Raw genomic sequence first — 57,671 nt, 5'->3', positions numbered from 1 at the left:
TATGTAACTGCTAGAAATACAGATTTCAACATTCAGGACAAGGATACTCCAAAAGACGGCGTAATAACCGGTTATGGAGTGATCGATGGCAATTTAGTTTATGTTTACAGCCAGGATGCAAAGGTGCTCGGCGGTTCTATAGGCGAGATGCATGCCAAGAAGATCGCAAACCTTTACGACATGGCAATGAAGATGGGTGCACCTGTTATCGGGCTGATCGATTGTGCCGGACTCAGACTTCAGGAGGCTACAGATGCTCTTAATGCATTTGGAGAGGTATTCATGAAGCAGACTCTTGCATCAGGTGTAATACCACAGATCACAGCTATATTTGGTACATGCGGTGGTGGTGCAGCACTTATACCTAATCTCACAGACGTAACATTCATGACTAAGGAAGGAGCTAAGCTCTTTGTTAACAGTCCAAATGCACTGGATGAGAACCGTGCAGAGAAGCTTGACACTGCAGCAGCAGATTATGTTGCAGAGAACACAGCAAATGTTGACGCTGTATACGACACAGAGGCAGAGCTTCTCGGTGCAGTGAGAACTATGGTAGGTCTTCTTCCATCAAACAATGAGGATGATGGCGACTGCGCAGTATGTGAGGATGATGTGAACAGAATCATTCCAGATCTTGCTACAAAGGCAGGGGATGTGAAGGCTGTTATAGCAGATATCACTGATGATGAGTTTGTATTCGAGCTCAAGAAGGATTTTGCAGATGACGTTGTTACTGCATTTATCAGACTTAACGGTGAGACAGTCGGTGTTGTCGGAAACCAGAAGGATGTCATGACAACAGCCGGTGCATATAAGGCAGAGGATTTCGTAAAGCTTTGTGATTCATTCAACATCCCAGTTGTCACACTTGTAAACATCAAGGGATTTGCAGCAACTGTAAAGGAAGAGAAGACTATCTCAAAGGCTGTTGCAAAGCTTACTTACGCTTATGCCAACGCAACAGTGCCAAAGGTAACTGTTATGCTTGACAAGGCATATGGTACAGCCTACACAGTTATGTGTTCAAAGGCTATCGGAGCTGATGTTGTATTTGCTTGGCCTAAGTCAGTTATCGGAACAATGGATCCAGAGATGGCTGTAAAGATCATGTATGAAGATGAGATCGCAGCAGCTGGTGACAAGCTTGCTTATATCAATGATAAGAAGGCAGAGTACACAGAGGCGCTTTCAGGAGCTCTCTCAGCAGCAAGAAGAGGATATGTGGATGACATTATCGAGCCTGATGCAACAAGAAAGAGAGTTATAGCAGCACTCGATATGCTTTTTTCAAAGAGTGAGGACAGACCATTCAAGAAGCATGGAACAATATAAAGGAGTGACAACTTAATGGAAAAGATAATAAAGAAAAAGTTATTATTGATAGTTTCTATGTTAGCTGTTACATTTGCACTTGCCGGATGTTCGTCTTCAGACAAGAAAGTAGAATTTGACTATGACGGAAACACATTGGTTCAGATAGCAGAAACACAGGCTACGAATTACATGCAGATTGCGCAGGTTGAAGATGTATATAATTTCTATGTAGATGAAGAGGCAAATGGCGGTCAGGTAGATGAAACGACTGCTGATGCATTAAAGGTTTTTTCAACGATTGAGTCTGACTATGGTAAATTCCAGCAGTTTAAGCCGGTCAATCTCGAAGATGAAGATGATAAAACAATACAAGAAGTTGATGACAAGGTTGTTGTTACATTATATGCAGAATGTGCAGAAAAAGAAGCTATAGTAAAGGCAACATTTGTAGACAATTCGGTAACTTACAATTTTCAGAAGTATTCAGTGATGGCTCAGAATCAGTATTCAGAAGAAGAGGCTGATCAGATGCTTGCATCAAATGGTGTTTATCCATACAAGATTTCCGAATTTGAAGTTGCTGCTAATCAGACACTTAAGGACAAGATGAAGGATGCGGGAGCAAATACCCTCATAGGTATGGGTATCGTGTTTATAGCACTTATCTTCATATCATTCATAATTTCACTTCTCAAGTATGTTCCGGCTCTTTTGGACAAGGAGACAAGAGAGAAGAGAAAGGCTGAGAAGGCAAAGAAGGCTCTTGGAAGCGTTGCAACATTAAATGTTGACAAGGAGGATGAGACTCCTGCAGGAAGCGCACCTGCTCCAGCTGGAATAGTAGACATTGTCAACACAGCGACCGGTGAGAGCGTTATGAACGACTCAGAGCTTGTTGCGGTTATATCAGCAGCGGTTATGGCGGCACAGGGCGGAAAGACAAGAGTTCGTGTAAACTATCCAAGTAACGATAAGTTGGTTGTAAGACCAAGAAAAAAGAATAAGAGATAATTATAGGAGGATAATTGTTATGAAGAATTATAGAATCACAGTTAATGGCACATCATACGATGTATCAGTTGAAGAATTATCAGGTGGCGCAGCTCCAGTAGCAGCACCTGTAGCAGCTCCAGTGGCAGCACCTGCACCAGCAGCAGCTCCAGCAACTCCAGCACCAGCAGCAGGCGGCGCAGGAAGCGTTAAGGTTTCATCACCTATGCCTGGTAAGATCCTTGCAGTAAAGGCTAATGTTGGCGATTCAGTAAAGAAGGGTCAGGTAATCCTTATCCTTGAGGCTATGAAGATGGAAAACGAAGTTGTTGCTCCGGAAGATGGTACTATCGCAAGCATAGATGTTACAGTAGGCGCTAGTGTTGAGTCAGGCGACACACTTGCAACACTCAACTAATTGCTTGAAGTAGAATAAATCTTATAGGAGGAAACAACTAAATGGGCAGCACAATAGTTGACGTTTTGACAAATTTAGCTAATCAGACCGGTTTTGCAAGTCTTGACTGGAAGAATTACGTTATGATCCTTATAGCGTTTGCTTTCATGTATCTTGCGATCGGAAAGGGTTTTGAGCCACTTCTTCTTGTCCCTATCTCATTTGGTATGTTTCTTGTAAACATGTTCCCAGATATTATGGCAGAGGGCGGCTTGTTACATTATTTTTACCTGCTTGATGAGTGGAGTATCTTACCTTCACTTATATTCATGGGCGTAGGTGCCATGACAGACTTTGGTCCGCTTATCGCGAACCCGAAGAGTTTCCTGCTCGGCGCTGCAGCTCAGTTCGGTATCTATACAGCTTACTTCCTTGCATTCCTTATGGGATTCAACGGCAAAGAGGCTGCGGCTATATCGATCATCGGTGGTGCAGATGGTCCTACATCTATCTACCTTGCCGGTAAGCTCGGCATGGGTGGAACACTTCTCGGACCTATAGCAGTTGCGGCATATTCATATATGTCACTTGTACCTGTTATACAGCCACCTATCATGAAGGCTCTCACAACAAAGAAGGAGAGACTTGTTAGAATGCCACAGCTCAGACCTGTAACCAAAATCGAGAAGATCCTCTTCCCTATCATCGTTACACTTGTGGTAGTTCTTATACTTCCAACAACAGCACCACTTGTAGGTATGCTGATGCTTGGTAATCTCTTCAGAGAGTGCGGCGTTGTTAAGCAGCTCACAGAGACAGCTTCAAACGCTCTTATGTATATCGTAGTTATCTTACTTGGTACTTCAGTAGGTGCTTCTACAAGTGCAGAGGCATTCCTTAAGATGAGTACACTTAAGATAGTATTCCTTGGTCTTGTCGCATTCGCAGTTGGTACAGCAGCCGGAGTTCTCTTCGGTAAGCTCATGTGCTGGGCGACAAAGGGCAAGGTTAATCCGCTTATCGGTTCTGCTGGTGTATCAGCCGTTCCAATGGCAGCCAGAGTATCACAGAAGGTTGGAGCACAGTATGATCCTACAAACTTCCTTCTGATGAATGCTATGGGACCAAATGTTGCAGGTGTTATCGGTACAGCCGTAGCAGCTGGTACATTCCTTGCAATATTTGGAATTTAATTAAGAATTTAGGCAATGAAATTATATAGGAGGACGATAAAATGGCAGATAAGAAACCGATAAAGATTACGGAAACTGTACTGCGTGATGCGCATCAGTCACTTATAGCTACTCGTATGACAACCGAGCAGATGCTTCCTATCATCGACAAGATGGATAAGGTTGGTTATCATTCAGTAGAGTGCTGGGGCGGTGCAACATTTGATGCATCACTCAGATTCCTTAAGGAGGATCCATGGGAGAGACTCAGAAAGCTCAGAGATGGATTCAAGAATACAAAGCTGCAGATGCTCTTCAGAGGACAGAATATCCTCGGATACCGTCATTATGCAGATGATGTTGTAGAGTATTTCGTACAGAAGTCAATCGCAAATGGTATTGATATCATCAGAATATTTGACTGTCTGAACGATCTTAGAAACCTTCAGACATCAGTTAAGGCTTGTAACAAAGAGGGTGGACATGCCCAGGTAGCTCTTTCATATACACTCGGTGATGCATATACTCTGGATTACTGGAAGGATATGGCAAAGAGAATCGAGGATATGGGAGCAGATTCAATCTGTATCAAGGATATGGCCGGACTTCTTGTTCCAAATAAGGCTACAGAGCTTGTACAGGCACTCAAGGATGGTTCAAGCCTTCCAATTCAGCTTCATACACATTACACATCAGGTGTAGCTTCAATGACATACCTCAAGGCTGTAGAGGCTGGATGTGATGTCATCGATACAGCAATCTCACCTCTTGCGCTTGGTACATCACAGCCTGCAACAGAGGTTATGGCCAAGACATTTGAGGGAACAGAGTTTGATCCAGGTCTGGATCAGAAGCTTCTGGCTGAGATAGCAGACTACTTCAGACCACTCAGAGAAGAGTGGATCGCAAGCGGTCTCTTAAATCCAAAGGTTCTTGGCGTTAACGTTAAGACACTTCTCTACCAGGTACCTGGTGGAATGCTTTCAAACCTCGTATCACAGCTCAAGGAGATGGGTGCTGAGGATAAGTTTGAGGCCGTTCTTGAGGAGGTTCCAAGAGTTCGTAAGGACTATGGTGAGCCGCCACTTGTTACTCCTTCAAGCCAGATCGTTGGCACACAGGCAGTTCTCAACGTTGTAACAGGCGAGAGATACAAGATGTGTACAAAGGAGTCAAAGGCACTTGTACGTGGCGAGTATGGTCAGTCAGTAAAGCCTGTTGATCCAGAGGTTAAGAAGAAGGTTATCGGCGATGAGGAGCAGATCACATGCCGTCCAGCAGATCTTCTTGAGAACGAGCTCGACAAGATTGAGAAGGAGATGATCCAGTACAAGAAGCAGGATGAGGATGTACTCACATATGCACTGTTCCCACAGGTTGCAACTGACTTCTTCAAGTACAGAGAGGCTCAGGATAAGAAGGTCGATGTCACACTTGCTGACAAGGACAGCACAGCTTATCCAGTTTAATAACTGAATTCATAAGGTCAGCTATATAAATGATCATAAAAAGGGACGGAGCTCCGCGAGCGGAGTCTCTGTCCTTTTGTTTAATATATGGAGATAATATGACAGGGAAAATAGTGGTTATAGGTGCAGGAGCTGCAGGGGTAATGGCTGCACTGACAGCGGCACAGAAGAATAAGGTCATTCTCATTGAAAAGAATGACAGGATCGGAAAAAAGTTATTTATAACAGGTAAGGGACGTTGTAATGTGACAAATGCATGTGACGCTGACGGATTTTTTAATTCAGTGGTCACGAACAGCAAGTTTATGTACAGCTCCTTTTATACATTTGACAACAATATGATAATGGACTATCTTGAGAAGGCCGGATGTCCGCTCAAGATAGAACGCGGAGGAAGAGTGTTCCCGACAAGCGATCATTCTTCAGACGTTATAGGAGCATTCAAAACTCTTATAAACAGAAATAAAAATATAAGTCTGTATTTGAATACGAAGGTTACAGGAATCAATATAGAGGATGGCAGGATAAAGAGTGTTGACGTATCAGGAGATAACGGCGGGACAGGCAATGACAGGATATACTGTGATGCTGTTATAATTTGTACCGGCGGAAGATCGTATCCACTCACGGGATCTACCGGAGACGGATACAGACTGGCAGAATATATGGGTCATACGATAAAGCCGTTAAGTCCATCACTGGTTCCGTTTGAGATAGAAGAGAAATGCTGCTCCATGATGATGGGACTGTCGCTTAAAAACGTGGCACTTCACATAAGCAGTGGAAAGAAGAAAATATTTGACGAACAGGGGGAGATGCTGTTTACCCACTTTGGCATAAGTGGGCCGCTGGTGATCAAGGCCTCCGCATATATACACAGGTATATTGGAAAAGATATAGACATGTACATAGATCTGAAGCCGGCTATGGACAGAGATATGCTTGATGCCAGACTCCTCAAGGATTTCAAGAAATATGCAAACAAAGACTTCAAGAATTCTCTTGGAGATCTGCTTCCGATCAAGATGATAGATGTGGTTGTGGAGAGATCCGGTATCAATCCGTATAAGAAGGTCAACTCAGTGACCAGGGAAGAAAGACAGAGACTTATAGATGTGCTGAAGGAATTCAGACTTACATTTGTGGGGCTTCGGGGATATGATGAGGCTATAATCACAAGAGGCGGAGTGAGCGTAAAAGAGGTAAATCCTTCCACCATGGAGTCTAAGCTTGTGGGGGACGTGTATTTTGCCGGAGAACTGCTGGATATCGATGCGCTGACAGGTGGATTTAACCTGCAGGTGGCGTGGTCGACTGGATATCTGGCTGGACTTTCTGCTTCCGAGAGTTTACAATAGGCGTGGAGGACAGTCAATTTAATTACAGGGAGACGAAGATATGAATATAGCAATAGATGGACCTGCAGGTGCAGGCAAAAGCACGATAGCAAAAAAGGCGGCAGGCGAGCTTGGTTTTATATATGTGGATACAGGTGCCATGTACAGGGCGGTGGCTGTATATCTCACAGAAAGCGATATATCTGCCAGCGATGAAGACCTGGTGGAGAAAAGCATAGCGGACATTTCCGTGGAAATAAAATATGAGGATGGAGCACAGCAGGTCTACCTTAACGGCGAGAATGTAACAGGAAAGCTGAGAACTGAGGCTGCTGGTAATATGGCTTCAAAGGCATCTGCACTTCCATGCGTCAGGGAAAAGCTTCTGTCACTCCAGCGGGATCTCGCTGCTTCAAATGATGTTGTCATGGATGGAAGGGATATAGGAACAAATATACTTCCTTCAGCAGAGCTCAAGGTATACCTTACCGCCTCTTCGGCAGTGAGGGCCAAAAGAAGATATGACGAGCTTGTCGCAAAGGGCGCTGAGAATATTGATATAGAGAAGATAGAGCAGGATATAATCCAGAGGGATAAGCAGGATATGGAGAGAAAAACAGCTCCTTTAAAGAGGGCTGATGACGCGGTTCTTATCGACAGCTCAGATATGACGATAGAGCAGGTTACAGACACTATAGTCGGACTTGCAAGAGAGAGAATGTAATACAGGTGGTTTAGATATGGAGATATTACTTGCAAAGAGTGCCGGATTCTGCTTTGGCGTTCAGCGTGCGGTGGATACAGCATACGAACATGCTGACGAGGAAAATGTGTATACTTATGGTCAGATAATACACAATGAAGAGGTGGTTGGTGATCTTACAAAGCACGGAGTGCAGGTGATCGACAGTGATGACGAATTGCTTGAGATAAAAGACAGCAAGGTCATAATCAGATCCCATGGCGCTGAGAAAAGGATATATGACATTCTGGAGGCTGGTGGGAATACGGTGATAGATGCGACCTGTCCATTTGTCAAGAAGATACACAACATAGTGCGCGAGGAAGGACAGAAAGGAAATACAGTCGTCATCATAGGCGACTCAAGCCATCCCGAGGTGAAAGGAATCGTGGGCTGGTGTGTAGAGCCTCCGGTAGTCATAGGTTCCGAGGAGGAGGCTGAGGCTTTTGTAAGAAAATATATTGACGGAGAGGTCAAAACAGCGGATAATATATCGATAGTTAGTCAGACAACTTTTAATTACAGAAAATTTAATTATATTGTTGATATTATTCGAAATAAATTGTATAATGTTACTGCTTATAAGACTATCTGTAATGCTACGTCCGTGCGTCAAAGGGAGGCGCAGGAGATTGCATCAAAGGTAGATGCCATGATTGTTATAGGTGGTCGGAACAGCTCTAATACTCAGAAGTTATATGAGATTAGTAAAAAAGAATGTGAGAATACTTACTATATACAGACACTCGTTGATTTGGATTTGACTACTTTTGAATCCGTTAGTAGGGTAGGTATTACAGCTGGGGCATCTACCCCAAACAAAATTATTAAGGAGGTTCATGGTAGGATGGACGAGATGAATTTTGAAGAATTATTAAAGAATGATGAGAGCAGAGTCTCAATCAAGACAGGAGAGATAGTAGAAGGTAGAGTTATCGATGTTAAGCCTGATGAGATTCTGGTAGACATCAGCTACAAGTCAGATGGTATTATTCCTAGAAGCGAGTATACCAACACACCTAATGCAGATCTGACAGAGCTTGTACATGTTGATGATCCGATAACAGCCAAGGTTGTTAAGACAAACGATGGCGAGGGATCAGTTCTTCTCTCATACAAGAGAGTTGCTGCAGAGAAGGCTAATGAGAAGCTTGAGGCTGCTCTTGAGTCAGGAGAGATCCTTACAGGTAAGGTTGTTCAGGTTGTAAGCGGTGGACTTAACGTTATGTACGATGAGACAAGAGTATTTATCCCTGCTAGTCTTGTTTCAGATACATACGAGAAGAATCTTGACAAGTACCTTGATCAGGATATCGAGTTTGTACTCACAGAGTACCAGCCAAAGAAGAGAAGAATAATTGGTAACAGAAAGCAGATCGTTGCAGCAAGAAAGGCAGAGGCTGCAAAGGCTCTGTTTGATAGAATAGAAGTTGGAATGATAGTTGAGGGTGTTGTAAAGAACGTTACAAGCTTCGGTGCATTCATAGATCTCGGTGGAGCAGATGGACTTCTTCACATCTCAGAGATGTCATGGGGAAGAGTTGACGATCCTAAGTCAGTTCTCAAGGTTGGTGATACTGTTAAGGCATTCATCAAGAACATTGACGGCGAGAAGATTGCTCTCAGCCTTAAGTTTGATGATACAAACCCATGGCTTAACGCAGCAGAGAAGTATGCTCCTGGAACAGTAGTTACAGGTAAGGTAGCAAGAATGGCTGATTTCGGTGCATTTATCGAGCTTGAGCCAGGTGTTGACGCACTTCTCCATGTATCACAGATCTCATATGAGCATGTTAACAAGCCAGAGGATGTATACAAGGTAGGCGATGAGGTTGAGGCAGTTGTTGTTGAGTGCAATGCAGATGACAAGAAGATCAGTCTCAGCGTAAAGGAATTACTTCCAGCTCCAGAGTATACAGATGATGTAGCAGAGGACACAGAGGAGTAATCTGATATATAGACAGTTAAGAAAACCGTAGTCGATAATGACTACGGTTTTTTTATGCCAGAATATTTATATCAGAATAGTTTGTTCAGGACTGCAAGGATATAGGCGTGGGATTGATCACATTTTTCGTGTAATTCGGTGCTGTCCGAAAGAAAACGGTTTCCTTTAAGATCTGTATCATAGAATATCTCTCCGTGAAATCCTGGTGGACAGGGTATGAAGCTGCCGGTCTTGATGGTGAAAGCATTGTCCTTTGTCGCTTTTTCCTTGTGGGCATCGTCCACATAAGCCGCCATTGATTTGTGTATGGCCATGTGCTCCATAGGTAGATAGTAATAATTTTTGTAGTCCTTGAAGAAGTATTTCATTTCGGTGTCCCGGGTCTTTGGAACGACCACATGCATATGTGTGTCACATGCATTTACAAGAATTCTATTCAGGGATTCCGTTATGCGGCATGGAAGCTTTGGAATGGAACAGTTGTATGTTATTGAATCGATGGTATCGGATATATCATCTATCTGAAAGTCATCAGGAATATGAGGGATATTCACAAATTCAGATATAGATATAAGCCCTCTTATATCGTCATGGTTATGGGTGAGCATATCGTCAAGCAGAGATTCGTCGTGAGAACTCAGATAATGCTTGTAGGCGGATATAAGATCGCCTCCTGATATAAAAGTATTTCTCTGGAAGTCGATCAGATGCTCTATGTCAAACTGCTTAGCCGAGTCCAGACGCAGAAGCTTTTTGTATTTTCTGGTTGTTCTATATATATCCACGCTCTGTATATTGTCAAGCGTAGTGTCCACGTCGAATTGCTCCATCTTTTTCAGCAAGTAGGGGATGTCAAAGGTATCGCCGTTGTATGACACCAGTATTTTGTGATTCTTTAGGATCTGTTCAAAATGGGACAGCATTTCAGGCTCTGAAGTTCCGTTGTCATTGAATATCAACTGGGTGCGAAATGCACTGTCTGAGAAATATGAACATCCGATCAGATAGAGATCCGAACGTTTGGCGCTGAGGCCGGTTGTTTCTATATCAAAATAGAGTATATCCGACAGCTCGTCCGATATGTGAGCTGTATCTACATTTATATCTTCAGTATATTTAAAAATTATCATAATGGCTCCTTTTGGTTCCTTGCGTAAGGTACATTATAGAACATGCATTGTTCTGCAATATATATAGTAGCTGTCGTTTTTCAAAAAAGCAAACATATATTCACAATTGATAAATAATATGATATAATTACGAAGATTTAGTGTCGGTTTCTATGCGATTTTGAGATACCGTCATATATTACAGGACAGGAAAAGTTAACGGATGATTTCATATATTCGAGGAGCACTTGAAATAAAGGGTGACAATTATATAGTGATCGAGTGTGGTGGAATAGGGTATCAGCTCATGGTATCCGGAAAGTTTATGGAGAAGCTTCCACCGGTACATTCAGAGATAAAAGTAAGCACATACATGTATATACGCGAGGATGAGATAAGTCTGTTTGGCTTTGAGAACGCAGATGAACTCAATGTGTTCAAGATACTGCTGGGAGTGAGTGGTGTGGGGCCAAAGGTAGCCATGTCTCTTCTGTCAACACTCACCGTGAACGAGCTCAGGCTTGCGGTCATATCTGAGGATGTAAAGGCCATATCAAAGGCTAATGGAATCGGGGCAAAGGGCGCTTCGAGGATCATTCTGGAGCTCAAGGATAAGCTGAGTATGGAGGATATGATAGATGCAGCATACAATGATTCGGTTGCTGTGCAGACCGCTGCAGGCGATGTGAGAACAAATGTCATATCGGCTCTCACAGCACTTGGATATTCAGGTGTTGAGGCGGGACGTGCTGTTTCGCGTGTAGATGGTTCAGCGGATATGGATGAGGAGCAGCTCCTTAAGGCGGCACTCAGATTTATGATATAGAATATTGATCAGATAGGTAGAAAAAATGGGCAGAATTATTTCAACAGAAAGCTTGGACATAGAAGAACAGAAAAGTGAATATAATCTCAGACCTCAGTATCTGTCGGAGTATATTGGACAGAAAAAGGTCAAGGATAATCTGCACATATTCATAGAGGCGGCGAAGAAGAGAAATGAGCCACTGGATCATCTGCTTCTGTATGGACCGCCGGGACTTGGTAAGACGACGCTGTCGACCATTGTGGCAAATGAGATGGGGGTAAATATCAAGATCACCTCGGGACCTGCCATAGAAAAGCCCGGTGAGCTTGCCGCGATACTCAACAATCTGTCGGACAACGACATTTTGTTTATCGATGAGATACACAGACTCAGCACACAGGTTGAGGAGGTGCTCTATCCGGCTATGGAGGATTACGCAATAGATGTTGTGATAGGCAAGGGCGCAGGTGCAAGGTCGATTAGACTTGATCTGCCAAGATTTACACTGATAGGTGCAACGACGAGGGTCGGAATGTTGTCGGCTCCCCTAAGGGACAGATTTGGAATGGTGGACAAGCTGGAATTTTATACCCATGACGATCTGAGAGAGATAGTGATGAGGTCAGCGGAGGTTCTTGGAGTTGACATAGACGAGGAGGGTGCACTTGAGATCGCAAGAAGATCAAGAGGTACACCGAGACTTGCGAACAGACTTCTCAAGCGCTGCAGGGATTATGCTGAGGTGTGTCATGACGGCCATATAGATCACGATGTTGCTAAGGCCGCTCTGGACAAGCTTCAGGTCGATTCCATGGGACTGGACGTGAACGATAGAAATATATTAATGACAATGATAGAGAAATTTGCAGGAGGGCCTGTCGGTCTGGATACACTGGCGGCTGCCGTCGGTGAGGATCCGGGCACGATAGAGGATGTGTATGAGCCGTATTTCATAATGAATGGATTCATAAACAGAACTCCCCGGGGAAGAGTTGTCACTGATCTATGTTACAGACATTTTGGACTGGATGCATTTATAAAGGATAAGTAAAGGAGAATGGGATATGGCACAGAAGAATGATATCAAGGTGGTAATCAACAATAAAGTATATACATTGAGCGGCCAGGAGAGCGAGGACTATCTCCAGAATGTGGCGACATATATCAATGGCAAGATAGCAGAATGTCAGTCGTCTGAGGCGTACAGGAGATTTAACGCAGAGTATCAGAATGTTCTGCTTGCACTGAATATAGCCGATGACTACTTTAAGGCAAAGGATCAGGTCAATCAGATGCTCACCGAGGATGACGACAAGGATAAGCAGATATATGATCTGAGACATGAGGTTATCGAGGTGCAGATAAAGTATGAGTCTGCACAGAAGATGATAGAGGAATACAAAGAGAAGATAAGTGAACTTCAGAGACAGATCATAAAACTTGAAGCGGAGAAAAATGTTAAATAAGACTGAAATTTTGGCACCGGCGGGCAACACGGAGGCGGTGAAAGCTGCAGTCAATGCATATGCAGACGCAGTATATCTTGGAGGCAGTATGTTCAGTGCCCGGGCATTTGCCGGTAATTTTGATGAAAAAGAATTGCTTGATACCATAGACTATTGTCACAGATTCGGAGTGAAGGTCTATATGGCGATCAACACACTGCTTAAGAATGAAGAGATTCAAAGGCTCCCATCATATGTGGAGCCTTATTACAGGCAGGGCGTGGATGGGATAATTGTACAGGATATGGGAGTTGTCTCCGTTCTGGGCAAGTCGTTTCCAGACCTTCCACTGCACGGAAGTACACAGCTCAGCGTGTCCAGTTCACAGGGCGCTGCGTTTCTGAAAAGCATAGGCATGACCAGATTTGTGCCATCGAGAGAATTGTCATTGTCAGAAATCACAGAGATCAAGAAAAATGTTGATATAGAGGTGGAGACATTTGTCCACGGAGCGATGTGTTACAGCTATTCCGGAAGGTGCCTGATGAGCAGCTTTGCCGGAGGAAGAAGCGGTAACAGGGGAAGGTGCGCCCAGCCGTGCAGAAAGCAGTATGACTCAAATGGTGTAAATGAGTATATGCTCAGCTTGAAGGATATGTGCATGTTAAAGAGTCTGGGAAAGCTCATAGATGCGGGAATTGATTCTTTCAAGATAGAGGGAAGAATGAAAAAGCCAGAGTATGTGGCTGCAACCGTGACTGCGTACCGTGAGGTCAGAGATGCTTATCTGGCGGGCGAATCAGTGGAGAAACTGGCAGAGGAGCAGGAGAAGAAGCTTCTCGATATATATAACAGGGGCGGATTCTACTCAGGTTATTATTACACATCCAATGGCAAAAAGATGCTTGCGAACAGCAGACCGAACCACACAGGAATTAAGGTTGGGCGTGTGAATGCGGTAGAAAAGCCATATGTGGATATAAAACTTGACGAGAATGTATCCGCAGGCGATGTCCTTGAGATAAGAGGCAGAAATGGTGATGTGGAGCTCACATGCAATGTGGCGGCAAAAGCGGGAAAGAATGTCAGACTTAAGGCGAAGTCATTCAGGAGCATTGCAAAGTTCAATGATGTATACCGTACAAGAAACGGTAAGCTTCTGGAAGATATACAGAATAATATAATAAATGCCGACAGGAAGATAGAGCTCGCTGCACATGTCAGTGCGTATGCGGATCAGCCATTAGAGCTTAAGCTTTCAACTGTAGAAGGAAAGTGTTCTGTCTCAGTCGAGGGGCCTGTGTGTACACAGGCCCTTAACAAGCCTGTCACGAAGTCGCAGATAGTTGACAAGATCAAAAAGACAGGCGGTACAGATTATGTGCTCGGGGATATAACTGCTGATGTATCTGACAACCTGTTTGTACAGATAAGCGCAGTGAACAACCTGAGGCGGGAGGCGCTTGAACAGCTTGGACTGCAGATCTCACAGAGTTACAGGCGGGATGGCGGTGCAGTAAGAACTGGCCTGCCTGGCGCTGAAAGACCTCTTGAAAATGTAAAAAACAACACTGTTCACGGTGTTACAGTTGGAGTATCGGACGCTGACCATGTAAATATTGTTAAGAATTATAAATGGGTCAGCAATGTAATAGTAGATTATAATGTCAGAAAATATGCAGATGAATTGAAGCAGGCCGGATTCAGAGTGATCCTTGCTCTGCCTGAGGTATTGCGGCAGAGAGAGCTTGACAGATATTCAGGCCTTTCCGGTGAACTTGGTTCATTTGACGGTGTGATGATCAGAAATTATGACGAGCTGGGAATTCTAAAGAAGTTGGACTATAAGGGACTCGTGATCGCGGATGCCAGTCTCTATGCGTATAATGATAATGCGTTTGATTTCTATAGAGAGAATATGGGTGATGTGTGCTTTATGTGCTCAAACGAGCTCACACTTGATGAGATACATGGTCTTTCATATGATACACTCATAAAGCTCTATGGTCATCAGAAGGTTATGATCACTGCAAACTGTATAGCAGGCAATTACATGAACGGTTGTGCCTCAAGGAAGATGTCCAGGAATGTCCTGACGGATGACAGGGGAAACAGATTCTATGTCAGAAATGACTGTGCGCACTGCTATAACATTATATATAATGGTGTTCCTACAAATATGATAGACAGACTGGCTGAAACCGGTATTTCAGATAAAGACTGTTATATTGAATTTACTATTGAGGATACTAATAAAGTGAAGGATATAATGGACAGTCTGGAGATTGCCCTGTCAGGGGGGAAAGCGGTATCCATGTCTGTAGATCAGTATACCAGGGGACATTATTACAAAGGAATCGATTAAGACTTTTTGATAAAGGTGGAAACATGATAACAATAGTAACGGAGATAGCGAAGTATTTGATCATATTTTTTATGGTTTTATACACCGTAAAATGCTTTACGGTTTTAAAGCCTGTGCCTGCCGATAAGAAACGGCGGGCGCTTAATGTGCAGATATTTTATGTGTTCATGATACACTTTCTTTGCTATCTGACATTATATCTGCATTATGAGAAGAAGAGCATACTTATATTTTATCTGTTGCAGATGATAGTATCCATAACATATATGGTTTCATATCATACCATTTATAAGGGCTCATCGAGACTTATAACGAATAACATGTCATTCCTTCTTCTCATAGGTTATGTCATGCTGACAAGACTTGATTTTGACCTGGCGAAGAAGCAGTTTCTATTTGCCACGATCATGTTGGTGGTGACTGCATTTGTGCCATTGTTTGTGGTCAAGTTCCCGCAGATAAAGAAATGGACTATATTCTATGCGGTGTTTGGTATAGGCTTCCTGTGCACGGTGTTCATCCCGCATGTGGGAGTTGATAAATATGGTTCAAACAACTGGATAAGCATAGGCGGAATATCGATGCAGCCTATGGAGATAGTCAAGATCATATTTGTATTCTTCCTTGCCAGCTCATTTGAAAAGGCAAAGAACTTTAAGGATATGATGAAAACAATCTGTGTAGCAGGACTTTTCATGCTGGTTCTTGTGGCGGAGACGGATCTCGGTGGTGCGGTGATCTTTTTCATGGTATTTGTCATGATGCTGTACCTTGCCACTGGTAAGCACAGCATACTCATAGGCGGAGGCCTCGGAGGTTCGGTTCTTGCTGTGGTTGGATATATGCTTTTGAAGGATCATTTCAGCCATGTCACCATGAGAATCGATGCATGGCTTAACCCGATTGAATATATAGATGGAAGTGGATATCAGGTTGCACAGAGTCTGTTTGCGATAGGCTCGGGCGGATTCGAGGGATCGGGTCTGTGCCAGGGACTTCCGACATCGATACCGGTCGTGTCCAGTGATTTTATATTTGCTGCGATATGTGAGGAGCTTGGAGTTATATTTGGACTCTGCCTGCTTCTTATGTATCTGAGCTGCTTCATATATTTCATCAATATATCGATGAAGATAAGAGATGCTTTTTATAAGAATGTAGCCTTTGGTTTTACAATATGCTTCATATTCCAGATATTCCTGAACGTTGGCGGTGTTGTGAAATTCATACCATCTACGGGTGTGACGCTGCCGCTTGTGAGCTATGGAGTGAGTTCGGTTGTCAGCACACTCATTATATTTGGAATAATTCAGGGTATATGTGTATTAGAGAACAGTGGAGTTGATAAAAATGTCAGACAGGAAAGTATCAGCAGGGAAGAGTGGACAGAGACCCCAGTTGCGGTCAGGGGCCAGTCAAACAGCGGTGAAAAACAACGCAAACAGAAAAAGCCAGTCCAGCGCAAAGCAAAGACAGGATACGACAGGAAAGAGACGAACTCAGATGAATTCTGGGGAGAATAGTGACATTCTGGACAAGAAGACAAATGACAAAAAGAATGTGCCTGTTCTGGTTATAACATATTTTGTTGTCATAATCTTTATCTGTATGTTTGCATATATTATCGTGTTTATGGTGAGGGATTCAAGAACATTCATCGCCAATTCATACAATGGGAGACAGTCTCTCTATGCGGAGAAGATAAAGAAGGGAAGCATCATATCCAGCGATGGAAATGTCCTTGCGGAGACATTGACGGATGATGATGGAAACGAGTACAGAAATTATCCATATTCCAATGTGTTCGCACATGTTGTCGGATATGACAGCAACGGACAGGCGGGACTTGAGATGAGCTCCGCGTACTATCTCCTGACATCAAACCAGAACATAATCACGCAGACATACAACAAGCTCAGGAATGAGAAGAGTCTGGGAAACAATGTCATAAGTACACTGAATACCACGCTGCAGAGCACGGCTTACGATGCACTGGGATATAATGACGGCGCTGTTGTGGTTATGGAACCGGATACTGGAAAGATCCTTGCCATGGTCTCAAAGCCTGATTTTGATCCGAACTATATAGACAGTGTGATAGAGGATTCACAGGATTCTGACAGCTCTTATCTGTTGAATCGTGCAACACAGGGTCTGTATCCACCTGGTTCAACCTTCAAGGTACTCACGGCTCTGGAGTATATTCATGAGAACAGCAATTATCAGAAATATTCGTATGAGTGCGAGGGCGAGGATATATTTGACGGAGTACAGATACACTGCTCAGATTATGCGGTTCATGGAACTGTGGATCTGGCGGACTCACTGGCGAAATCTTGTAACACTTCATTTGCCAATATAGGAATGAAGCTCAACAAGCAGTCGTACAAGGATCTGTGTGAGAAGTTCCTGTTTAACAAGGATCTTCCTTATGACGGATATTACAGAAAATCAGTATTCGAGTTAAATGCAACCTCAGATGATTCGGAGATACCGCAGACAGCCATAGGACAGGGCGACACACTTATAACACCTCTGCACAGTGCCATGATCATGAGCACCATAGCAAACGGAGGAGTCATGATGTCCCCATATCTCATCGACAGGATAGAGACATGCGATGGCAATCTTGTAAAGACATTCAAGCCGAACACCTACGGTAAGATCATATCTGCATCTGACGCAAGACTTCTGAAGGATCTGATGCTTGGCGTAACATCATATGGTACGGCATCGGATGCATTTGCAGATTGCTCATATACCATAGCCGGAAAGACAGGTACTGCGGAGTTCAACGACAACATGGATTCACATTCGTGGTTTGTTGGATTCTCAAATGTTGATGATCCGGATATTGTCGTATGTGTCATAGTTGAGAATGCAAGCTCAACTGGAGCTTCAGCAAAGTATATTGCCAGACAGCTCTTTGACGCATACTATAATTATGTGAAATAATTGCACAAAATGATGCGTATGCCTTAATACGTGCTCATATTTACTTTAAAAATAATTTGACATATGATATACTGACTTCAAGTTTTAATTACACACCCGGAAGAAACAGGAGGAATTGCAGTGATAGAAGCAACAAGCTGTGGAGGGGTGGTAATCTTCAGAGGAAAAGTATTGTTGTTGTATAAGAATTACAAGAACAAATACGAAGGATGGGTTCTCCCCAAGGGAACTGTTGAAAAGGGCGAGGAGCACGATGAGACCGCCTTGCGAGAAGTGAAAGAGGAGACAGGTGTAAGCGCATCTATAATCAAATACGTGGGAAAGAGCAATTACACTTTTAACACGGCATTTGATGTGGTAAATAAGGATGTTCATTGGTATCTCATGATGTCTGACAGCTATTACAGCAAGCCACAGAGAGAAGAGTATTTCGTGGATTCCGGTTACTACAAATACCATGAAGCCTACCACCTTCTGAAATTTCCTAACGAGAAGCAGATACTTGAACAGGCATATTCAGAGTATGTTGATCTTAAGAAAAAGAATCTGTGGGGAAACAAGAAGTATTATTAATCAACAAAAGGACTTCTGTATGCAGGTACAGAAGCCTTTTTAGTTTTCTTTTGAGGGTAAGACATGAATAAAAAGAATGCAGGCAGATCAAAACAAAAGAAAAAGAGAACAGCAAAGGATATAGTTCTGGACATACTGCTGGTCGTTTTTTTACTTATAGCAGTTGGGAGCGGTGCGTATCTTGGAAGGTATTATTATATTGCGAAGAATGCGCAGAATAACTTCAATGATCTTAAAGGAATGCTCGATACCGATGGGGATGATACCGAAAAGGTTACGGTGGAGGTCTCGGATAAAAGTAAGGACAATGGCGAGAAGAAGATACTCAAGAAATTCGAGAAGTTATACGAGAAGAACAGTGATATTGCAGGATGGCTCACGATCGATGGCACGACCATAGATTATCCGGTCATGTACACTCCCGATGACAACGATTATTATCTGCATCTGGACTTCGATAAGAACTGGAGTGATCCGGGCACACCGTTCATAGATACGAACTGCAGACCGTTTGATGACAGAACGGACAATGTTCTCATATACGGACATAACATGAAGTCGGGAATAATGTTCAGAGAGCTGCTTCAGTATGAGGACGAGAGCTTTTATAAGAAGCATAAGAATATCAAGTTTGACACGTTGTATGAGACCGGAACATACGAGGTCATCGGTGCATTCCGATCGGAGATATATCCTGACGATGACACTGAGCACTATCATTATTATGAGTTCTTTAACGCTGCGGATAAGGCGGAATTTGATAAATATATTGATTTTGTCAAGTCAAACACATCATATGACAGCGGTGTTACGGCTGAGTACGGTGATGAACTCATCACACTTTCAACATGCGCTTCACACACTGATGATGGCAGATTTGTCGTGGTTGCGCGAAGGATAACAGGGGATGATAAGTAGTTGACACTAAATGGGGCATGTGTTAATATAACAAATGTCGCAAGCGCCGGCTTGTCGGAATTGGCAGACGAGGCAGACTCAAAATCTGTTGGTGGCAACATCGTGCGGGTTCAAGTCCCGCAGCCGGCATTATATTGAGCCTGAAACCTGAGTAGAATCAAGGGTTTCAGGCTCTTTTGGTATACGTGGGAATAAGATCTTGAAATGAATGGGCGGTGATATATTATGATGAGTAGAAAGGTAAAACAGCAGGTGAATTCGGCTGTGAATGAGTTGGATATGAATCTGGCGAACAACTACAAGGATCTGGCGCATAAAGCCTTGAAGGAACTTGATGAGCTGGTTACGAAGCTTAATGAGGAGGGGCAGCTCAAGGAAAAGGACTACACCAAACTGAGGGATAAAGTGGATAATTACAAGAGACGTATGGCGGGATATCATCACTGACAGTATGTCAGTATGTCATAATGACATAATTTCGTCACTGAAAGATTATGACCGGGAGGCTGCAGAACAACGGATGTATGCAGCTTCCCGGTCATATTTGTCTGTGTGTATCAGTATTGCTTCATTATCTCTCTGCGAAGCTTCTTGATTATTCTTTTTTCCAGCCTGGATATGTAGGACTGGGATATTCCCAGGAGATCAGCCACCTCCTTCTGAGTCTTTTCTACCCCACCTATGGTGTTTATTCCATACCGCAGTTCTATGATGGTGCGTTCCTTTTCACATAGCTTTGATATGGCATTGTCGAGGAGATTGTAGTCTACCTCTGTCTCCAGATCACGGTAGACTACGTCCTCATCCGTTCCCAGAATGTCGGACAGAAGCAGTTCGTTGCCGTCCCAGTCAACATTCAGCGGTTCATCGATGGACACCTCTGTTCTGAGCTTGCTGTTGCGACGGAGAAACATGAGTATCTCATTTTCAATACATCTTGATGCGTAGGTAGCAAGCTTTATGTTTTTGTCATTTTTGAAGGTGTTTATGGCCTTGATGAGACCGATCGTGCCTATGGATATCAGATCCTCAATTCCGACACCCGTGTTGTCAAATTTTTTAGCAATGTATACGACAAGTCGCAGATTTCGCTCTATCAGCATTTTCTTTGCGGAATCCGACTGGTTGTTTGTGAGTTCGTTTATGACCACGGCCTCCTCGTGGGGCTCCAGCGGGGCGGGAAGTACCTCGGTTCCTCCAATATAATATATATCTTTGCCGCTTTTCAGGGAGCGCAGTGAAATATTGCTGGCAACAGTAAATTTGAAGTCGTTACCCCTTATTGTGTTTAACATGTCTTTTGCCTCTTTTCATATAATATTTGCTTAAAAGAATACATTTGTCTGTGTGAAGTATATTAAATGTATTTGGGCTGATACCGATCAGTGGTCTGTGTTCCATGTATGAGCTGTCGATGAACATGTAGTCAATGTCCATGGCGAGCATAAGCTGATTTCCGGAGCATATCGTATTGTAGGGAATTATGTGTATTCCGGCCGGAATGTCATCACGGTAATCATATTCATATATGGAAGACGGTTTTTTGATGTAGTCATCGAGCAGTGGAGTCAGTTCCGGTGGAGCCAGTTCGATGGCTACGGCGTATGTAGTCACGGCGACGTTGCGTCCTGTGAGATTGCATCTTAGCGTGTTACCTGTGTCCAGGTAACCGATAGCATTGGTGATCCTTGAATGTCTGCCTAGTAATACATTTGTCAGAAAGTTCAAATAATTCACTTCTTTTCATGTAGTGCAATTGGAATTATATATGTGGGCCGGTAAGAAAATGGTCGTATTACAATAAATGAAGCATCGATATTTCGATTGAATTTTTAATTTGTTGATGGAAATGTGGTTAAGTTTTTCAATATACGACTATATATTTGAAAAATGTGTATAAATCTGTGGATAATGTGGAAAAGTGCTAAAACATCCTAAAAAGTGCGAAATAAGCAAACAATTTACGACATAGAGCGATATTTTGTGCAATATAATGATAAAAAATGAGAAATGTATATGTATGGATGACAAAATAAGTCCTGAACTTAAACTTGCCATGGATGCGGATGGTTACATGCCGTACAGCAGTCTTTATCTTGGATATAACGCATCCGATGATTCGTGGATGCTGATAATCAGACATTCCGGTGACATAGATGATCTTGAGGGAGATATTCTGAATAGCTGCGTTTATCTGCTCGGGGGATATGCCATAGTGAACGTGTATTCCTACAATATAAAAAGGCTTCAGGAGGAGCCGAGGGTACTTTATATCGATAAAGCTCAATATTACAGTTATGGTGCGGGTGTCGCCTATGACAGATACGTATCCTGCATAACGGAAAATTTCATGTCGAAGTATGGGCTCACAGGCGAAGGCGTATGTATCGGAATTATAGATAGCGGCGTGAATATCCTCAACCGGGAATTTGCAGATGACGCCGGCTCCAGGATAGTCATGTATTGGAACCAGAATACAGATTATGAAAGGACTTACCCAAACCGCTATGGTCTTGGACGGATATATGATCAAAGTGAGATCGGGCAAATGTATGAGGACAGGCGGCTGCCCGGTGTCATGGGAGAGCAGCACGGCACGGAGGTTGCATCTGTGGCCGCCGGGAGCAATATAGGAGTGGCGGGAAAAGCCCGGATCATTGTCGTTGAACAGTCGCTTGAACGCGCGCTGCCGGACACGATAGGTATAATGATGGGGATAGATCTGCTTGTGAGATACAGCATGGAGACTGGAACTCCAGTAGTGATAAATCTTTCATATGGAAATAACTTTGGAGCCCATGATGGCACGTCGACACTTGAGCTGTTTGTTAATTCTGTGGCCCAGATGGCTAAGGTGTGTGTTGTCACGGGTTCAGGAAATGACGGTGGAAGACAACTGCATACCAGCGGTATGCTTGGAAATGTAAGCTATGCGAGTATTGACATTGCGGTGGCGGCCGGTGTGAAAAACTTTGGCCTGCAGATATGGAAAAACTATATCGACAGCTTCGATGTGCTCGTCTATTCGCCGTCCTACGACCTTGTGGCGTATCTCACGGAGGGACAGATAGTATCCGGGGCGTATTATGGGAGCACGGAGTTGCTTGGGATATTCCAGGGACCTTCACCTTACAATGTCAAGCAGCTCATATATGTATTTTTCCAGTCTGAGACCGGGGATATAGAGCAGGGGATATGGCATGTGAGGATTGCACCGAAGAGCATTGCAAATGGGATATTCAATGCGTATCTACCCGGTGACAGTTATGTGACGGGGCAGGTTGCATTTGAGAATCCTTCGGTGTATGGAACCCTCACGATCCCGGGTACGGCATCAAATATAATAACGGTGGCTGCCTATGATCAGGTAAATGCATCCATAACGGGATTTTCTGGCAGGGGTTTTACGTCGGATAATGCCATAAAACCGGATATTGCAGCTCCGGGTGTCGGAGTGACTGTCAGCTATGGTGAGTATGGATACGGAAATGCCGATGGCACATCGCTGGCGGCGGCATTTGTGTCTGGCTGTGCGGCACTTATCATGGAATGGGGGATAGTCCTGGGGAACGATCCATATATGTACGGAGAGAGGGTTAAGGCTCAGCTTATAAGGGGAGCAAAGCCTCTCGGTTCACTGGGCAGTTACCCGAACAGATATACAGGCTGGGGGACCGTGTGTATGGAAAACAGCTTCAAAGGATTAATTGTATGAAAGATTTGCAAAAAGATGTGGTTTTATGTCAAGTAATTGTGTATAATTTAATTTGTACGTGTTTTTTGCAAGTATAAAAGAAAAAAACGGGGTATTTCACACATGGTAGGATTTTATAATTATACAGTTATTTTGACATATATGAGCCTGGTGTCATCTATCACAGGCATGTTCTTTACATTTACCGGACACCTTAGCATAGGAATATTGTGTCTTGCACTTTCCGGTCTGTTTGATGCATTTGACGGAAAAGTCGCAAGGAGCAAGAAGGATAGGACTATGGATGAGAAGAGATTTGGTATCCAGATAGATTCTCTCTGTGACCTGGTGAGTTTTGGAGTTTTTCCTGTTGTATTGTGCTGGTATTCAGGAATGAACACGCCGTTTGGAATGGTTATTCTTGCACTGTACTGTCTGGCTGGAATGATAAGACTTGCATACTATAACGTGCTCGAGGAGAAGAAGAACAATGACGATGATGATGCTGAGGTCATAGAGCAGCCGGATGGAAGAAAGTATTTCCATGGAATGCCGATCACCGCAATATCGGTGGGGCTTCCTATAATATACGTTACGTCACCTTTGCTTGGGTCCTCTTTCCCAATTCTGCTTCATGGAATCATGATACTTGCAATGATACTTTTCATAACAGATTTCAGATTCCCTAAGCCAACCACAAAGGAACTTATGGTGATAATTGTCATTGTGGCAGTTGCCGTAGTTTGGCTTATGATAAGATACATGGTCAGACGTCATATCATAACTATTCCTTATTTTATATCCATTCTATTATAAGTGTATAGGAGCTATGGAAAATAAAAGATATAGAAGTAATTTGGCTATACCGGCTATACAGAAGCGATGAAGGATGATGTATAAGATATGATAAAGAACAAATATGCAATATACAAAAGATCAAAACATAATGAGGGTGTATCGACACAGGACAGAGTCCTGCGCCTGTTATATGGCAACAGAGCGGGACGTATGGTGCTGGGATGGCTGATCAGACCAGAGGTGTCAAAGCTTGTGGGAAGATTCATGGACACTGGATTATCCAGAATCATGATCAATCCATTCATTAAGAAAAATGATATTGATATATCTGTGTGTCAGAAGAATGAGTTTGACTCATATAATGATTTCTTCAAGAGAAAGCTGGTGCCGGGAGCAAGGACCATAGATATGACCGATGAAGGTTTTGTGAGTCCATGTGACAGCAGGCTTACGGTATATGATATAGAAGACACAGAACGACAGACTTTCAATATAAAGGATTCAGAGTACACGGTGGCATCCCTCCTCAGGGACAAAAAGCTTGCGAGGCACTACAGAGGTGGAAAATTGTGGCTGTTCAGACTGTGTGTCGATGATTATCACAGATACATATATAACGTGTCTGGAAAGCAGTCTGATGTCAGACGTATAGAAGGCTTATATCACACAGTTAACCCTATAGCCAGTGAATATTACGACATTTACAAAGAAAATACCAGAGAGTATTGTCTTATAAGGACGCAGGATGCGGGAACCATCATTGATATGGAGGTTGGAGCACTTCTGGTTGGTCGTATAGTTAACAGGTATGTGGATTCCACGGATGTCAGAAGAGGAGAGGAAAAGGGCTATTTTGAGTTTGGTGGCTCAACAATCATTCTTCTCATCCAGAAGGACAAAGTCGCTCCTTTAGACAGAATAGTTGAGAATTCTAGAAAAGATATTGAGACCAGAGTCAGACAGGGCGAGCTGGTTGGATATGTACGTTAAGAGCAATATTATATATTCCATATAAAACAGGAACAGCGTATAGCTTGCTATGGAGCTATACGCTGTTCCTGTTTTGTTGTTTATCCAGTCTGTGTCAGAACTTATATTCTATATTATTCATTTATAGAATTCACATGCCTCTTGATGGCCTCAAAAGTCTCCTGGCTTATAACGTGTTCGATCTTGCAGGCATCCTCGGCTGCGGTCTCTTTTGCAACGCCGAGACTTGTGAACCATGAAGACAGAAGCTGGTGCCTCTCATATATCATCTCTGCAATTTTTTTACCGGCTGTTGTGAGAGTTATGTATCCTGAATCGCTTACTTCTATATAACACATCTCCCTGAGATTCTTCATAGCAACGCTTACACTTGATTTCTTATAGCCAGTCTCGTTGGCAACATCAACGCTTCGGACGACCGGAAGCTTCTGGCTGAGGACGAGAATGGTTTCAAGATAATTCTCTACTGATTCATTCGTGGTCAACATTATTATATATCCCCCTTATATTTAACATTATAAATGTATCTGTATCAATGTAGCAATTATAAATAATATATCATAAATGAATTTTTTATTCAATTTGATAATTGAAATACGAATTTCGACAAATAGGCACTTTTTGTCAATAAAAGAGCCGTGTTTTGTTCAATTAGTCCAAAATGATTAATATTATTGACATCTAATTAATGTTAGTATATACTAACCACGATATGAAAATCAGTGGTTTAAGTTGCTAGTTAAGGAGGTGCAATTATGCCATTAACATTTGCAAAACCGGGAGAAGCCAATGTGATCAAAAAGGTTGGCGGGAGAGAGAAAACACGATTGTTTCTTGAAAAGCTGGGCTTTGTTGAAGGTAGTGTTGTAACTGTCGTGGCAGAGAATGCAGGAAATCTTATAGTTAATATCAAAGATTCCCGTGTTGCCATTGATAAAGATATGGCCAGCAAGATACTTGTATAGGTACGATTACATGTATCTGACTGACGACAAAAGTATGTAAAAGGAGTAAGATCATGAGCACATTAAAAGATGTCAAGGTTGGCAGTACTGTCACTGTCAAGAAGATTGCAGGCGAGGGTCCTGTAAAGAGACGTATCATGGACATGGGCATCACAAAGGGTGTACAGGTTTATGTTCGTAAGGTTGCCCCTCTCGGTGATCCTGTAGAGGTTACTGTAAGAGGCTATGAGTTATCAATACGTAAAGCTGATGCTGAGATCATAGAGGTAGAGTAACAGCTTATTTTTTTGTTCATACGTTAGTGTATGCTAACATATGATAGAAAAGGCTAATATGAAGTACGCAGACGCCGTGCGTAAGCCCCTTTAAATGCGTCTGCACAATACAATAGGAAAGAGGGTAAACAATGTCAGTAAAGATTGCACTTGCAGGAAATCCTAACTGCGGTAAAACAACATTATTCAATGCTTTAACTGGCGCTAACCAGTACGTAGGTAACTGGCCAGGTGTTACAGTTGAGAAGAAAGAGGGTAAGCTTAAGGGTAACAAGGATGTTATCATAACTGACCTTCCTGGTATCTATTCACTTTCTCCATACACTCTTGAGGAAGTTGTTGCCAGAAATTATCTTATTCAGGAATATCCTGATGCCATCATCAACATTATCGATGGTACTAACATAGAGAGAAACCTTTATCTCTCAACACAGCTTATTGAGCTCGGAATCCCTGTTGTCATGGCTGTCAACATGATGGATCTTGTAAAGAAGAACGGTGATTCCATCAACATCAAGAACCTGAAGGAAGCTCTTGGATGTGAGGTTGTTGAGATCTCAGCTCTCAAGGGTACAGGTATCGATGAGGTTAAAGAGAAAGCTATCGCTGCAGCAAAGTCAAAGTCAGCAAATGCAAGAGTCCACAGCTTTGATGAGGCTGTTGAGGCTGCAATCGAGAGCGTAAGCACTAAGCTTGACATGGAGGAGAACAGAAAGAGATTCTTCGCGATCAAGCTCATCGAGAAGGATAGCAAGATCATAGAGCAGATGAAGAATGCTCCAGACTGCTCAGCAGAGATCAAGAAGCTTGAGGATGACTTCGATGATGACACAGAGAGTATCATCACAAGTGAGAGATATTCATATATTTCATCGATCATTGACAAGTGTGTAAAGAAGGCTGCTAAGGGGCAGAAGCTTACAGTATCAGATAAGATCGACCGTGTTGTAACAAACCGTATCCTTGCACTTCCTATATTCGTGCTCATCATGTGGCTCGTGTATTATATAGCAATGTCAACAGTAGGTGCATGGTGCACAGACTGGACAAATGATAACCTGTTCGGCGATGGTTTCCATCTCTTCGGAATTGGAAGCTCAGCTTATGAAGATGCATCAGGTGACTATGATGCAGCAACAACAGCACTCGATGCATATGGCGTACTCGTAACAGATGACGAGGATGCAGTTGATGTAGATGCCACAAAGGCAGCCATCGAGGCAAATACAAACACAGAGGCAAGCGTTAAGTATGAGATGGAAGATGAGGAGACACTCGATACATACGATATCGATGTTTACTACTCAGAGGTTCCTGCAAATGCTAATGAAGAGACAACAAATGCAATGTCATATCTTGATGCAGTTGATTACTTCAACGAGACACAGATGGCAGAGATCGATCCTGCTGATTATGGTGTATTTGTTCCTTCAATTCCAGACCTCATCTCTGCAGGACTTGACAAGATCGGATGTGCAGACTGGTTACATGGACTTATCATCGATGGTATTGTAGCCGGTGTTGGTGCGGTACTTGGTTTCGTACCTCAGATGCTCGTACTGTTCATATTACTTGCAATCCTTGAGTACTGTGGATATATGGCACGTATCGCATTCATCATGGACCGTATCTTCAGAAAGTTCGGTCTCTCAGGAAAGTCATTCATACCTATCCTTGTAGGTACAGGTTGTGGTGTTCCGGGTATCATGGCTTCACGTACAATTGAGAATGAGAAAGACCGTCGTATGACAGTCATGACAACAACATTTATACCATGTGGTGCTAAGGTTCCATTTATCGCCATGATCGCCGGTGCTATATTCGGTGGTTCATCAATAGTTGCAACAAGTGCTTACTTCATCGGTATTGCAGCAATTATATGTTCTGGTATAATACTTAAAAAGACAAAGATGTTCGCCGGAGATCCATCACCATTCGTTATGGAGCTTCCACCTTATCATATCCCAACAGTAGGTTCTGTACTCAGAAGCATGTGGGAGCGTGGTTGGTCATTCATCAAGAAGGCTGGTACAATAATCACACTTTCAACAATCGCTGTATGGTTCACAACATACTTTGGATTTGTTGATGGTTCATTCCAGATGCTTGATGAGAGCCAGATCGATTACAGTATCCTTGCAAAGATCGGTAATGCGATAGCATGGATCTTCGTTCCACAGGGCTGGGGCAACTGGCAGGCAACTGTAGCATCTATCACAGGTCTTGTTGCCAAGGAGAACATCGTTGGTACAATGGGTATCCTCTACGGTGGTGGAGACGGTACAGTTTACCAGGCACTTGCAGGCGCATTCACAACAGCAAGCGGATTCTCATTCCTTGTATTCAACCTTCTCTGCGCACCATGTTTCGCAGCTATGGGTGCTATCAAGAGAGAGATGAACAGTGCTAAGTGGTTCTGGTTCGCAATCGGATATCAGTGTGGATTTGCTTACCTTGTAGCACTTGTTGTATACAGAATCGCAGGTCTCTTCACAGGAGCTTGTACATTCGGTGTATGGTCAGTAGTAGCAATTGCACTTGTTGTTCTGTTCTTCTTCATGCTGTTCCGTCCGGATCCAAACAAGAAGGTAAAGACAAGCAAGGAGTTCCTCAACGCTTAATATAAGATATAGAGGAAAATATATAAAAGGAGTGGTGACTTATGTCAGAGTATCTTGGTACAATCATTGTGGCAGCCATAATCGTTCTGATGGTGTTCTTCATTGTCAGAGGTATGGTAAAGGATAGAAAAAAGGGCAAACACATATGTGGTGGCGACTGTTCGAGCTGCCATGGCGGATGCAGTCACAAGCTCTAAATAAAATAATAGTTGTAGTAATATATATGGGGTGCGCTGTAAGTTATGACAACGCACCTTTTTATGTGAGATAACACTTGAAATAACAAAAGATTTACTATATTATAAAAACATGTTGGTACACGACTGGCGGAGACAGCCGATGGGCTGGTAGGAATTACCTACAGGGAGTGTACTGTTAAGACAAGCCGACCGCCTGGGCAAGCAAATATATCAGGACATGTATTTGTGTGCGCAGGTGGCCGGCTTTCTTTTTTAGGATGCTTTGCATAACATCAGCTCACAGGTACGAGAAAACACATGGAGGTACAACAGAAAATGGAAATGTTATCACTTGAGAAGGAACTTAGCGAGAATGCATATCCGGGACGCGGAATCGTGATCGGTGTGTCCGAGGATGGCAAGAAGGCAGTGACTGCTTACTTCATCATGGGAAGAAGCTCAAACAGCCGTAACAGAGTATTTGTGACAGAGGGCGAAGGAATCAGAACAGAGGCGTTTGATCCATCAAAGCTTGAGGATCCAAGCCTTATCATCTATGCGCCAGTAAGAGTTCTTGGCAACAAGACTATAGTTACAAATGGCGATCAGACAGACACTATATATGACGGACTTGACGATGAGCTCACATTTGAGCAGTCACTCAGAAGCAGACAGTTTGAGCCTGACGGCCCTAACTACACACCTAGAATCTCAGGTGTTATGCACATAAAGAATGGTGTGTTCGACTATTCAATGTCCATACTTAAGAGCAACAACGGCAACCCTGCTGCAAATAACAGATACACATTCTCATACGAGAACCCTGTAGCCGGTGAGGGACATTTCATTCACACATATATGCATGATGGTAATCCGCTCCCAAGCTTTGAGGGTGAGCCAAAGTGGGTTAAGATATCCGGTGATATCGATGAGTTCACAGACAAGGTATGGAACAGCCTCAATGAGGACAACAAGGTGTCACTGTTCGTCAGATATATTGACATCGCAACAGGTGAGTACGAGACAAAGATCGTGAACAAGAATAAGTAATTAAAGAATAAAGGAGATATTTGATCATGAACGAGATTCAGTTAAAGTACGGTTGTAATCCAAATCAGAAGCCATCAAGAATATATATGGAGGATGGCAGTGATCTTCCTGTCAAGGTTTTAAACGGCAAGCCTGGATACATCAACTTCCTTGATGCATTTAACGGATGGCAGCTCGTAAAGGAACTCAAGGCGGCAACAGGACTTCCAGCAGCAACATCATTCAAGCATGTTTCACCAGCAGGCGCTGCAGTTGGACTTCCACTTACAGATACACTTGCAAAGATCTACTGGGTAGATGATCTCGGAGAGCTCTCACCACTTGCATGCGCATATGCAAGAGCAAGAGGTGCTGACAGAATGTCATCATTCGGCGATTTCATCGCACTTTCAGATGTATGTGACGCAGACACAGCACGCCTTATCAAGAGAGAGGTATCAGATGGTGTTATCGCTCCTGGATACACAGATGAGGCTATGGAACTTCTTCTTGCAAAGAAGAAGGGAAATTACAACATCATCCAGATAGATGAGAACTATGTTCCTGCTGAGATCGAGAGAAAGCAGGTATACGGTGTTACATTTGAGCAGGGAAGAAACGAGCTCAAGATCGACAAGGATCTTCTGTCAAACTTTGTTACAAAGAACAAGGATCTTCCAGAGCAGGCTGAGATCGATATGAAGATCGCGCTCATCACACTCAAGTATACACAGTCCAACTCAGTATGCTATGTAAAGGGCGGACAGGCTATAGGTATCGGAGCCGGACAGCAGTCAAGAATCCACTGTACAAGACTTGCAGGACAGAAGGCAGACAACTGGTTCCTTCGTCAGTCACCACAGGTTATGGGACTTCAGTTTGTTGACGGACTTGGAAGAGCCGACAGAGACAATGCCATCGACGTATACATGGGTGATGAGTATGAGGACGTTCTTAAGGAAGGCGAGTGGCAGAAGAGATTCAAGGTTAAGCCTGAGGTGTTCACAGCAGAGCAGAAGAAGGCATGGCTTGCGCAGAACACAGATGTTGTCCTTGGATCAGATGCATTCTTCCCATTCTCAGACAATATAGAGAGAGCTCACAAGAGCGGTGTCAAGTACATTGCACAGCCTGGCGGATCAGTTCGTGACGATCTTGTTATCGAGTGTGCTGACAAGTACGATATGGTCATGGTATTTACAGGAATCAGATTATTCCATCACTAATCTGCCAGGCCTGTCGGCGTCAGATATTGTATTTATAGAAGAATTGAGGGCGGTTTTGCTGATGAAAATCAGCAAAGCCGCTTTTTTACTTTATATTATTGTTGGATTGTGCTAATATAAAATGATGTATAAACTGCGGTAGCTATGCCGTGTAATAAAAATACTGTGATTCAAAGGAGATAACATATGTCTAGACGTAAACGCAGCATATTTAAAGAGAGAAGAAAGATCAACTATAAACTTATTTTTGCATTGGTGATACTTGCATGTGTGGCTGTATTGCTGATCTCTTACGCCATATCGGCAATAGTGTCACAGAAGGATGAACTTTACGATCAGGGCGTAAAATATTACAAGTCAGGTTCGTATCAGGAGGCAATAGATTCATTTGACAATGCCCTGACAGAGAATCAATTGTTCTCAAAGAAAAAGGATCAGAATATAAAGCTGTATCTGGCTGATGCGTATCTCAAGAGCGCGCAGTACACAGAGGCTGCAAATACATACAACGAATTGATACAGGATTCATTTACCGGTTCTAATGTAAAAGATTTGAAGGAGCTGGCAACTGCACTCAGTGATTTCTCACAGGGAAATTATGGCGGGGCTCTCGATGTGCTTCTGAAGCAGGCGGAGACATATCCGGAGCTTTATATGTACATAGGAACATGCTACGCAGTTACTGATGAATCCGATAAGATGTTTGAGAGCTATGAAAAATATGTCCAGACATTTGGATTCAACTCGTATGTATATGCCATGTACGGTTCATATTATCTGAATAACGGTGATATGGAGTCTGCGATCGCATATATTACAAATGGACTTGACAGTGGAGACAAGATATACAGAAAAGAGCTCCTGATGCTTGAGATAACATATTATGAGAAGAACGAGGATTACGATAAGGCTTATGAGATAGCGGGACAGCTTGTGTCTGAGTATCCGGATTATGAGAAAGGACAGAAGGAGTATACATTCCTGAGCACAAGAGTGTCACAGTAGTATTTGTATTGGGAGGAGTTATTTTATATGGAGATTCAGCTTTGGAAGGAGATACTGTCTCCTTACGAGCAGGCGGTTGATGAGCTTCTCGTGAAGTTCAACCACATAATAATGCAGTACAAGAGTATGGGAAAATACTCACCTATAGAGAGTGTGACCGGAAGGGTGAAAACGGTCTCCAGTATTATCGATAAGCTTCAGAAGAAGAATATTCCTATGGACCGGATCGTTGAGGAGATGGATGACATAGCCGGAATCAGGATCATGTGCCAGTTCACCGAGGATATCAGCAAGGTGGTTGAGATCATACGTGGCAGACAGGACATGAGGATACGCGAGGAGAAGGATTATATAGCAAATGCCAAGGCCAGCGGCTATCAGAGCTATCACATCATACTTGATTACGATGTATATACGGTAAATGGATGCACCACCATACAGGCGGAGATCCAGATAAGGACAATGGCGATGAACTTCTGGGCAACCATAGAACATTCATTGCAGTACAAGTACAGGAAGGGAATTCCAGAGGATATAAGGGCGAAGCTCAAGAACGCTGCGGATGCCACCGTTGCACTTGACAGGGAGATGTCTTATGTCCGCGGAGAGATTATGGATGCACAGAATTCGTTCAATATCAAGGCGAATATAGTTTCGGAGATCATTGTGAATATCCAGAATCTGTACAAGGTGGGAAATCCAAGAGAGATCCAGAAGATTCAGGATGAGTTTTATTCTATATATAAGAAGGATGATATGGAGCTGCTTGAGAATTTTGCAAAGCAGCTTGACATAATAGCTGAGGGTTACAAGGCCCAGAGCGTAAGATAAAGGAGTTTGTTATGGCTTTACCAAAGGCGTTTGACGAGAGGATCAGAATACAGCTTGGCGATGAATACGAGGATTATATAAAGTGTTTTGACAGTGATATGTATCATGGAATCAGGGTGAATACATCCAAGATATCCGTGGAGGACTTTCTGAAGATAAGTCCTTTCGAGCTGGAGCCTGTGCCGTGGACTAAGAATGGTTTTTACTATGATCACAGGAAGTATACGCCGTCCAAGCATCCATACTATTATGCGGGGCTCTATTATATACAGGAGCCAAGTGCCATGACACCTGCCAGCGTTCTGGATATAGAGGATGGAGATGTGGTACTAGATATATGCGCGGCACCGGGAGGCAAATCCACCGAGCTTGCGGCGAAGCTTAATGGCACGGGAATACTTATATCCAATGATATAAGCAACTCGAGGGCCAAGGCGCTTCTGAAGAACCTGGAACTTTTCGGAATAGGAAACATGTGTGTGGTAAGTGAACCTCCAAATAATCTGTCAAAGGCATTTGAGGGTACATTCGATAAGATACTTATAGATGCACCGTGTTCCGGAGAGGGCATGTTCAGAAAATCTTCATCGATGATGACTGCATGGGAGAACAACGGAACTGAACTTTTTGCCGGACTGCAGAGAGGAATATTAAATGAAGCGTGCAAGATGCTGAAACCGGGCGGAAAGCTGCTTTATTCCACATGTACATTTTCCCCCGAGGAGGATGAGAGGTCGGTGGAGTATCTGCTGTCGATAGATGACAGTATGCATCTTGTGGATTTTCCTAAATATGAGAAATTTGATGACGGCAATCCGGCCTGGGGAGAGACCGGCAATCCTGAGCTTGTGAAGTGTTCAAGACTGTGGCCTCATCACGTGAAGGGCGAAGGTCATTTCATAGCTCTGTTTGAAAAGGATCAGGATGACTCATATAGAGGAAACTTAACATACTCGTTTAAGTCGTACAGGCCGGATGAGGATTTCATCGCATTTATAAAGCATGTATCTGAGTCTGCGGGTATAAAGACAGACAGGATAGAGGAAAATAAGGGAAGACTTTATTATATATCAGAGGGAATGCCTGATGTTAAGGGACTCAGGCTTTTGAGGCATGGACTGTTCCTCGGTGAGGTCAAGAAGAACAGATTTGAACCGAGTCAGTCACTTGCGATGTATCTCAAGTCAGATCAGTTTGACAATGTTGTGAGTTTTTCGGCGGATGACATAAGGGTCATAAAGTATTTAAAGGGAGAGACCGTCGAGCTGGAAGATGATCAGGATATAGAGAATGGGTATGTGCTTGTCTGCGTGGATGGATATCCGCTCGGGTGGGCCAAGAACAACAGAGGAGTATTAAAAAACAAATATTTATCGGGATGGAGGATGATGTCATGAGAAAGGTAGCTATAATCACAGGAGCATCTTCAGGGATTGGAAGAGAATTTGCAATTCAGATAGCACAGAAATACAGAACTGTCGACGAGATATGGCTTATCGCCAGAAGAAAGGACAGGCTTGCAGAGGTAAAGGCTGAGATAAATGCGGTCAGCGGAAAGCTTGTCAGGATACTTGCGCTTGACCTCACAAAGGAAGCAGATATCAAATTCTACAGAAATCTTCTCGAGAGACAGGATCCGTCAATAAGAGTCCTGGTCAATGCGGCCGGATATGGAATAGCGGGACATTTTGAGAATATGACAGTGGACGATGTCACGGGAATGCTTGACCTCAACTGCAAGGCGCTGGCAGCCATAACTCATATTTCATTGCCATATATGGCAGGCCCATCAAATATAATCAATCTTGCTTCGTCAGCGGCGTTCCTGCCTCAGCCATCATTTGCAATATATGCGGCATCAAAGTCGATGGTTTTAAGCTTTTCAAGGGCACTTAACAGAGAGCTTGCAGGCAGGGGAATCACAGTTACGGCTGTATGTCCGGGACCTGTCAAGACAGAGTTCTTTGACGTTGCCCAGAAGTATACCAAGTCAAAGCCTTACAAGATGGTGCTCAGAGCAAATCCTGTCAAGGTCGTAAAAAGAGCATTATTTGACGCATATTACATGAGTGATATATCAGTTTATTCACCGCTCATGAAGGCGTTCAGACTTGTGAGCAAATACCTGCCTCACAATTTGCTGATCAGATTTATGAAGTAGATATATGGGCTGCAGGCGGACATAGCTCTACAGCCAGACTAGAGATAAATGGAGGATGATATGGAAAAAGGACAACACGGATACATGAACAGGCATAAGAGAAATGTTCTTATAAGTATCATTGTACTTGGATTGTTTGTTATAGCCGGAGTATTCTTTACTGTGGCTATGTTTGACACAAGAAAGACTGTATTTATAGTCATACCGATACTCGTCGCCCTGCCGCTCGCAAAACAGCTTGTGGCATACATAATGTGTGCGGGGTTCAAGGAACTCACGAAGAATGAGTACGCTAAAATTGAGAAGTTATCATACTTTGGGGATCCGTCACTTGTATATGATGTGTCGATAAGCAGGTACGAGGGAATATTGTATTTCCCTGCTGCGGTCATAAGAGATGGCAGAATGTTGTTTTACTACAATGGTGGATATGGCAAAAAGATACCTGATGAGGCAGCGCTCAAGAAGATCATTACAGAGGCTCTGGCAGACCAGAAAAAATATGTTGTGATCATAGCCACAGACATTGATGGTTTTGTGGCAAAGGCCGAGAAGATCAAAGCACCTTCAGATGAATTTGTCGGTGCCGATGAGAAGATCAGAAACAGATTATATGAGCTGGGAATATAGAAAAAAATGAGAGAGATAGTTATTTCAAAGAACGAAGCCGGCCAGAGGCTTAACAAGCTGGTCATGAAGTACCTTAACAAGGCTCCTTCAAGCTTCGTCTACAGGATGATAAGAAAGAAAAACATAAAACTTAATAATGGCAAGGCGGTTGGAAATGAGATCGTGTATGTGGGGGATGTGATACAGCTCTACCTGTCGGATGAGACCATAGATTCATTCAGGGATGACAGCGTGAGAGCCGGTGCTTCCACAGGTGGAAACAGGTTTAAACCGGAGATCATATATCACGACCACAACATACTTATAGTCAATAAACCGGCGGGTGTATTGTCACAGAAGGCATCGAAGGACGATTACTCGATCAATGAGAGTGTCATCGATTATCTGCTTGACAATGAGTATATAACTGAGACTCAGCTCAGAACCTTCAAGCCTTCTGTATGCAACAGGCTGGACAGGAATACCTCCGGCCTTGTTCTGTGTGGAGTGTCACTTATGGGAAGCCAGGAGCTTTCGAGGATCATAAGGGAGAGACGCATAGACAAATATTACTACACCATAGTCAAGGGTAATATGACGGAGACGCAGGATATTACGGCATATCTCGTGAAGGATGATAAGAAGAACACTGTGACAATACGTGACAGCGTGGAGGAGATACGCAGGGCTGCCGGGGACTTGGGCTATGATAAGATCCATACTATATTCCAGCCGGTCAGAACAAATGGAAAATATACAGAGCTTAAGGTAAAGCTCATAACGGGTAAGACCCACCAGATAAGGGCACAGCTCCAGCACATGGGGTATCCGGTGATCGGTGACCAGAAGTATGGTGACAGGGAGACAAACATATATTTTAGACAGACATACAAGCTTAGAAACCAGATTCTGCACTGCGGCGAGGTGGAGTTTACCGATGTTGTCGGTGGACTGGACTATCTGACGGGCAAGAGCTTCTCAGCATTCAAGCCTGATATGTATAAAAGAATAGAAAAGGATTTGTTTGAATAGATGGCTACATGGAATTCGCGAGGACTTCGTGGCTCCACACTGGAGGATATGATAAACCACACAAATGAATATTACAGACAGAAGAACCTTGCGCTGGTCCAGAAGATCCCGACACCTATCACGCCGATAAAGATTGACAAGGACAGCAGCCAGATCACTCTGGCGTATTTCGAGAAGGATTCAACCGTCGACTATATAGGTGTTGTCCAGGGAGTTCCGGTATGTTTCGATGCGAAGGAATGTGCCACTGACACATTTACAATGCGCAACATTCATGAGCATCAGATAAGGTTCATGGAGGATTTCGAGAGACAGAACGGTGTAAGCTTCCTTATCATAATGTTCTCGGGACGAAATGAACTGTATTATATGAGATTCGAGGAGCTTAAGGGATATCTTGAGAGAGTCCAGAATGGGCATGCCAACAACTTCAAGTACAATGAACTTGATCCCAATTTCTTTATAAGAGCCAAGGGTGGTGCATTGGTACATTATCTTGAACCTCTAAGCAGGGATCTTGATGATAGAGGTTGACAAATACAATGCGCTTTAATATAATGTGCACGTTGATATGCTACCAAAGTAGCAAATTATCGCTTTAATGTGATGAAGTATAATAAAGAACGTGAAGCATGGCAAAGTTTAATTGACAAGGAGATATGATTATGCAGGACAAACTGTTACAGACCCCGGATGGAGTGAGGGACACCTACGATGTAGAATGTAAGAAGAAGAGAAAGGTTATGCATGAACTCCACCATATTCTGGAGTTATACAGCTATCATGATATAGAGACACCTACATTCGAGTTTTTTGATATATTTAACAGAGACAAGGGCTCAGCACCTTCCAATGAGATGTACAAGTTCTTTGACAGGGACAACAATACTCTGGTGCTCAGACCTGATATAACACCTTCGATAGCAAGATGTGTTGCAAAGTATTATGCAGATGAGGAGCTTCCGGTCAGACTCTGCTATACGGGTAACACATATACCAATACACTTAAGCTTCAGGGTAAGCTTAAGGAAGTTACACAGATCGGTGCCGAGCTTGTAAATGATGATTCATCCGCTGCTGACGCTGAGATAATCGCAACTGTGATAGACTGCTTCAACGAGATCGGGATCAGTGATTTCCAGATCGAGATAGGCCAGATCGACTACTTCAAGGGGCTTGTGGCTGAGTCGGGAATCAGTGAGGACGAGGAGAATCAGATAAAGGAGTATATCCACATCAAGAACTTCTTCGGACTTGAGGAATATGTGGATGCGCTTGATATAAGTGAATCTCTTAAGAAAGCATTTGTTGCATTTGACTCTCTGTTCGGCGGAATATCCATGCTTGACAAGGCAGAGGGATATGTGTCAAATGAGACATCACTTGAAGCTGTGAAGAGACTCAGAAGAGTATATGCAGCTCTTGAGTGCTATGGATATCAGGATCACATAAGCTTTGATCTCGGTATGCTTGACGGATACAACTACTATACAGGAATCATATTCCGCGGATATACTTACGGAACCGGTGACGCTGTTGTCAAGGGCGGCCGTTACAATAACCTCCTTAAACAGTTTGGAAAGGATGCACCGTCTATCGGTTTTGCCTTCACTGTTGAGGAGCTCATAATGGCCATGAACAGACAGAATATAGACATAGATGTGGATTATTCCAATACGATCATCCTCTATGATATAGAGAATCAGGGCAAGGCGATCAAGGCCGGCATGAAGCTCAGAAGTGAGGGACGGAAGATAGAACTCATAAGAAAGTCACAGAAGAAATCTGTTGACGACTATATTGAGTATGCGGGAAGAGAACATTTCTCAGGCCTTATATATTTTGAGCAGTCAGGCGATGCGGTGGCATACGATCTGATAAGCCGATCACACTCCAAGTGGGATGGCAATTTATAGAAGAAACTTTTACGGCTTGATTGAGAATAGATTGAATTAGATGAAAGGTTATGGAGAGATGAGATATTTAACATTTGCCCTTGCTAAGGGGCGACTTGCAAAAAAGACACTTGCGCTGCTTGAACAGATAGGTATAACATGTGAGGAGATGAAGGATCCCGACACAAGAAAGCTTATATTTGTGAACGAGGAGCTTAAGATGAAGTTCTTCCTGTCAAAGGCCACAGATGTTCCTACTTATGTAGAATATGGTGCGGCCGATATAGGCGTTGTAGGTAAGGACACAATACTTGAGGAGGGAAGAAACCTGTATGAGGTCATGGATCTCGGTTTCGGAAAGTGCCGCATGTGTGTATGCGGGCCGGCATCTGCCAGAGAGCTTCTCAAGAAGAATGAGATAATAAGAGTTGCAAGTAAGTATCCGGTGATCGCAAAGGATTACTTCAACAACCGTAAGCACCAGACAGTTGAGATAATCAAGCTCAATGGTTCAGTGGAGCTCGCTCCTATAGTTGGACTTTCAGAGGTGATCGTAGATATAGTTGAGACAGGAAGCACACTCAGGGAGAATGGACTTGAGGTGCTTGAGGAAGTTTGTCCACTCTCAGCCCGCATGGTTGTGAACCAGGTAAGTCTCAAGATGGAGAATGAGAGGATACACAAGCTGTTGGAAGATCTCAACAGACTTATAAAGGAAGAGAACAAGTAACATATATAGATAATATAACAAATTGATAATCACACGGAGGCATAACAGAGATGAGAATCGTAAAGCTTAATGCAGAGACAAAGAAGGATCTTCTGAAGAATCTTCTAAAGAGAAGTCCAAGTAATTTCGGTAATTATGCAGAGACTGTACAGGGAATAGTTGACGATGTGAGGGATAACGGTGATGCCGCACTCTTCTCATACACAAAGAAGTTCGACAAGGCAGAAATAACAGCAGATAACGTGAAGGTTACACAGGAGGAGATAGACTACGCATATACACAGGTCAGCCCTGAGCTCCTGGACGTTATCAGAAAAGCCAAGAAGAACATTTGGGAGTACCATGAGAAGCAGAAGCAGTATAGCTGGTTTGACTCCAAGCCAAATGGAACTCTTCTCGGACAGAAGGTTACAGCACTTGCATCTGTAGGTGTCTATGTTCCGGGTGGAAAGGCTGTTTACCCTTCATCAGTTCTGATGAATGTTATGCCGGCAAAGGTTGCAGGCGTTGAGAAGATAGTCATGACAACTCCATGTAATGCTGAGGGTGAGGTGTACGCCACAACACTCGTTGCAGCAAAGGAAGCAGGAGTGGATGAGATATACAAGGCAGGCGGCGCGCAGGCCATAGCTGCCCTTGCATACGGAACAGAGTCAGTACCTAAGGTTGACAAGATAGTTGGCCCTGGAAACATATTTGTCGCTCTTGCAAAGCGTGCCGTATACGGACATGTCAGCATAGATTCCATAGCCGGCCCATCAGAGGTAATGGTACTTGCCGATGAGACTGCCAATTCTAGATACGTGGCTGCAGATCTGCTGTCACAGGCAGAGCATGACGAGATGGCATCAGCCATACTTGTGACCACATCAGAGGAGCTTGCCGAGAAGGTATCAGTTCAGGTTGACAAGTTCATCGATGAGCTTTCAAGAAAAGAGATAATGAGAAAGTCTATAGACAATTACGGGTATATTCTTCTTGCAGACAACATGAGCGATGCCATAGATGCTGTCAACGACATTGCATCAGAGCATCTCGAGATCGTCACAGCCAATCCATTTGACGTGATGACAAGAGTGAAGAATGCTGGAGCTATATTTATCGGAGAATACTCATCAGAGCCTCTTGGAGATTACTTTGCAGGCCCTAACCATGTACTTCCAACAAACGGTACAGCAAAGTTCTTCTCACCGCTTTCAGTAGACGATTTCATCAAGAAATCCAGCATAATCTACTATTCAAGAGAGGCACTTGAGGCAGTTCACACTGACATTGAAGCATTTGCCAAGGCTGAGCAGCTCACAGCACATGCCAATTCAATAGCAGTAAGATTTGAAAAATAAGACATAATGATATAGAATATGGGAAGGAGACAGGAATATGGCAGAGAAAGCAGCTAGAATCGCCAAATGTACAAGAACGACAAACGAGACAGACATAACCCTCGAGTTTAATATAGATGGAAAAGGACAGTCAAAGATCGACACAGGAATCGGTTTCTTTGACCACATGCTCACAAGTTTTGCGAAGCATGGTTTCTTTGATCTCAACGTTACAGTCAAGGGGGATCTGTATGTGGATTGTCACCACACCATTGAGGATGTGGGAATTGTGCTGGGCAAGGCCATCAAGGAGGCTCTTGGAGACAAGAAGGCCATCAAGAGATTTGGCAATTTCTTCCTGCCGATGGACGAGACTCTCGTAATGTGTGCCATAGATCTGTCGGGAAGACCATATCTTGTCTATGATCTGAACCTCCGCACAGAGAGGGTTGGATACTTCGATACACAGATGGTCAAGGAATTCTTCTATGCAGTATCATACGCTGCTGAGATGAATCTCAATATTAAGCAGTTCTCAGGGGAGAACGATCACCACATCATAGAGGCCGCATTCAAGGCATTTGCGAAGGCTCTTGATGAGGCGACAACTTATGACAGAAGATTAAACGGAAAGGTGCTTTCTACCAAGGGCACACTTTAAGGAGGTGCTGGTTCACTATGGATAATGATATGATCTGCAAAAAGATAATTCCATGTCTGGATCTGAACAATGCGGTCGAGATGGCAAAATATTACAATGATGCCGGAGCTGATGAGATAGCTTATTTTGACAGCAAGGCAACAAAAGATGGCAGAGAACCCAATGTTGCCATTATAAGACAGATATGTGACAGTGTTGATATTCCACTTATTGCCTGTGGCGGTGTGAGGGAGCTTGAAGATGTCAAGAAGCTTCTGTATGCAGGTGCATCCAAGGTATGTATGAAATCTGCGGCACTGAACACGCCGGAGCTTGTCACTGAGGCTTCTGACAGATTTGGTTCAGAGCGAATAATCTGTACTATAGATCTGAGTGAGTGTGATGATCCTGTCGGATATGCCAGAAAACTGAAGGCGCTTGGAGCGGGAGAACTTTTGCTGCTTCACAACAACATGGTGCCGGAATATCTGGATATAGTAAAATCCATAAGAGAAAATGTTGCACTTCCTGTTATAGTTTCTACATATTCCACTAACGGGGAAGCTGTGGCAGAGATGCTCAATGAGACAAATGCTGAATCAATTTCTCTGTACAATCTCCAGAAGATGGATATAATGGAGATTAAACAGCGTTGCCGTGAGGCAAATATAGATGTGGATCTGTTTGAATCGTCCATGCCTTTTGAGGCGTTCAAACTCAATTCGGATGGACTTATTCCATGTGTTACACAGCACTATAAGACCGGTGAAGTGCTCATGGTCGCTTATATGAACAAGGAGTCGTATGAGAAGACCATCAGAACAGGACGCATGACATACTGGAGCCGCAGCCGCAATGAGTTGTGGACCAAGGGTGATACATCCGGTCATTATCAGTTTGTCAAATCTCTTTCGATAGACTGTGACAAGGACACCATACTTGCCAAGGTGTCACAAATAGGAGCTGCGTGTCATACAGGCAGCCGTACTTGTTTCTTTACAGATCTGGTGAGAAAGGAGTACAATGATACCAATCCTATGAAGGTATTCGAGGAGGTATACAATACCATACGCGACAGAAAGGATCAGCCAGGAGATGATTCTTATACCAATTATCTGTTCGGCAAGGGTATTGACAAGATCCTGAAGAAGGTCGGTGAGGGAGCTACGGAGATAGTCATAGCTGCCAAGAATCCTGATTCAGAGGATATAAAATATGAAATATCTGACTTCCTTTATCATCTCATGTGTCTGATGGTAGAGAGAGGAATCAGCTGGAAAGATATTACAGAAGAACTGGCTGACAGAAGATAGAGTGGAGGATATTAGACAATGCAAAATTATGGCGTGAACGAACTGAGAAAAATGTTCCTGGAATTCATGGAGAGCAAGGGTCATCTTAGAATGAAGAGCTTTTCACTTATTCCACACAATGACAACAGCTTACTGCTGATCAATTCAGGTATGGCACCACTTAAGCCTTACTTTACAGGTCAGGAGGTACCACCTAGAAGACGTGTGACAACATGTCAGAAGTGTATCAGAACAGGAGATATCGAGAATGTAGGTAAGACAGCCCGTCATGGTACATTCTTTGAGATGCTGGGTAATTTCTCATTTGGCGATTATTTCAAGCATGAGGCTATATCATGGACATGGGAGTTCCTCACAGAGGTTGTAGGACTTGACAAGAACAGACTCTATCCATCGGTTTACCAGGATGACGATGAGGCATTTGATATATGGAATAAGGAGATCGGTGTCGATGCTGACCGTATATTCAGATTCGGCAAGGAGGACAACTTCTGGGAGCACGGAGCTGGTCCTTGTGGTCCTTGTTCAGAGGTTTACTATGACAGAGGTGAGAAGTATGGCTGCGGTAAGCCCGGCTGTACTGTAGGCTGTGACTGTGACAGATACATGGAGGTTTGGAACAATGTATTTACACAGTTCAACAATGACGGACACAACAACTACACAGAGCTTGAGCAGAAGAACATAGATACAGGTATGGGTCTTGAGAGACTCGCAGTTATTGTTCAGGATGTTGATTCTATATTTGATGTTGATACGATCAAGGCTCTCCGCGACAAGGTATGTGAGATGGCAGGCGTGGAATATGAGACAGATCATGAGAAGGATGTATCGATTAGACTTATAACTGATCATATCCGTTCAGTTACATTCATGACATCAGATGGTATCGTTCCATCGAACGAGGGCCGTGGTTATGTTCTTAGACGTCTTCTCAGACGTGCTGCAAGACACGGAAGACTTCTCGGCATCAATGGCAAGTTCCTGTCAGAGCTTGCAAAGACAGTTATCGAGGTGTCAGAGGATGCATATCCTGAACTCAGTGAGAAGAAGGAATATATCTTCAATAAGATAGACAAGGAAGAGGAGAGCTTCAATAAGACCATAGATACAGGTCTTGCGATCCTCAAGGATTATATAGACGAGACTAAGGCTGCAGGTGAGAAGGTTCTCTCAGGTGACAAGGCATTCAAGCTCTATGACACCTATGGATTCCCTCTTGATCTCACAAAGGAGATCCTCGAGGAGGAGGGGATCGAGGTTGATGAGGACAGATTCACCGAGTGCATGAATATCCAGAAGGAGACTGCAAGAAAGGCCAGAAAGACCACAACATACATGGGTGCAGACGCAACCGTATATGAGCAGCTTCCTGTTGACATGACATCTGAGTTTGTCGGATATGACAAGCTGACATACAAGTCAACTATATCAGCCATCACAACAGAGGTTGGTGAGGGTGATGATAAGAAGTCAGTTCTTGCAGATACTGTATCTGAGGGAGCACAGGCTTCAGTTATAGTTCCTGAGACACCTTTCTACGCTACCATGGGTGGTCAGATCGGTGATAAGGGAATCATCAAGACAGAGAACGGTACATTCGTTGTTGAGGATACTGTCAAGGTTGTAGGCGGCAAGATCGCACATATCGGTTATGTTGAGTCAGGCGAACTCAATGTTGGTGATGAGGCAGAACTCACAGTTGATGCTGAGAACAGAGCACTCATATGTAACAACCATTCCGCAACACATCTTCTTCAGAGAGCACTCAAGATGGTTCTCGGAGATCATATAGAGCAGGCAGGTTCACTCGTTGAGCCGGGAAGACTGAGATTCGACTTTTCACATGATCAGGCGATGACTAAGGAAGAGATCAAGAAGGTTGAGGATATTGTAAATGAGCAGATCCAGCTCGATATACCTGTATGCACGGATGTAATGTCTGTAGATGAGGCTAAGAAGACCGGAGCCATGGCTCTGTTTGGTGAGAAGTATGGTGAGAAGGTCCGTGTGGTATCAATGGGAGACTTCTCAAAGGAGCTCTGCGGTGGTACACATGTTGCCAGCACAGGAGCCATAAAGACATTCAAGATCATATCAGAGGCCGGTGTGGCCGCAGGTACAAGACGTATCGAGGCACTTACATCTGTCGGAGCACTTGATTACTACAGAAATGTAGAGCAGGAGCTCATGGATGCTGCAAAGGCAGCTAAGACTGATATCCATGGTGTGGCATCAAGAATAGAACAGCTTCTTGCAGAGGTTAAGGAGCTTACGAATGAGAATAAGAAGCTCAAGGATAAGATGGCAAAGGAGGCAGCTGGAGACGTTCTTTCAAGTGCTATAGACAAGGACGGAATCAAGATCCTCACAGCGGCTATCCCAGATACAGATATGAATTCACTGAGAAACCTCGGAGATGACTTCAAGAGCAAGCTTGGTGACAGCGTTGTTGTTCTTGCATCTGCAAAGGATGGCAAGGTAAATCTCATTGCCATGGCTACAGACGGCGCAGTTGCTAAGGGAGCCCATGCCGGTAATATCATCAAGGCCGTGGCTGGCCTTGTAGGTGGTGGCGGCGGTGGTCGTCCTAACATGGCTCAGGCCGGTGGAAAGAATCCTGATGGAATCGAGGCAGCTCTTGCCCAGGCGGTTACAGAGGCTCAGAATCAGATAGCTTAAGGTTTCGTGACAGATATTTTATTAATTTGTCATTTTCCTGTTGACGATTAGGAATTTTATGTATATAATACATTTTGTGCTTAAAAATACCCAATCAGTTGTTATTTGGTAGCATAATTTTACAACTGGAGGGAGGTCAGGTGAGAGAATGTCAAGTGTAATAGTTAAAGAGAACGAAAACTTAGATAGCGCTCTTCGCAGATTTAAGAGAAATTGTGCGAAGGCTGGTATTCAGCAGGAGATTCGTAAGAGAGAGCATTACGAAAAGCCTAGTGTAAAGCGTAAGAAGAAGTCAGAGGCAGCTAGAAAGCGCAAGTACAAATAAATCATAGTATATATATTTGATTTTAAATTGATTTCTAAGAGTACCGAGTTTATTCGGTACTCTTTTTTTATGTGTATTCATATAATGTTCCAAAAGCGTTATGGTGGTATTCATGAAAGACAGAGCGAAAAAAGTTATAGCATTTGAACCTCCGTGCTGGTGTCCGGACTCGGCGGGAACGACCTCCAGACTCACAATGTTCAACAATGATGAGCTGGTGATAGAGAATTTCAGACATGTGATCTACTCTGACGACGAGAGAGTGTCTGTTAAGACCCGGAAAGGGATATTGAATATATATGGGGAAAGATTACAGATCGCTTACTACGCATCCTATGAAGTGAAAATATGCGGTTCGATAAACAGTGTAGATTGGCTGACAGTGTGACTGTATGAATATTAGAAGGGAAATAAGAGGTGTGTGCTATGTGAGCTGTGACAGCCGCGCAGCTCTGCGCCTGATGAATATATGCAGCCATAAAGGAATACGTACATGGTGCGAGAGGGATGTAAAGAAGAACAGAAAAAAGAATGGCAGTAAACAGAATGACAGTAAATGGAATGGCAAGGCGGAAAACTTCTGCATATACTCCGATGACAGAAAAAGACTTGAAGAGATAGCGGACAAATGTATGATAGATATCCGAATAGCTGAGAAGAAGACTCTGAGAACCGTTTTGCTGGGCAATAGGAAGAGAATCTCGATATTGCTCGGAGTTTTATTGTTTTTGCTGTTTGTATACTGGGAATCAGGGTATGTATGGTACATAGAAATTGATGGATGTGAGGATTATACAAGTGAGGAAGTTGAAAATCTTATTGAGATGGAGTATCCGTGCTATGGACATCGGAAAAAGAGTATTGATCTGAGTGAGCTGACAGACATGCTGACGGATAATCTTGGTGAGATATGCTGGGCGTCCTGCAGCATCAGTGGGACAAAGCTTACCGTTGCGCTTAAGGAGTCCGCGGATGTCTTTACAGTTCCGGAAGTTGACAGACCGTGTGACCTCGTGGCAACAATGGATTGTACGATCTATTCCATTGTTGCATCGGCGGGGACGCCTGTTGCATTAGTAGGAGATGAAGTGAAAAGAGGGGATACTCTTATATCAGGAACAGTTAACATATGCAATGATGACAGTGAGGTTGTGGATACGGTATTTGTACCTGCTTCCGGAGAGATATATGGTATTTGCGATGTAGAATACAGAGATGTGGTTGAGAGCGAGCTCCAGGAAAAGGAGACTACAGACAGGGAGATAAATAAAGTAGATATAAAACTTGGACGCCGGGTATTTACTCCGTATAAAACTGCTGCCTCCGACGGCTCATACGACCTTTCCGCCGAGGAAAAACGGCTGCATATCGGCGATATGTATTTTCCGTTATCCGTGAATATAGAGCGAAAAGTATTCTATAAAGTAAATACACGTAAGCTTACGGAGAAGGAGCAGAAAGACAGACTTAACCAGCATCTGCATGTTTATATTGGCAAAATGCAAGAAAAAGGGGTGCAAATTGTCCGAAAAAATGTTATTATTACTAATGAACGCGGTGAGGCTTCGGCTGAAGGCGATATCAGTATCAGACTTCCGGTTGCTGTGCCGAGATATATTGACGTAAACAATACATCGGGGAGCGAAGAGGTGGAGCCTGACTGACAAATAATAATGACAGGGGATACAAGTATTGAGCGAATATTCAGAATCCGTAACTGTTGCATCAAACTATATACAGACTGTGTTTGGACAGTTTGATGCCAATATAAAAAAGATTGAGAAAGAATACAGTGTGTCAATGATACTTCGCGATGACAAGCTTAAGGTCAGCGGCTCCGAGGAAGGTGTGAAGAAGTCTATTCAGGTTATAGAACAGCTCTTCCAGATGGCAGACCGTGGCTCGTCCATCGATGAACAGAAGGTAGACTACACTATATCGATAGTCAATGAACACCCGCAGGAGGCTAAGGAGAGTCTTGCTGAGCTTGACAGGGACATAATCTGTCACACGATGAGCGGCAAGCCGATCAAACCGAAGACTGTCGGACAGAGAACATATGTCAATTCAATAGAAAAGTCCATGATAGTATTCGGAGTGGGCCCTGCCGGAACAGGAAAGACTTATCTTGCCATGGCAAAAGCCATAACGGCATTTAAGAATAATGAGGTTGGAAGGATCATACTTACAAGGCCGGCCATAGAGGCCGGTGAGAAACTGGGATTTCTTCCGGGTGACCTTCAGAGCAAGGTTGATCCTTATCTTAGGCCGCTCTATGATGCATTGTATGAGATAATGGGTGCTGATGCATTTATGAAGAATATGGAAAAGGGACTGATCGAGGTTGCTCCTCTTGCCTACATGAGAGGAAGAACTCTTGATAATGCGTATATTGTGCTGGATGAGGCCCAGAATACCACTCCTGCCCAGATGAAGATGTTCCTTACCAGAATAGGATTTGGCTCAAAGGCCATAATAACAGGAGACCTTTCACAGAAGGATCTTCCACACGACGCGCAGTCAGGTCTTGATGTTGCACTCAAGGTGTTAAAGGATATTGATGACATAAGCATTTGCCATCTGACGAGTCTTGATGTTGTGAGACATCCTTTGGTGCAGAAGATCGTAAATGCGTATGAGAAATATGAGGATAAGAGGAGCAGACAGGCAAAGCCTAGAAAAACCACAACTGCTCAGAAAAACAGAGGAAAATAATATGTCAGTTAATATTGAGAATGAGTATGGAGATATTGATATTAAGAATTATGAGGATGTCATAACAAGTATCGTCCAGGCTTCGCTGGAATTCGTTGGGTGTCCATATCCCTGCGAGGTGAACGTGCTGCTCACGGACAATGACTCCATACATGAAATCAATAACCAGCAGAGGAATATAGACAGAGCGACAGATGTTCTGTCATTTCCACTGATTGATTATACAATTCCTGGAAACTTTGATGGTCTCGAGGATAGCCGGTGTGACTACTTTGATCTTACTACAGATGAACTGCTATTGGGAGATATCGTTATATCTATTGATAAGGTGTATGAGCAGGCAACTGAGTACAATCACTCAAAGACGAGAGAGCTGGCTTTTCTTGTAGCCCATAGCATGCTCCATTTGTCAGGATATGACCATATGGAGGACGATGAGCGCAGGGTCATGGAAGAGATGCAGGAAAAAATACTTACAATGAAAGGATATACAAGAGACTATGAGGAGAATTAAGACGGGATTAGTTCTGGCAACCGCTCTTGTGATGGGATTATCACTTTTTGGATGCGGCTCGAAGAAAACGGAGGAGAATGTCACTACAACGGAGGCTAAGGCAGAGGTGGATGTATCACAGGCCGATATGATGAAGTCTGCCACAGCGGTTGATGAGACTTACCATGAGGGAGTATATAATGATCTTACAGGCGAGTGGAACACCGACAGAAAGGAAGAGTACGGAAGACCGATCGCTATAATGATCAACAATATTGAGAATGCGATTCCTCAGTCAGGCATAGGCCAGGCTGATGTTTTATATGAGTTTGTCGTTGAGGGCGGAATAACAAGAATGCTTGCAATATTCAACGACTATGACAATCTTGAGAAGGTCGGTTCGATCAGAAGCTGCAGACCTTACTATGTTACAACTGCCATGGAGTTTGATGCTATATACATGCATTATGGTCAGTCTCCACAGGGACAGGAGGAGCTTGACAGGACAGGAATAGATCATATAAGCGGACTTGGTGGAGAAGGATCTGTATCTTTCTACAGATCATCAGACCGCGAGGCTCCACACAATGTGTACACAAACAGCGATATGATCAAGGCTGGTCTTGATTATCTTGGATGCTCAACTACCCACAACAAGGGATACAAGAGCAAGTTTGAGTTCAATGAGGAAGATACGGTTCCTGAGGGCGAGTCTGTAAATAAGCTCACACTCAACATGTCAGTTTACACACAGCCTTGGTTTGAATATGATTCAAAGAATAAGGTATATAACAGATTCCAGTATGGTGACAAGCAGATCGATGACCTCACAGGAAAGCAGCTCACATTTAAGAATATCATCATACAGTTTGCTCACTACACCAGCATTGATGATCACGACAGACAGATGATCGATCTCGTTGGCACAGGAGACGGATACTATGTTTCAGATGGAAAGATCGTTCCTATCACATGGACAAAGTCAACCGATGACTCCGTGACAAAATATTCAACAGCAGATGGAAAAGAACTTCAGCTCAATCCGGGCAAGACCTATGTCACAGTATTTGAGAGTGATAATAAGGCCGGAGTTGTATGGGAATAATACAGACATAAACCACATATATTAACAAGGACAGAAGATGGGATGGAATATCCTGTCTTCTGTTTTTTGTTATGAAGAGAAGGTGTGGTAATGTTTAAAAGAATTATATATTTTTTTGTTATCATTATAGCGGTATTTGTGTTATCTTTTATAACTAGAGAGATCGTGGTGAGCACGGCGTGCAGATCCGGAGACAGTAAAAGTGTGTATAGAGAATTTGACGGTACGGATAGCGGGCATATATTACCCATATCAAATGAGAGTGAACCGGAGCTTTACGGAGGGCTCGTGATTGCTGCTGAGGGTGGAACACCACATGGCAGTTTCTATGTGAGCACTTATAATGGACATGTGGCGGTGTACAACAGATTTGGCAGTCTTTGCAGGGAGACGACTCGTACAGTGGATTCATTGGACAAACGTATAAGAGAACTGATCCACAAGCACGTGTATTTCAATGATATAGATGACATGAACAGGTTTATTGACAGCCTGTAAAACGTATGATAAATGATTATGGGAAAGGTGTATCGGAATGATTTATGATATTATAGTTATCGGCGGTGGCCCGGCTGGGATGACAGCCGCAATAAAAGCAAAAGAGACAGCACCATCGGCTTCGGTAAAGCTTATAGATAAAAACAAAAAACTCGGAAAGAAGCTGTATGCGACGGGAAATGGCAAATGCAACATTGCAAATACAAAGCTTGATCTGTCGTGCTATTCCAGTGCAAATGAATTTTTCCCATTTCAGTTCGTAACAACGGACAGTCATAATGATGTCATGGATTTTTTTGAAAGTCTTGGTGTTTACAGCTATGATGATAATGGATATATATATCCTGCATCGCTGCAGGCATCTACCATAGTGTGGGCACTGACGGACAGACTCAAAATTCTTGGTATAGAAAACAGCACATCGGAGGAAGTCCTGAGTATAAAACAGGGAAAAGATGGTATATATATTGTAGACACAGACAAAGGCGGGTATAGGACGACCCAGGTGATACTTGCACCCGGAGGTGCGGCTGCGCCAAAGCTTGGCGGATCTGATAGAGTATACAGACTTCTGGATGATCTGAATGTACGGTTTGTGAAACCGCATCCGGCTCTGTGTAAATTAAAATGCCATGAATATATATCTGATATGTCAGGGGTACGTGCAAAGGCTGTTGTCCGCCTAATGTGTGATGGCGAGGAGTATGACCACGAGAGAGGCGAGGTCCAGTTTGCATCGGGATATCTTTCGGGCATAGCGGTTTTTAATATGAGTATACAGTGTATAGACCTGATGGAGACTGGCAAAAAGCCATACATAGAACTTGAACTTGTTCCGGACATCAGTGATGATATGTTGGCGGACAGGATGAGACGATTTGCCGAGGTAAATGGCAGACGGAGAGTCGAGGCGATGCTCAATGGTATTGTCAACGAGAAGATCGCCGGGTATATTATAAAAAGTCTTGGTATCAAAGCTTCTGAAGCAGCCGGACTTGACGCGGCTGATATAACATCCATATGTGATATGCTCAAACATATGAGATTCAACATAGATGGATTCGGCAGCTATGAGGACAGCCAGGCGGCAAGCGGTGGAGTTGACACATTGCAGCTCAGGGCAGATAACCTGGAACTTGATGGACACAGAGGCTTATACGCCGCTGGAGAGTATGTCGATGTGACCGGCAAATGTGGTGGATATAATATAATGTGGGCTGTTATAAGCGGCATGAGAGCTGGGGAGTCTGCAGGAAAGAGAATAAAAGATGATCAGAATTAACAATGTAAAACTGCAACTTGGATTTACAGAGGCAGATGTTAGAAGTGTTATTAAAAAGACGCTGAAGACAGATAAGGAGTTTGAGTATATTTTTTTCAAGCTGTCTCTTGATGACAGGCGGAGAAACCAGGTGAAATATATTGCATCCATAGATGTGGATGTTCCGAATCCGGAAAAATTATTGAAAAGACTTCACAATAATAATGTTATGTTAACAAATGCTACCCAATATAGATTTCCAGAGCCGGGAAATGTCAAAATGACCTATAGGCCTGTGGTGATAGGAACAGGACCGGGTGGCTTATTTGCTGCACTGTATCTTGCCAGAGCCGGATACAGACCGGTTGTTTTTGAGCGCGGCATGGATGTTGACAGGAGAATGGAGCATATAGAGAGATTCTGGAAGGGTGAGGAAGGACTTGATCCAAATTGTAATGTACAGTTTGGAGAGGGCGGCGCAGGAACCTTTTCGGACGGCAAGCTGAATACGGTCATAAAGGATGGCTCGGGCAGACGCACTGAGGCCATGCGGACATTTGTGGAGTATGGTGCAGATCCGTCCATAATGTATATAAATAAGCCACATGTGGGCACTGATGTGCTGTCTGGTATTGTAAGGAATATGCGTGAGGATATAAAGAGACTTGGCGGAGAGGTACATTTTGATTCACTTTTTACCGGTTATGATCAGATCACACAGGATGAGGTGTGTGTACATATAAAGAACCTTTCAGATGGCAGTGAGAAGGAATACAGGACAAATGCCCTTGTTCTGGCACTTGGACACAGTTCAAGGGATACTGTGGAGATGCTTTACAAAAAAGGTGTTCCGATGGAACCAAAGCCATTTGCCATGGGACTTCGTATCGAACACAAGCGAGCAGATATAGATATCATGAAGTATGGCGATGATCCGGCGTATGCAAAGCTGCTGCCGGCGGCAGACTACAAGATGACGCATCAGGCGTCAAATGGCAGGGCTGTATATTCATTCTGTATGTGTCCTGGAGGTTACGTAGTGAATGCATCATCCGAGCACGGTGAGACGTGTGTGAATGGTATGAGCTACAGCGGCAGGGATGGTGAGAATTCCAACAGCGCCATTGTGGTAAATGTTACCCCGGAGGATTACGGGTCAGATCATCCTCTTGCGGGAATGAAGTTTCAGAGAAGATGGGAGAAGGCCGCATACGAGGCCGGACAGGGGGCTGTTCCGGTGCAGCTCTTCGGAGATTACAGAAGGGATATTCCTACGGAAAAGCTGGGCGGTGTTAAGCCTCAGATTAAGGGTAAATACAGGCTCACAAGCCTCAAATGCTGTTTGCCAGAGTATATAAAGGATGCTATAATAGAAGGAGTTGTGTCCTTTGATAAGAGGATGCCGGGATACTCATCTGACGATGCAGTTCTCTCAGGAATCGAGGCCAGAACCTCATCACCTGTTCGTATGATACGAGGCGATGAGCTGCGCTGTGAGGGGACATGTATATACCCGTGCGGGGAAGGCGCGGGCTATGCAGGGGGAATAACCTCAGCCGCTGTCGATGGTATGAAGGTGGCCGAGGCCATAGCATCCAGATTCAGCAATGAGGCAATAACAGACGGTACACAGGAGAATATAAATGGATAGAGAGTATTTGAAAGACAAGAAAAAGATAGTAATAAAGATTGGTTCATCTTCACTTATTCACGAGGAGACGGGTGGACTTGACTATACAAAGCTTGAGAAGCTGGTGCGCATCATATGTGATCTGAGAAATCAGGACAAGGATGTGGTCCTCGTATCATCGGGAGCCATCGGAGTCGGAGTACAGGCGCTGGGACTTGCCAGAAGACCTAAGACGACCTCGCTCAGACAGGCGTGTGCTGCAGTGGGACAGGGACAGCTTATGATGATATATCAGAAGCTTTTTCAGGAGTACCACAGCACAGCTGCCCAGGTCCTGCTGACATTTGACGTTATATCATCCGATGAGAGAAGAAAGAACGCCATAAATACATTCAATGAGCTTCTTCAGCTCGGTGTAGTACCGATCGTCAATGAAAACGATACGGTTGCCATCGATGAGCTGGATGACAGCGTGGCATTTGGCGACAATGATACACTGTCTGCCATAGTTGCATCCATGATCCATGCAGATCTTCTGATACTTCTCACGGATATAGATGGTCTGTACACTGATGATCCACATAGTAACCCTGATGCAAAACTGATACCAGAGGTGAACTGCATAGATGATCACATTATGGATATGGGTAAGGGCGCAGGCTCCAAGTACGGAACCGGCGGAATGACGACCAAGATCGCAGCCGCAAGGATAGCAACCAACTCCAATTCGGATATGGTCATAGTATCCGGAGCGGATATGGACAATATTGTTAAGGTAATGAACGGAGAAAGTATAGGAACTCTGTTCACGGCATATAAGGATCATGACTTTGACGTTGTCAGATTTATTTTGAATAAGGAGTATCTTATATAGTTATGAAAGAGACGATAATCGATGCGGCAAAGATCGCACGTATAAATGAATTATATCACAAGTCCAAGGCTGAGGGGCTCACTGACGCTGAGAAGAAAGAGCAACAGCAGTTAAGGCAGGAATATATATTTGCGGTGAAGAATAATCTCAGGAACACGCTCAACAATATAGACATCAAGGAGAAGGACGGTTCCATAACCAGACTTCAGGACCTTGATCCTACCAGAAAGGCATAGGCTGGCTTATGAATAGCGAGGATAGTGTAAATTCCGGCAGCAAGGAAGTTATAAGAAAAAGAATAAAAGCGGTCAGAAATGCCATGGACAGGGATGATCGTGCGCAGAGATCCGAGCTTATATGCAGACGGCTGTCAGCGCTTCCTGAATATGTGAATGCCATCAATATATGTGCATACATCTCCAAAGGGAATGAAGTGGATACAAGGCTCATAGTTGAGAAGGCGTGGTCGGACGGAAAGCATGTATATGTTCCAAAGGTTTATGGACAAGACATGGAGTTTATTGAGATCACAGACTACGGGGAACTTACATCCGGAAACTTTGGGATACTCGAACCGGTTTCTGATGATTTTGAGGAGATCGAAGATGGGCTTATGTTCATGCCCGGGATTGCATTTGATCACAGCCGCAACCGTATAGGCTTTGGCGGAGGGTATTACGACAGATATCTGGCGAGGCATGCAGGGCTTGTCACGGTGGCACTGGCGTATGAATTCCAGATAGTTGATAAGATAGACAGTGAACCTACAGATATCAGACCACATATCATAGTAACAGAATCGGAAGTTATATCATAATGGAGGGTCAATGAACAGAGACGAGATAACAGCAAAGATCGCTGAACTTGAAAAGAAGATACAGATGGATAAGTTGCAAAATGCCGGGGCGGATGATGCCGGAAAAGTTACAGGACGCACTCAGTCAGGTGATATTGCTGACAGCTATGCGCTGTGCCTTGGCGGCGGCGGCGGTAAAGGAGCGTACCAGCTCGGGGTGTACAGAGCACTTGCAGAGTATGGACTTATGGACAAGGTTACAGCCATATCAGGAACTTCCATAGGTGCGATAAATGCCGTGCTCTTCGCGTGCAATGATCCTGACAGAAGCGAGGAGGCATGGAAGAAAATACATTTTGAGACGGTGTTTGACGTTGATCCTGATCTGATGTTCAATGATAAGCCTGGATTCATGTCACGCAGAGAGATGATAAGGCTCATGGACAGCTATGTGGATTATGGAAAGCTGTCTGATGGACAGGTCACCGTGTATGCAGCCATAGCTGAGTGTGTGCAGGAGGGCGAAAGACAGGCTGAGTATATAAGCCTTGCAGGAATGGATGCGGAGGAGATCAGGACAGTTGTCATGGCATCATCCACCCTGCCTATGCTCTATGAGTCTGTGACTTATAACGATAAGGAGTATTGTGATGGCGGTCTCGCCGACAATGTTCCGGTGAAGCCTTTGTATGATATGGGATGCAGGAATATCGTTGTGTGCGGACTCAACCCTGATTCGAAGAAGAATCTGTCGCCGTATCCTGATGCGGATGTCATAGAGATATATCCAAGCGTTAGTCTGGGTGATCTGATAGACGGAACGTTGAATTTCACAGCAAATTCGATCAAGTTTAGAAGTATGCTAGGATACAGGGATGCCATGAGAGCCCTGAAAGTTCATTTTGAGCATGACCCTGATTATATTGCGGCTCTGGATCATTACAGAGACATTGATCTTGCAGATATACAGACTCAGATGAGGATGGATGCTGCGGATTCTGGTGTGAAAGATACTATGGATAACATAGGCAGGATACTTGGTAAGCTAGGCATAGAGGAATAACTCCAGTCGGATTTACGCAGCTTTAAAGAAATAGATAAGGATACATAGAGATTATGAATGATTTGGAAAAAGTTATTGACGGCATAGATCTGGGGCTTCCAGCTCCGTTTGAGGAACCGGAGAGGCAGTATTATTTTATAAAAAAGGGCAGGGAGTATGTCACAGCAAGAAGCAAAGAGCTGGGACGTGACCTTACCTGTTCCATACAGACATTTGGCTGTCAGATGAATGTCCGGGATTCTGAGAAGCTTGCCGGAATACTTGAGCAGATGGGATATGTTAGGACCGAGTCCGAACATGCGGACTTTATAATATATAACACATGTACGGTCAGGGAGAATGCCAACAGAAAGGTTTATGGTCACCTTGGTCTCATGAAGCACCTCAAGGAGAAAAATCCTGAGATGAAGATAGCTCTGTGCGGATGCATGATGCAGGAGCAGCATGTGGTGACAACCATAAGCAAGAGCTATAGGTTTGTCGATATGGTATTTGGAACACACAATGTATATAAGCTTGCTGAGATATTTGTGAGCAGGATAGAATCCGGAAGCATGGTCATAGATATCTGGAAGGATGCCAAGGATGTCGTGGAGGATCTTCCTGCGGTGAGGGAATTCCCATTCAAATCAGGTGTAAATATCATGTTTGGATGCAACAATTTCTGTACCTACTGTATAGTTCCATATGTAAGAGGAAGGGAGCGAAGCAGAAATCCGGAGGATATCATAGCTGAGTGTGAGAGGCTTGCTGACGACGGAGTGGTAGAGATCATGCTCCTCGGGCAGAATGTCAATTCATATGGCAAGAATCTTGAGCATCCGATCACATTTGCGGAACTGTTGAGGCGTGTGTGTGCCATAGAGAAGATACAGAGAGTAAGATTCATGACCTCACATCCAAAGGATCTGTCGGATGAACTGATAGATGTCATCGCGGAGAATCAAAAGATCTGCAGACATCTCCATCTGCCGGTACAGTCGGGCTCGACAAAGATACTGAATGCGATGAACAGACGGTACACAAAAGAGTCATATCTTGCACTGGTTGACCGCATAAGGGCAAAGGTTCCGGAGATATCACTCACCACTGATATAATCGTGGGATTCCCTGGTGAGACCGAGGAGGATTTCCTTGAGACCATGGACGTGGTTGAGAAAGTACAGTATGACACCGCATTTACATTTATATATTCAAAGAGAACAGGAACTCCTGCCGCCGGAATGGAGAATGGTTCCACGAAGGAAGAGATACAGGATAGATACAACAGGCTTTTAAGGCGTGTGCAGGAGATAAGTGATGTGAAGACCATTGCGATAAAGGGACAGACACAGCCGGTTCTGGTTGAGGGCTTTGACGAGAAGGGCGA

At 43.7% G+C, this 57,671-nt stretch carries 57 protein-coding genes, 1 tRNA gene and 1 riboswitch (2 of these 59 only partly in view); of the genes, 54 read left to right on the top strand and 4 right to left on the bottom strand.

Going from position 1 to position 57,671, the window contains the following annotated elements; all coding sequences use genetic code 11:
- The 8 genes from DXD11_RS03560 to DXD11_RS03525 all read left to right on the top strand — a co-directional run.
- Positions 1 to 1,335 carry the 3' portion of an acyl-CoA carboxylase subunit beta gene (locus tag DXD11_RS03560; RefSeq protein WP_055273023.1) on the top strand. It extends 81 nt beyond the left edge of the window, so the window shows 1,335 of its 1,416 coding nt (coding positions 82-1,416); the start codon falls outside the window, past its left edge; it ends in the stop codon at positions 1,333 to 1,335.
- A 15-nt stretch (positions 1,336 to 1,350) separates the two neighbouring features.
- On the top strand, positions 1,351 to 2,328 hold the full coding sequence (locus tag DXD11_RS03555; RefSeq protein WP_117548998.1) for an OadG family protein: 978 nt from the start codon (positions 1,351 to 1,353) through the stop codon (positions 2,326 to 2,328).
- 19 nt (positions 2,329 to 2,347) lie between these two features.
- A complete protein-coding gene (locus tag DXD11_RS03550) occupies positions 2,348 to 2,725 on the top strand; it encodes a biotin/lipoyl-containing protein (RefSeq protein WP_118757776.1) in 378 nt (125 codons plus the stop codon).
- Positions 2,726 to 2,766: 41 nt separating this feature from the next.
- Entirely contained in the window at positions 2,767 to 3,897 is a 1,131-nt protein-coding gene (locus DXD11_RS03545) for a sodium ion-translocating decarboxylase subunit beta (protein WP_055222592.1), read from the top strand.
- A 41-nt stretch (positions 3,898 to 3,938) separates the two neighbouring features.
- Positions 3,939 to 5,345: an oxaloacetate decarboxylase subunit alpha gene (locus tag DXD11_RS03540; protein ID WP_055273021.1), complete on the top strand. Its 1,407-nt coding sequence runs from the start codon at positions 3,939 to 3,941 to the stop codon at positions 5,343 to 5,345.
- A gap of 98 nt (positions 5,346 to 5,443) precedes the next feature.
- A complete protein-coding gene (locus DXD11_RS03535) occupies positions 5,444 to 6,703 on the top strand; it encodes an NAD(P)/FAD-dependent oxidoreductase (RefSeq protein WP_118757775.1) in 1,260 nt (419 codons plus the stop codon).
- Positions 6,704 to 6,743: 40 nt separating this feature from the next.
- Positions 6,744 to 7,406 carry a (d)CMP kinase gene (cmk, locus tag DXD11_RS03530; RefSeq protein ID WP_022216517.1) on the top strand — a complete coding sequence of 221 codons (663 nt, stop codon included), beginning with the start codon at positions 6,744 to 6,746 and terminating at the stop codon, positions 7,404 to 7,406.
- Positions 7,407 to 7,422: 16 nt separating this feature from the next.
- Complete coding sequence (locus DXD11_RS03525) at positions 7,423 to 9,372, top strand: bifunctional 4-hydroxy-3-methylbut-2-enyl diphosphate reductase/30S ribosomal protein S1 (protein ID WP_055222594.1); 1,950 nt, start codon at positions 7,423 to 7,425, stop codon at positions 9,370 to 9,372.
- Between the two features lie 71 nt (positions 9,373 to 9,443).
- Here DXD11_RS03525 and DXD11_RS03520 read toward each other — a convergent pair whose 3' ends face one another.
- A complete protein-coding gene (locus DXD11_RS03520) occupies positions 9,444 to 10,502 on the bottom strand; it encodes a ribonuclease H-like domain-containing protein (protein WP_118757774.1) in 1,059 nt (352 codons plus the stop codon).
- A 202-nt stretch (positions 10,503 to 10,704) separates the two neighbouring features.
- Between DXD11_RS03520 and ruvA the strand changes: the two genes are divergently transcribed.
- The 10 genes from ruvA to DXD11_RS03470 all read left to right on the top strand — a co-directional run bounded on the left by ruvA (position 10,705) and on the right by DXD11_RS03470 (position 19,992).
- Positions 10,705 to 11,307, top strand: a complete 603-nt coding sequence (ruvA, locus tag DXD11_RS03515) for a Holliday junction branch migration protein RuvA (protein WP_022216514.1) — start codon at positions 10,705 to 10,707, stop codon at positions 11,305 to 11,307.
- Positions 11,308 to 11,332: 25 nt separating this feature from the next.
- On the top strand, positions 11,333 to 12,340 hold the full coding sequence (gene ruvB / locus DXD11_RS03510; protein WP_022216513.1) for a Holliday junction branch migration DNA helicase RuvB: 1,008 nt from the start codon (positions 11,333 to 11,335) through the stop codon (positions 12,338 to 12,340).
- Positions 12,341 to 12,353: 13 nt separating this feature from the next.
- Positions 12,354 to 12,755 (top strand): cell division protein ZapA, encoded by a 402-nt coding sequence (locus tag DXD11_RS03505; protein WP_015534892.1) that lies wholly within the window; start codon positions 12,354 to 12,356, stop codon positions 12,753 to 12,755.
- A complete protein-coding gene (locus tag DXD11_RS03500; RefSeq protein ID WP_118017569.1) occupies positions 12,745 to 15,099 on the top strand; it encodes a peptidase U32 family protein in 2,355 nt (784 codons plus the stop codon). Before DXD11_RS03505 ends, DXD11_RS03500 begins: the two co-directional genes overlap by 11 nt.
- Positions 15,100 to 15,122: 23 nt before the next feature.
- Positions 15,123 to 16,622 (top strand): FtsW/RodA/SpoVE family cell cycle protein, encoded by a 1,500-nt coding sequence (locus DXD11_RS03495; protein WP_118757773.1) that lies wholly within the window; start codon positions 15,123 to 15,125, stop codon positions 16,620 to 16,622.
- Entirely contained in the window at positions 16,603 to 18,054 is a 1,452-nt protein-coding gene (locus DXD11_RS03490; RefSeq protein WP_071849453.1) for a peptidoglycan D,D-transpeptidase FtsI family protein, read from the top strand. Before DXD11_RS03495 ends, DXD11_RS03490 begins: the two co-directional genes overlap by 20 nt.
- 120 nt (positions 18,055 to 18,174) lie before the next feature.
- Positions 18,175 to 18,627 (top strand): NUDIX hydrolase, encoded by a 453-nt coding sequence (locus DXD11_RS03485; RefSeq protein WP_022216509.1) that lies wholly within the window; start codon positions 18,175 to 18,177, stop codon positions 18,625 to 18,627.
- 63 nt (positions 18,628 to 18,690) lie between these two features.
- Entirely contained in the window at positions 18,691 to 19,545 is an 855-nt protein-coding gene (locus DXD11_RS03480; RefSeq protein WP_118757772.1) for a class B sortase, read from the top strand.
- Positions 19,546 to 19,590: 45 nt separating this feature from the next.
- A tRNA-Leu gene (locus DXD11_RS03475) sits at positions 19,591 to 19,674 on the top strand.
- 96 nt (positions 19,675 to 19,770) lie between these two features.
- Positions 19,771 to 19,992, top strand: coding sequence for a hypothetical protein (locus DXD11_RS03470; RefSeq protein WP_118757771.1), 222 nt, complete (start codon positions 19,771 to 19,773; stop codon positions 19,990 to 19,992).
- A gap of 110 nt (positions 19,993 to 20,102) precedes the next feature.
- Here DXD11_RS03470 and sigE read toward each other — a convergent pair whose 3' ends face one another.
- Together sigE and DXD11_RS03460 are read right to left on the bottom strand one after the other, a co-directional pair.
- Positions 20,103 to 20,840: an RNA polymerase sporulation sigma factor SigE gene (gene sigE, locus DXD11_RS03465; RefSeq protein WP_015534897.1), complete on the bottom strand. Its 738-nt coding sequence runs from the start codon at positions 20,838 to 20,840 to the stop codon at positions 20,103 to 20,105.
- Entirely contained in the window at positions 20,818 to 21,273 is a 456-nt protein-coding gene (locus tag DXD11_RS03460; RefSeq protein WP_022216507.1) for a sigma-E processing peptidase SpoIIGA, read from the bottom strand. Before DXD11_RS03460 ends, sigE begins: the two co-directional genes overlap by 23 nt.
- 292 nt (positions 21,274 to 21,565) lie before the next feature.
- On the opposite strand from DXD11_RS03460, the gene DXD11_RS03455 reads away from it, so the two are divergent.
- From DXD11_RS03455 to DXD11_RS03445, 3 genes are all read left to right on the top strand, one after another.
- A complete protein-coding gene (locus DXD11_RS03455) occupies positions 21,566 to 23,260 on the top strand; it encodes a S8 family peptidase (protein WP_158579420.1) in 1,695 nt (564 codons plus the stop codon).
- A 102-nt stretch (positions 23,261 to 23,362) separates the two neighbouring features.
- Positions 23,363 to 24,055: a CDP-alcohol phosphatidyltransferase family protein gene (locus DXD11_RS03450; RefSeq protein WP_118757769.1), complete on the top strand. Its 693-nt coding sequence runs from the start codon at positions 23,363 to 23,365 to the stop codon at positions 24,053 to 24,055.
- An 87-nt stretch (positions 24,056 to 24,142) separates the two neighbouring features.
- Positions 24,143 to 25,027, top strand: coding sequence for a phosphatidylserine decarboxylase (locus DXD11_RS03445; protein WP_117548988.1), 885 nt, complete (start codon positions 24,143 to 24,145; stop codon positions 25,025 to 25,027).
- A 113-nt stretch (positions 25,028 to 25,140) separates the two neighbouring features.
- On the opposite strand, the gene DXD11_RS03440 is transcribed toward DXD11_RS03445, so the two are convergent.
- Positions 25,141 to 25,515, bottom strand: a complete 375-nt coding sequence (locus DXD11_RS03440) for a metal-dependent transcriptional regulator (RefSeq protein ID WP_173794552.1) — start codon at positions 25,513 to 25,515, stop codon at positions 25,141 to 25,143.
- 267 nt (positions 25,516 to 25,782) lie between these two features.
- Between DXD11_RS03440 and DXD11_RS03435 the strand changes: the two genes are divergently transcribed.
- From DXD11_RS03435 to miaB, 33 genes are all read left to right on the top strand, one after another.
- Positions 25,783 to 25,992 (top strand): FeoA family protein, encoded by a 210-nt coding sequence (locus tag DXD11_RS03435; protein WP_004851067.1) that lies wholly within the window; start codon positions 25,783 to 25,785, stop codon positions 25,990 to 25,992.
- Positions 25,993 to 26,045: 53 nt separating this feature from the next.
- Positions 26,046 to 26,267 (top strand): FeoA family protein, encoded by a 222-nt coding sequence (locus DXD11_RS03430; RefSeq protein ID WP_022216503.1) that lies wholly within the window; start codon positions 26,046 to 26,048, stop codon positions 26,265 to 26,267.
- Between the two features lie 131 nt (positions 26,268 to 26,398).
- The gene (feoB, locus tag DXD11_RS03425) at positions 26,399 to 28,888 is read left to right on the top strand and encodes a ferrous iron transporter B (protein ID WP_118757768.1); all 2,490 of its coding nucleotides are present in this window, start codon (positions 26,399 to 26,401) and stop codon (positions 28,886 to 28,888) included.
- A 41-nt stretch (positions 28,889 to 28,929) separates the two neighbouring features.
- Positions 28,930 to 29,085, top strand: a complete 156-nt coding sequence (locus tag DXD11_RS03420; protein WP_004851061.1) for a FeoB-associated Cys-rich membrane protein — start codon at positions 28,930 to 28,932, stop codon at positions 29,083 to 29,085.
- A 112-nt stretch (positions 29,086 to 29,197) separates the two neighbouring features.
- Positions 29,198 to 29,294: riboswitch (ZMP/ZTP riboswitch) on the top strand.
- A gap of 109 nt (positions 29,295 to 29,403) precedes the next feature.
- Complete coding sequence (locus DXD11_RS03415; protein ID WP_022216500.1) at positions 29,404 to 30,117, top strand: IMP cyclohydrolase; 714 nt, start codon at positions 29,404 to 29,406, stop codon at positions 30,115 to 30,117.
- A 26-nt stretch (positions 30,118 to 30,143) separates the two neighbouring features.
- A complete protein-coding gene (locus DXD11_RS03410; protein WP_015534899.1) occupies positions 30,144 to 31,322 on the top strand; it encodes a phosphoribosylaminoimidazolecarboxamide formyltransferase in 1,179 nt (392 codons plus the stop codon).
- A 186-nt stretch (positions 31,323 to 31,508) separates the two neighbouring features.
- Complete coding sequence (locus DXD11_RS03405; protein WP_118757767.1) at positions 31,509 to 32,327, top strand: tetratricopeptide repeat protein; 819 nt, start codon at positions 31,509 to 31,511, stop codon at positions 32,325 to 32,327.
- Positions 32,328 to 32,354: 27 nt separating this feature from the next.
- Positions 32,355 to 33,158, top strand: coding sequence for a GTP pyrophosphokinase (locus DXD11_RS03400; RefSeq protein ID WP_022216499.1), 804 nt, complete (start codon positions 32,355 to 32,357; stop codon positions 33,156 to 33,158).
- Positions 33,159 to 33,169: 11 nt separating this feature from the next.
- Positions 33,170 to 34,555: an RsmF rRNA methyltransferase first C-terminal domain-containing protein gene (locus tag DXD11_RS03395; RefSeq protein WP_117548986.1), complete on the top strand. Its 1,386-nt coding sequence runs from the start codon at positions 33,170 to 33,172 to the stop codon at positions 34,553 to 34,555.
- Positions 34,552 to 35,319, top strand: coding sequence for an SDR family NAD(P)-dependent oxidoreductase (locus DXD11_RS03390; protein ID WP_243003551.1), 768 nt, complete (start codon positions 34,552 to 34,554; stop codon positions 35,317 to 35,319). Before DXD11_RS03395 ends, DXD11_RS03390 begins: the two co-directional genes overlap by 4 nt.
- Before the next feature lie 60 nt (positions 35,320 to 35,379).
- On the top strand, positions 35,380 to 35,949 hold the full coding sequence (locus tag DXD11_RS03385) for a hypothetical protein (RefSeq protein WP_117548984.1): 570 nt from the start codon (positions 35,380 to 35,382) through the stop codon (positions 35,947 to 35,949).
- Between the two features lie 6 nt (positions 35,950 to 35,955).
- Positions 35,956 to 36,960, top strand: a complete 1,005-nt coding sequence (locus tag DXD11_RS03380; protein ID WP_118757766.1) for an RluA family pseudouridine synthase — start codon at positions 35,956 to 35,958, stop codon at positions 36,958 to 36,960.
- A complete protein-coding gene (locus DXD11_RS03375) occupies positions 36,961 to 37,494 on the top strand; it encodes a Holliday junction resolvase RecU (RefSeq protein WP_118757765.1) in 534 nt (177 codons plus the stop codon). It abuts the gene before it with no gap.
- A 131-nt stretch (positions 37,495 to 37,625) separates the two neighbouring features.
- Positions 37,626 to 38,876, top strand: coding sequence for an ATP phosphoribosyltransferase regulatory subunit (gene hisZ / locus DXD11_RS03370; RefSeq protein ID WP_117548981.1), 1,251 nt, complete (start codon positions 37,626 to 37,628; stop codon positions 38,874 to 38,876).
- 58 nt (positions 38,877 to 38,934) lie between these two features.
- On the top strand, positions 38,935 to 39,585 hold the full coding sequence (gene hisG, locus DXD11_RS03365) for an ATP phosphoribosyltransferase (protein WP_055144488.1): 651 nt from the start codon (positions 38,935 to 38,937) through the stop codon (positions 39,583 to 39,585).
- Between the two features lie 50 nt (positions 39,586 to 39,635).
- On the top strand, positions 39,636 to 40,928 hold the full coding sequence (gene hisD, locus DXD11_RS03360; RefSeq protein WP_117548980.1) for a histidinol dehydrogenase: 1,293 nt from the start codon (positions 39,636 to 39,638) through the stop codon (positions 40,926 to 40,928).
- Between the two features lie 37 nt (positions 40,929 to 40,965).
- A complete protein-coding gene (hisB, locus tag DXD11_RS03355) occupies positions 40,966 to 41,568 on the top strand; it encodes an imidazoleglycerol-phosphate dehydratase HisB (RefSeq protein WP_015534907.1) in 603 nt (200 codons plus the stop codon).
- Positions 41,569 to 41,585: 17 nt separating this feature from the next.
- Complete coding sequence (gene hisIE / locus DXD11_RS03350; RefSeq protein WP_118757764.1) at positions 41,586 to 42,860, top strand: bifunctional phosphoribosyl-AMP cyclohydrolase/phosphoribosyl-ATP diphosphatase HisIE; 1,275 nt, start codon at positions 41,586 to 41,588, stop codon at positions 42,858 to 42,860.
- A gap of 18 nt (positions 42,861 to 42,878) precedes the next feature.
- The gene (alaS, locus tag DXD11_RS03345) at positions 42,879 to 45,542 is read left to right on the top strand and encodes an alanine--tRNA ligase (RefSeq protein ID WP_117548978.1); all 2,664 of its coding nucleotides are present in this window, start codon (positions 42,879 to 42,881) and stop codon (positions 45,540 to 45,542) included.
- Positions 45,543 to 45,690: 148 nt separating this feature from the next.
- On the top strand, positions 45,691 to 45,867 hold the full coding sequence (rpsU, locus tag DXD11_RS03340; protein WP_004851031.1) for a 30S ribosomal protein S21: 177 nt from the start codon (positions 45,691 to 45,693) through the stop codon (positions 45,865 to 45,867).
- A 112-nt stretch (positions 45,868 to 45,979) separates the two neighbouring features.
- Positions 45,980 to 46,255: a YabP/YqfC family sporulation protein gene (locus DXD11_RS03335; protein ID WP_015534910.1), complete on the top strand. Its 276-nt coding sequence runs from the start codon at positions 45,980 to 45,982 to the stop codon at positions 46,253 to 46,255.
- 4 nt (positions 46,256 to 46,259) lie between these two features.
- Positions 46,260 to 47,531: a sporulation protein YqfD gene (locus DXD11_RS03330; protein ID WP_118757763.1), complete on the top strand. Its 1,272-nt coding sequence runs from the start codon at positions 46,260 to 46,262 to the stop codon at positions 47,529 to 47,531.
- 28 nt (positions 47,532 to 47,559) lie between these two features.
- Complete coding sequence (locus DXD11_RS03325; RefSeq protein WP_022216489.1) at positions 47,560 to 48,582, top strand: PhoH family protein; 1,023 nt, start codon at positions 47,560 to 47,562, stop codon at positions 48,580 to 48,582.
- A gap of 1 nt (position 48,583) precedes the next feature.
- Positions 48,584 to 49,096: an rRNA maturation RNase YbeY gene (gene ybeY / locus DXD11_RS03320; RefSeq protein ID WP_015534911.1), complete on the top strand. Its 513-nt coding sequence runs from the start codon at positions 48,584 to 48,586 to the stop codon at positions 49,094 to 49,096.
- Positions 49,083 to 50,180, top strand: a complete 1,098-nt coding sequence (locus DXD11_RS03315; protein ID WP_015534912.1) for a DUF3048 domain-containing protein — start codon at positions 49,083 to 49,085, stop codon at positions 50,178 to 50,180. Before ybeY ends, DXD11_RS03315 begins: the two co-directional genes overlap by 14 nt.
- 90 nt (positions 50,181 to 50,270) lie before the next feature.
- Positions 50,271 to 50,678, top strand: coding sequence for a hypothetical protein (locus tag DXD11_RS03310; protein ID WP_117548975.1), 408 nt, complete (start codon positions 50,271 to 50,273; stop codon positions 50,676 to 50,678).
- Between the two features lie 37 nt (positions 50,679 to 50,715).
- Positions 50,716 to 51,960, top strand: a complete 1,245-nt coding sequence (locus tag DXD11_RS03305; protein ID WP_118757762.1) for an aminoacetone oxidase family FAD-binding enzyme — start codon at positions 50,716 to 50,718, stop codon at positions 51,958 to 51,960.
- A complete protein-coding gene (locus DXD11_RS03300) occupies positions 51,947 to 53,590 on the top strand; it encodes an NAD(P)/FAD-dependent oxidoreductase (protein WP_118757761.1) in 1,644 nt (547 codons plus the stop codon). The genes DXD11_RS03305 and DXD11_RS03300 overlap by 14 nt, the downstream gene beginning before the upstream one ends.
- A complete protein-coding gene (proB, locus tag DXD11_RS03295) occupies positions 53,583 to 54,443 on the top strand; it encodes a glutamate 5-kinase (protein WP_117874222.1) in 861 nt (286 codons plus the stop codon). Before DXD11_RS03300 ends, proB begins: the two co-directional genes overlap by 8 nt.
- Positions 54,444 to 54,460: 17 nt before the next feature.
- On the top strand, positions 54,461 to 54,679 hold the full coding sequence (locus DXD11_RS03290; RefSeq protein WP_117874325.1) for a DUF896 domain-containing protein: 219 nt from the start codon (positions 54,461 to 54,463) through the stop codon (positions 54,677 to 54,679).
- Between the two features lie 8 nt (positions 54,680 to 54,687).
- Complete coding sequence (locus DXD11_RS03285) at positions 54,688 to 55,260, top strand: 5-formyltetrahydrofolate cyclo-ligase (protein WP_118757760.1); 573 nt, start codon at positions 54,688 to 54,690, stop codon at positions 55,258 to 55,260.
- A gap of 10 nt (positions 55,261 to 55,270) precedes the next feature.
- A complete protein-coding gene (locus DXD11_RS03280; protein ID WP_118757759.1) occupies positions 55,271 to 56,302 on the top strand; it encodes a patatin-like phospholipase family protein in 1,032 nt (343 codons plus the stop codon).
- 53 nt (positions 56,303 to 56,355) lie between these two features.
- Positions 56,356 to 57,671 carry the 5' portion of a tRNA (N6-isopentenyl adenosine(37)-C2)-methylthiotransferase MiaB gene (gene miaB / locus DXD11_RS03275; RefSeq protein ID WP_118757758.1) on the top strand. It continues 136 nt past the right edge of the window, so 1,316 of the gene's 1,452 nt are visible here — the first part of the coding sequence; it begins with the start codon at positions 56,356 to 56,358; its stop codon lies beyond the right edge, outside the window.

This window comes from Coprococcus sp. TF11-13, from assembly GCF_003481085.1.
Taxonomy (GTDB): Bacteria; Bacillota; Clostridia; order Lachnospirales; family Lachnospiraceae; genus Coprococcus; species Coprococcus aceti.
Note: the sequence above shows the minus strand (reverse complement) of the source record. Positions and strands in the feature narration are given on the sequence as shown.

Coding starts and splice junctions, on each gene's coding strand:
- DXD11_RS03555 (WP_117548998.1), top strand. CDS start 1,351: ATGGAAAAGATAATAAAGAAAAAGTTATTATTGATAGTTTCTATGTTA.
- DXD11_RS03550 (WP_118757776.1), top strand. CDS start 2,348: ATGAAGAATTATAGAATCACAGTTAATGGCACATCATACGATGTATCA.
- DXD11_RS03545 (WP_055222592.1), top strand. CDS start 2,767: ATGGGCAGCACAATAGTTGACGTTTTGACAAATTTAGCTAATCAGACC.
- DXD11_RS03540 (WP_055273021.1), top strand. CDS start 3,939: ATGGCAGATAAGAAACCGATAAAGATTACGGAAACTGTACTGCGTGAT.
- DXD11_RS03535 (WP_118757775.1), top strand. CDS start 5,444: ATGACAGGGAAAATAGTGGTTATAGGTGCAGGAGCTGCAGGGGTAATG.
- cmk (WP_022216517.1), top strand. CDS start 6,744: ATGAATATAGCAATAGATGGACCTGCAGGTGCAGGCAAAAGCACGATA.
- DXD11_RS03525 (WP_055222594.1), top strand. CDS start 7,423: ATGGAGATATTACTTGCAAAGAGTGCCGGATTCTGCTTTGGCGTTCAG.
- DXD11_RS03520 (WP_118757774.1), bottom strand. CDS start 10,502: ATGATAATTTTTAAATATACTGAAGATATAAATGTAGATACAGCTCAC.
- ruvA (WP_022216514.1), top strand. CDS start 10,705: ATGATTTCATATATTCGAGGAGCACTTGAAATAAAGGGTGACAATTAT.
- ruvB (WP_022216513.1), top strand. CDS start 11,333: ATGGGCAGAATTATTTCAACAGAAAGCTTGGACATAGAAGAACAGAAA.
- DXD11_RS03505 (WP_015534892.1), top strand. CDS start 12,354: ATGGCACAGAAGAATGATATCAAGGTGGTAATCAACAATAAAGTATAT.
- DXD11_RS03500 (WP_118017569.1), top strand. CDS start 12,745: ATGTTAAATAAGACTGAAATTTTGGCACCGGCGGGCAACACGGAGGCG.
- DXD11_RS03495 (WP_118757773.1), top strand. CDS start 15,123: ATGATAACAATAGTAACGGAGATAGCGAAGTATTTGATCATATTTTTT.
- DXD11_RS03490 (WP_071849453.1), top strand. CDS start 16,603: ATGAATTCTGGGGAGAATAGTGACATTCTGGACAAGAAGACAAATGAC.
- DXD11_RS03480 (WP_118757772.1), top strand. CDS start 18,691: ATGAATAAAAAGAATGCAGGCAGATCAAAACAAAAGAAAAAGAGAACA.
- DXD11_RS03470 (WP_118757771.1), top strand. CDS start 19,771: ATGATGAGTAGAAAGGTAAAACAGCAGGTGAATTCGGCTGTGAATGAG.
- sigE (WP_015534897.1), bottom strand. CDS start 20,840: ATGTTAAACACAATAAGGGGTAACGACTTCAAATTTACTGTTGCCAGC.
- DXD11_RS03455 (WP_158579420.1), top strand. CDS start 21,566: ATGGATGACAAAATAAGTCCTGAACTTAAACTTGCCATGGATGCGGAT.
- DXD11_RS03450 (WP_118757769.1), top strand. CDS start 23,363: ATGGTAGGATTTTATAATTATACAGTTATTTTGACATATATGAGCCTG.
- DXD11_RS03445 (WP_117548988.1), top strand. CDS start 24,143: ATGATAAAGAACAAATATGCAATATACAAAAGATCAAAACATAATGAG.
- DXD11_RS03440 (WP_173794552.1), bottom strand. CDS start 25,515: ATGTTGACCACGAATGAATCAGTAGAGAATTATCTTGAAACCATTCTC.
- DXD11_RS03435 (WP_004851067.1), top strand. CDS start 25,783: ATGCCATTAACATTTGCAAAACCGGGAGAAGCCAATGTGATCAAAAAG.
- DXD11_RS03430 (WP_022216503.1), top strand. CDS start 26,046: ATGAGCACATTAAAAGATGTCAAGGTTGGCAGTACTGTCACTGTCAAG.
- feoB (WP_118757768.1), top strand. CDS start 26,399: ATGTCAGTAAAGATTGCACTTGCAGGAAATCCTAACTGCGGTAAAACA.
- DXD11_RS03420 (WP_004851061.1), top strand. CDS start 28,930: ATGTCAGAGTATCTTGGTACAATCATTGTGGCAGCCATAATCGTTCTG.
- DXD11_RS03415 (WP_022216500.1), top strand. CDS start 29,404: ATGGAAATGTTATCACTTGAGAAGGAACTTAGCGAGAATGCATATCCG.
- DXD11_RS03410 (WP_015534899.1), top strand. CDS start 30,144: ATGAACGAGATTCAGTTAAAGTACGGTTGTAATCCAAATCAGAAGCCA.
- DXD11_RS03405 (WP_118757767.1), top strand. CDS start 31,509: ATGTCTAGACGTAAACGCAGCATATTTAAAGAGAGAAGAAAGATCAAC.
- DXD11_RS03400 (WP_022216499.1), top strand. CDS start 32,355: ATGGAGATTCAGCTTTGGAAGGAGATACTGTCTCCTTACGAGCAGGCG.
- DXD11_RS03395 (WP_117548986.1), top strand. CDS start 33,170: ATGGCTTTACCAAAGGCGTTTGACGAGAGGATCAGAATACAGCTTGGC.
- DXD11_RS03390 (WP_243003551.1), top strand. CDS start 34,552: ATGAGAAAGGTAGCTATAATCACAGGAGCATCTTCAGGGATTGGAAGA.
- DXD11_RS03385 (WP_117548984.1), top strand. CDS start 35,380: ATGGAAAAAGGACAACACGGATACATGAACAGGCATAAGAGAAATGTT.
- DXD11_RS03380 (WP_118757766.1), top strand. CDS start 35,956: ATGAGAGAGATAGTTATTTCAAAGAACGAAGCCGGCCAGAGGCTTAAC.
- DXD11_RS03375 (WP_118757765.1), top strand. CDS start 36,961: ATGGCTACATGGAATTCGCGAGGACTTCGTGGCTCCACACTGGAGGAT.
- hisZ (WP_117548981.1), top strand. CDS start 37,626: ATGCAGGACAAACTGTTACAGACCCCGGATGGAGTGAGGGACACCTAC.
- hisG (WP_055144488.1), top strand. CDS start 38,935: ATGAGATATTTAACATTTGCCCTTGCTAAGGGGCGACTTGCAAAAAAG.
- hisD (WP_117548980.1), top strand. CDS start 39,636: ATGAGAATCGTAAAGCTTAATGCAGAGACAAAGAAGGATCTTCTGAAG.
- hisB (WP_015534907.1), top strand. CDS start 40,966: ATGGCAGAGAAAGCAGCTAGAATCGCCAAATGTACAAGAACGACAAAC.
- hisIE (WP_118757764.1), top strand. CDS start 41,586: ATGGATAATGATATGATCTGCAAAAAGATAATTCCATGTCTGGATCTG.
- alaS (WP_117548978.1), top strand. CDS start 42,879: ATGCAAAATTATGGCGTGAACGAACTGAGAAAAATGTTCCTGGAATTC.
- rpsU (WP_004851031.1), top strand. CDS start 45,691: ATGTCAAGTGTAATAGTTAAAGAGAACGAAAACTTAGATAGCGCTCTT.
- DXD11_RS03335 (WP_015534910.1), top strand. CDS start 45,980: ATGAAAGACAGAGCGAAAAAAGTTATAGCATTTGAACCTCCGTGCTGG.
- DXD11_RS03330 (WP_118757763.1), top strand. CDS start 46,260: ATGAATATTAGAAGGGAAATAAGAGGTGTGTGCTATGTGAGCTGTGAC.
- ybeY (WP_015534911.1), top strand. CDS start 48,584: ATGTCAGTTAATATTGAGAATGAGTATGGAGATATTGATATTAAGAAT.
- DXD11_RS03315 (WP_015534912.1), top strand. CDS start 49,083: ATGAGGAGAATTAAGACGGGATTAGTTCTGGCAACCGCTCTTGTGATG.
- DXD11_RS03310 (WP_117548975.1), top strand. CDS start 50,271: ATGTTTAAAAGAATTATATATTTTTTTGTTATCATTATAGCGGTATTT.
- DXD11_RS03305 (WP_118757762.1), top strand. CDS start 50,716: ATGATTTATGATATTATAGTTATCGGCGGTGGCCCGGCTGGGATGACA.
- DXD11_RS03300 (WP_118757761.1), top strand. CDS start 51,947: ATGATCAGAATTAACAATGTAAAACTGCAACTTGGATTTACAGAGGCA.
- proB (WP_117874222.1), top strand. CDS start 53,583: ATGGATAGAGAGTATTTGAAAGACAAGAAAAAGATAGTAATAAAGATT.
- DXD11_RS03285 (WP_118757760.1), top strand. CDS start 54,688: ATGAATAGCGAGGATAGTGTAAATTCCGGCAGCAAGGAAGTTATAAGA.
- DXD11_RS03280 (WP_118757759.1), top strand. CDS start 55,271: ATGAACAGAGACGAGATAACAGCAAAGATCGCTGAACTTGAAAAGAAG.